Origin of the sequence: Parafrankia colletiae (genome assembly GCF_001854655.1) — a bacterium.
In the GTDB taxonomy this organism is placed as follows: domain Bacteria; phylum Actinomycetota; class Actinomycetes; order Frankiales; family Frankiaceae; genus Parafrankia; species Parafrankia colletiae.
In genome coordinates, this window is sequence record NZ_MBLM01000142.1 from 1 (window position 1) to 55,770 (window position 55,770).

The following is a 55,770-nucleotide window of genomic DNA, read 5'->3' on the forward strand; positions in this document are numbered from 1 at the left end:
GTAGACGCACCGCTGCTCCACGACGAAGACCTGGGCCCGTAGCCGCAGCAGGGCGTACAGGACGCGCGGCGGGAGTTCGTCGAACCGAGCACGGTGAATCCTGGGGCCGGGCATGGGCGGATCCTACGAAGGCGGCCCTGCCTGATCGCCGGTCGTCACCGCGAGACGTCGACCCGACGCGTTGGCCGTCGTCGACGACCCGGTCGGTTCCGGGTCACCCACCGAGACCGCTCCGAACCCGAAAAACCACGCGAAAATTTCTCCCCGGAAACCGCAGTTTTCGGGGAGAAATTTTCGTGGTAGCGGGGACAGGATTTGAACCTGTGACCTCTGGGTTATGAGCCCAGCGAGCTACCGAGCTGCTCCACCCCGCGCCGGTATTTCTGTACTATACAGGCGCGTCGAGGTCAGATGTCAAACGAGCGGGCCGACCAGCTGTCTGGAGCGAACGGGCTATGACGGCGAAGCCGCTCGCGGCGCAGAACGACATCATCGCGAGCCAGGCGGTGGTGCCGGGGTCGGACCACTCGACGACACCGGTGTCGAGGTCGACCAGTGCGGCGCCGCCGATCGCGAACAGGCCGAACGACGCCTGCGTCAACCCCACAGTGAGAAGTTCGGCGCGTGTCGCTCGGACCGAGACGAGCCACGCGCCCACGCCGCCGGCCAGGAACGTCGCCGCGTAGAGCTGGCCGTGGAACGGGTCGACAGTCCAGGGCCAGAACTCGGTGACCTGCTTGGGCGCCGCCAACAGACCGACGGCCTGCCCGGTCATCAGGACGGCGAACAGCCGAAGCCAGTAGCGCCACGCCACCGGAGTCGCGACGCCGGCCGCCCGGCCGCGCCCACGCAGCCGCCACGTGTACCAGAAGGCGCAGGCGGGCAGCGCGACGTAGAGGACGAACCAGCCGATCACCGGCAGCGGCCGGTCCGAGAAGGCGAACCTCGACGGGTAGGCAGTCGACACGACGATCACGCACAACGTGAAGATGCCGATCATCGGGGCGACGACCCGAGCCGGCGACCAGCGCCTGGTGGCGAGCAGGCAGGCCACGGCGACGAGTGACGTCAGGTAGATGGCGCCGAGGAACCGGCTGTTGAACAGCGTGAGGTCGGCCCACGGCCACAACCTCGCCGTGAGCTTGTACTGAAACGCCAGGCCGGTGCCGGTGAAGAACAGCACGACGAACTCGATACCGGTCATGGTGAGCAGCGGCCGGGGAACCGGAAAATCGGCCGCTGTGGCGACCGCGGCGGAGGCGTGGTCGGCCTCAGCGTGAGGTTCCGACACGATGTCCGTCATGGGGTCGGCTCGTGCGACAGCGGCGCGGGCGCTCCGGGGTCCAGAAAGTCGAGTCYGATCGGCTCGGGCGCCGGCCGGCAGACGCCGCACGAGATCGCCTCGTCGACCGCCAACCCTTCCAGACCGCGGCTGGTGGCGAAGGCCTCGAGCAGGAACGGCATCGTTTTCGCGTGGTCCTTGCAGACGCATCGGCCGCAGAATCGGCAGACCGCGTGCCCGGGAAGATTGCACACCCAACAGTTCACGAACCCGCCTCCAGTTGTGTTGTCGCCCGATCGATCGATCCCAGTTCGATCGATCCCAGTTCGGCGGCCGCTTCGAGCAGTTCGGCGTTCGACGGTGGTTCGTCGAGTGGGCCGAAGACGTATTTGCGGCGCAGCACGCCGTCCGGGCCGACCAGGAAGACGCCCTGCTGCATCGCCGTCATCGTGTGGTGGCCGAGCCGTTCGCCGATCGACGAGTTCACCACGTCAAGCCAGAGCGCGTGCATCGTCGTACGGCCCTGGCCGGTGGTGAACGCCCGCGTGAATCCCCGCACCGAGTTGCGCTGCGCTTCGCCGGCGCCGATGTCCTGCAGGCCGCACAGCCGGTAGGCGGATTTCTCCGGGTCGCACAGGAACGGGAACGGCAGGTCCTTGCCGCGCCAGAACTCGCGGGCAGAATCGACGAGGTTGGGCGCCAGCTGCAGGATCTGCACGCCGGCCCGCTCGAAATCGCCGACCGCCGGCGCCAACCGGGCCATGTACTCCCGGCAGAACGGGCAGTTGTAGCCGCGGGAGAACCAGAGCATCACCACCTGGCCCCGGTAGTCCGACAGCGACACCGGCGACGGCCCACTGGCGGTGTCGAGGGTGAACTCGGGTGCCGGGTCGCCGACCTCGATCTCAAGCCAGCGGCCGGCCACCGTGCCCGCCAGCGCTTCGGCGGCACGCGCCGCTTCGCCCGCTTCGGCGGATTCGCGTACGGCGTGGGACAGCCCGAAATAGCGGCACACCACGTCGTCGAACGTCGTCCGGTCCAGTTCCCACAGCCTGGTCTCGCCGACCGACCTGGCCGTCGCGGTGTGGGGCTCGTCGTGCAGCAGTGCGCTCTCGCCGAAGAAGTCCCCGGCACCCAGGGTCCGCGGCGGCCCGTCGGCGCAGCTCTGTGTCAGCGAGACAGTCCCGCTACGAACCAGGTAGAAGGCCGAACCGGGGTCGCCTTCGGCGACGAGGACCTCGCCGTCCGCGCAGCTCCGTGCCCGCAGGTGGGCCAGCAGCGTGTCCTTGTCACGGGTGCCCAGGCCATCGAACAGGGCGAAGCCCTCGAGTTCTGCCCGTTCGTCGGCCCGCGTGTCGTTCTCGGCCCGCCGGGCCAGCAGCGGAGCGAGTCGGTCGGAGAAGTCGGGGCCGGCCAGCCGCAACACGTGCACGTCGGTGAGCGCCCGCACGGTCAGGGGCGACCTTGGCAATCCGGGCGGCGGGAAGTAGTCGCCAGGGCCGAGCGTGCGCGGCGCACTTCCCGCGCCCGGCCCCGTCCCGGCACTCGCACCCGATTCGACGACCTCGGCCTCACCGGACAGCACCAGGCAGAAGACCTCGGCGACCTCGTCCGGCGCGACCACCACGGTGCCGGCCCGGAACACCTTCTCGGTGGTCCGCCGCGCCATCCACTGGATGTACGCCTTCCCCAGGTCGGCGACCGGCGGTACGTCCGCGAGCACCGCGACCCGCTCCCGGTAGCAGCGCTCCGCGGCCAGCCGGCGCAGCCGCCGGCTCGCCACCACCAGCGACGAGCCGCCCCGCCACAGCCGCTGCCCGAGCACGTACAGCAGCGGAAGAGTCAGGAGCAGAACCACCGTGGCGGCAAGGACCCGGCCCAGGCTCGGCACGGCGACAGCGTCGCTCACCATCGTCTTCGCCCGGACCCAGGCGAACCCGGCTGCCAGGACGAGCACGTAGCCGGTGTACACCGCGGCGGCCAGTCCGAAGATCGTCAGAACGCGTTCGGTGCGGTCGAACCGCTCCCGGCGACGGACCTTGCCGGCGAGCTCCCCCCGTACGAATCCCAGCGCCCTGGCTCGTAGGTTCGGTAGTTCCAGCCAGTCCATCAGCATGTAGTAGCCGTCGAGCTGGATGAGCGGCGTGAGCTGGGCCAGGTTCACGGCCAGGGCGGCGGTGCCGAAGATCGCGACCACTGCCGCCCACGGCGCGTCCGGCATGGCCACCAGGACGATGCCGGAGAGCCCGGCGAGCACGAACCCGGAGAACGGCCCGGCCCAGGCCGAGACCATCCGCGGCCCGCGCGGCTCCATCCACATGTCCTGGGTGTCGACGAACATCCCAGGCGAGCCGTAGAAGATCGACAGTCCGCCGCGTCGAACCACCCGGCCGTAGGACTTGGCCGCGAAGGCGTGCGCCAGTTCGTGCAGCACGGCGACGACCAGCAGGCAGCCGTACAACGTCGGAACCGTGACGACGAGGGACTGGTCGGCCAGCCCCGACGCCGACGACGACAGCGACCAGGCCAGCAGCGGCACGCCGAGCACCGCCACCGCGAACATGACGATCTTTGCCGGCCGGGTGAAAAGCACCCACACGCCCCGGTCGTAGGCGCGACCGACCAGGCCGTCGAGCCCGTGCAGCGGAAACTCGCGCCGGACGAAGGACTTCGCGAACCCGGTGGTGAACGAGCTCACCGGTCGGCGGCGCAGCTGTTCGCCCAGCGGCCCGAACACGAACCGGGGCGGGTCGGTCAGCATCTGCCCGACCTTCAGGTTACGCACGAGGCGAAGGACCAGCGGCAGGGCGAACCGGTGGTACTTCATCATGTAGGCGACGACCAGATCCTGGACGCTGCGGCTGCCGTCCATCAGCTCGAACAGGTAGAACTCGGCCATCGTGATCTTGCGGTACGTCGCGGTGTCGGGGTTCTGGACGACGACGTACTCCTCGCCCCGCGCGGATCGCAGCTCGCGCCAGATCAGCCCGTCCTGCCGTTTCGGCCGGTAGTGGGCCGGGTTGGCGGCGTCGGCAAGCCGGTCCCAGACCGTGACTGTGCCTGTGTTCGTGTTCGTGTTCGTGTTCGCGGGTGCCGGCGCGGCCTGCCGCTGCTGGGCCTGCGTGCTGACCGTCAACACAGCAACCCCGCAACCGCGTCACTGATCGGCAGGCCGGCCCGCTGCTCGGCGAACCACCAGCCGCCTCGCGGGTTGAGGTCCAGGAACACGTGGTCGCCGTCCGGTGTCATGACCAGATCGAGCGCCGCGTAGCGCAGGCCGAGGCCGGCGACCAGCCGCACGCAGCGGTGAGCGACGTCGTCGTCGAGACAGTGAGCCGTCATCGGCACGGCGCGCCGCACCCGCCGCACGTCACCGCTGCCCGCCAGCCCCGCCGCCGCGAGGTCGGCGGTAGCGGTCGAGGCGGCGAAGACCTGCTCGCCGACGACCGTCACCCGCAGTTCGAGCCGGCTGTCGAGCAGCGGCTGGAACACGCAGGGCGCGGCGGCCAGCGTCGCCGGCAGCAGAGCGAGGTCGGCGGCGCTCAGGACGCGGGTGAACAGACTGTGGCGCCGCCCGTCCAGCTCGACGTAGTGGCTGTTCAGCGACTTGGCTATCACCCCGGCGCTGCCGTAGGCGTGGCAGAACGCCAAGGCCTGGTCCGGGTCGTTGGTGACCAGCGTGTCCGGCACCGTCAGGCCCTCCTCCATGGCGTGCTCCAATGATGTGATCTTGTTGCCGGCCCGGCTGCCGGCGTCCGGGTCGTTGACGAACGGCGCCGGGCAGCTCCGCCACCAGCCAGCGAGCGCGTCGGCCCATTCGCCCGTCTCGAACGGCGGCAGACGCCGGGCCGGTACACCGGTCGGCCCGGCGAGCCCGAACCACACGCTCCGGACCTGCGCCGAGTCGAGGCCGAACACCTCGCCGCCCGTCCGCTTCCCGTCGCCGCGCCAGGTCACCGTGACGTCGGTGGGGAAGTCGTCCGCCCCGAGCAGCCGGCACGGCACACCCCGGGCGAGCAGGGCACGCTCGAGCAGCACCGTGTCCGGGTTGCGCGAATAGGCCAGCAGCAGCACGACCGGTTCCGGTTCCGCCGCTATCCGGCCGGTCAACGCCGGCATCAGCCTGACGACCAGGTCCCGCACGTCCACCGCCGCCCGAGCCGGCGACGGTGCCGGTACCGGTGCTGCTTCGGCTTCGGCTTCGGCGAAGTGGAGCAGGAACGGCTGACTCGGCCGGCTCACTTGTCCGGGTTGCTGCCCGACTCGGGCGTGCAGGAGCAGGTCGGGTTCGTCAGCGAACTGCTCCTGCCCAGTCGGACGCGCGAGATCCGCTCGTCCAGGTCCTGCGCGACGCCGTCAAGGCCGTCCCAGTCCATCGCCGCGAGCGCCTGCACCTCCTCCGGCGTGAACTCGTAGGCATAACGCGCGGAGATGTGCCCGACCATTTCCAGTGGATCGGCCTTCAGTCGCTGCCGGAAAGCCTGGTCTGTGGCCGCCTTACCGATGACGAACTGCATTGCCTGGAGCGACATGCGACATTCCTTCCGGGTCGACGACACGTTTGTTCTGGTAAAAGGGCGAGGCGTGAAGAAGTTGTCGGGCCCGGCTGAGGTGGTCCAGCAGATCGGGCATCGGCGGCACGTCGTTGGACCATTCGAGGGTGATCGCGCGAACCGGTGCGGCGGCGACGACATCCTCGACCAGCGCCCAGACCTGCTCGGGAACGGGACGGCTGTGGCTGTCGTGCCACGTGCCCGCTTTCGGGCCCCGGGTGCGTAGTTCGCCGCCGGCGACATGCAGTTCGACGACCCGGTCCAGTGGCGCGGCGGCCAGCCACGCATCGACGTCGAAGCCGTGGTTCTGGGCGTTGATCCAGGTGTTGGTGAGGTCGAGCAGCAGGCCGTGGTCGGTACCGTCGAGCACCTGCCGGACGAACTCGGGTTCGTCCATCGCACCCGGGATCCTGATCATGTAGTCGTACCAGGTGTTCTCGACGAGCAGCGGCCGCCGGACCCGGTCGGTGACGGTCCGCATGTTGCGGCGGACAGCCTGCGCCTGTTCGGCCGTGAAGGCGATCGGAATGYCGTGCATCAGTTCGGTGCGCTGCGCTCCGTCCGGCACCGACCCCTGGTCGAGGTGGTCGCTGAACCACACCGGGTCGATCAGGTCCAGGAACGGCTCGAGCCGATCGAGATAGGACGTCCGGTACGGCGCGGCGTCGGCCAGCCCCATCCGGATGCCGTGCGCCACGACGGGGAAGGCGTCGGCGATCTCGACCGCCCGGTCCCGCCAGGCCGTCCGGCCGTCCTCGTCGTCCCACTGCATCCGCAGCAGAAACGCGTCGGTCGGCAGTTCGAGGTAGTCGATCTCGTCGTGGTGGGCGAGATACTGGCCGTGCATCGGCGCTTCGTAGTTCAGCCCGACACCGAGGAAGGGCAGATCGGCGATCATCACGCGGCCGCCGGCAGCAGATCCGAGTCCCGGTAGGCGGTATGCAGGTGGGCGGCGCGCGCCAGGTCGTGGATCGCCTCGTCCAACAGGCCGGCGGCCTGGTAGACCTGCGCCCGCAGTTCGTAGACAGCCGGGTCCTCGGGCACGATCGTCGCGGCGTGGAAGCAGTCGGCCAGTGCCGTCGGCAGGTCGCCCGTTGCCAGCCAGGCGCGGGCCCGCAGCAGGTAGGGGCGGTGGGCGCACAGCGCGCGGGACCGCACGATGAACGGCCAGTGCGACTGCTCGTGCGCGCTGACGTCGATCGCGGTCGTGCAGTCGGCCGCCGCCGCCTCGGGCCGGCCCAGTTCGAGCAACGCCTCGGCACGCTGCAGGTGCAGCTCGGAGGCGTACTTCTCGCACCGGCCGTCGGCGATGACCCAGCCGAAGTCCTCGACCGCCTCGGCCAGCAGCCCGAGCTCCAGCCGGGCCCGGGCCCGGAACGCGCGGGCCTCCCAGTCGTTCGGGTCGCGCAGCAGGGCCGCCTCGGCGTCGGCCAGCGTGCCGTGCGGGTCGCCGTCGAAGTAGCGGGCGATGGCCCGTGCCGTGTAGACGTACGAGACGGGATCGAGCGCCATCGCCGCCGACGCGTCGGCCTCGGCGCCGGCCAGGTCGAGCACCTGGTGCCGGCATACCGACCGGCGGTAGTGCGCGTAGGCCAGCCGGTCGTCGGGCAGTCGGGGATCCGCCTCGATCGCGGCGCTCAGGTCGGCGATGGCCCGGTGGTGGTCACGCACCATCCAGAACGCGATGCCGCGGCGAAGGTAGGTCTCGGCCCGCCGGTCGCCGCCGGCGACAAGCCGGTTGCAGTCGAGCAGGTCGGCCATGTACCCGGCCAGCCTCGACGAGCCCTGCGAAACGCACACGGCGTCCCCTCCCTGGTGACCCGACGTGCCATGTGGCACGAAGGTCACTTTCGGGTTCCGGGGAGGCACCCGAACATCAGGGAAACCCCTGGTGCCGGCCGGTGCTGCGCAGTGGTCCGTGAACGGGCCAGTCAGGAACGGAGCGCGGAACCGACGCCGGCTCGGGTGGGGACGCCGAGCTTGGCAAGCACCTTCGTCAGATGGCTCTCGACGGTCTTCTCGCTGACGAACAGCGCGGCGGCGATCTGGCGGTTCGTCTGGCCGGCGGCGACCAGCTCGGCGATCTGACGTTCTCGGGCGCTGAGCGTGCCGGCTGCCACGCTGAGGACGACCGCCTGGGTCTGGTGACGAGTCAGGGTCGCAGCGGCCTGGGCCTGGGCCCGCGCCGACGGTCGACCGCCCCGCGACACCCGCTCGCCGAGCTGACGCAGCAGCCGGGCCGCCTCGTCCCGGGGACGGTTGGCACCGCACGCGTCGAGTCGGGACTCGGCCCGGCGCAGCTCGCTGACCGCCCGCGCGTTCTGCCCGTCGGCGGCCAGCGCCCGCCCAGCCACGATCAGTGACCGGCCGAGCTCGATCGGCAGGCCGGCCCGCTCGGCCTCGGCGGCTGAGGCCAGCGCCGACGCGGCGGCGGCCGACGACTGTCCCCTGGCGAACTCGACGGCTGCTCTCGCTCGCATCGCCGAGGCCTTCCGTCCCGCGAGCCCACCGCCGGCGTCGGCGGCCGTCCGCTCGGCGAGCACCGCCCAGCCGGCGGCCGCCTCGGGCATCCCGCGAGCCAGTTCGGCCCGCGTGAGCACCTCGTACCAGTACGGCCGAATGGGAGCTTCGATGCGCGGCAGCTCGGCGCCGCCGGCCGCACCCAGTAGTTCATCGACGGCGCGGTCGGGCTCACCGGCCTCGACCAGCGCCTCCGCGAAATAGGAACCGGCCATCACCGATACGGCGTCAGTCTCCGGGTTGGCCGCCCGCACTCCCTGCGCGCCCGACCGCAGGGCCTCGGGGAGGTCTCCCGCCAGCGTCGCCGCGGCACACCGCGCCGCCAGCGCCCAGGACAGGAAGGGCAGGTGCGGGGTGAGCAGGCACGCCTCCACCGCGGCTTCGGCCGCCGCCGCGGCCTCCGGTAACCGTCCCCGCAATGTCAGGACCAGCGACCGTGCGACTGCCGTCAGTGTGCCGATGCTGCCCCGGCCGTTGCGCAGCGCCAGCGCGTCGACCCGGTCGAGGTGGCGTAGCGCGTCGGTGAACCGTTCGAGAAACGCCTCGGTCCAGCCCAGCCACGCGAGCTTGTCGAGGTGCGGGATGACCTGGTCGTCCGAGAGCAGGTCGTAGCGGCGTGCCGCGCCGGCGGCCTCGGCGATCGCGGCCGAGACGTCACCGACCATGTACTCGGCACCCGCCAGCAGTCCAGCCGAGGCGGCGAGCAGCGGGGCGTCGTCGAGCGTGCCGGCGAGGGCGTGCGCTTCCTGCTGCCAGCGACGCATCCCGTCGTACTCACCGGTGTAGAAATGGTCGATGGCAAGCTGAAGCCGCAGCAGACAGCTCTCTCGGGTGCCCGGTTCGGCGCTCGCCACGGCGTCCAGCACCAGGGCACGCGCCTCGCCGTGCCGGCCCAGCACATGGTCCACCGCCGAGCGCAGCGCGACGAGATGAGCCCGCTCGGCACCGAACTCCCGCGGAATCAGATCCATGATCTCGTCGAGGACCACGCGGGCCTGCTGCGGCTGGTAACTCGCATCGAGCGCGGCAGCCAGCCGGGACAGCAGCTCCAGCCTCCGCAACCCGCCGTCCGCGTCCACGTAAACGTCGACACTCTGGCCGGGGCTCGACTCACCGCCCGGTAGCAGTCTGAGCGCGGCGGCGTACCAGTGCGCGGCGGCTGCCGGCGCGCGTAGCCGGCTGGCCGCGGCCGCTTTGGTCAGCAGCGCGATCGCGGCCTCGTCGCCGGGACGGGCGGCACGCTCGACGTGGTGGGCTCGGGCGGTGGCCGCGGCGCCTCGGGCGGCGAGTGCATCAGCCGCTCGTGCATGAGCGGCGATCCGCCAGCCCGGCCCGGCGGACATGTAGATGGCGTGGCGCACGATCGGATGCCGGAACATGAACCGGCGCGGCACCTCGGTCGGTCGCACCACGTCCGCCGCGACCAGCGCGTCGAGTGCTTCGAAGGCGTCGGTTTCGGGGAGCGCGGCGGCCTCGGCGGCCAGGTCCGGCTCGAACACCTCGCCGGCGACAGCAGCGCCCTGCGCGAACCGTCGTACGACCTCGGGTAGCTGTGCGATCTCGGCGCCTACCGCCGCCGTCACCGCCGGCGGCACGTCGTCCGGTCCATCGAGGCCGGTCGAGGCCGTCAACGCCGGCGGTACGGACGACGGCCCGGCGACTGCGGACAGCGGGCGGGTGGGGGCACGGGTGCGGGCAAGCTGTTCGAGGTAGAAAGGGTTACCGCCGCTCTCCCGATACCAGCGACGCCGGACGACCGGGTCACGGGTCACCGGACTGAGCAGCGCGTCGCTGTCCTCGGGCGACAGCGGGGCGAGCTCCAGCCGAACGCCCACGGTCGCGGGTGAGTTCGCCCCGGCCTGGCCGTCGGTGGCCGCGACGACGGCGGACGCCGCCCCGCCCGACAACGCCCGGCCCGACAACGCCCGGCCCGACAACGCCGCGGCCGACAACGCCGCGGCCAGCGCCTCCGGCACCTGGCGGGGCCGCACCGCGACGACCAGCAGCACCCGCGCGTTCGGCGGCCGGCGGAGCAGGTGAGCGACGAGCTCGACCGACGCGGTGTCGGCCCAGTGCAGGTCGTCCAGGGCCAGCACCAGCGGCCGGTTGGCAGCGAGCAGCTCGAGCAGCGCTCGCGCCGCCCGGTAGGTCTGCCAGCGCTGCATCTCGGAGGTGTCGCCGGTCGGCACGGTCCCGAGCGAGCGCAACGCCGGAAACACGGCGGCCAGCTCGTCGAGCCGGTCGGCGCCGAGCTGGCGCAACCGCGCCGGATCCACCGCGCCGAGGTAGTCGTCGAGCGCATCGACGAGGGCGTTGAACGGAATGTCCTGTTCGAGCTCGGCGCCGTGGCCCCGCAGTACGAGATGGCCACGGGCGTCGGCAAGCTCGGCGAGTTCGCCGATCAGGCGACTCTTACCGATGCCGGGCTCGCCACGGATCTCCATCCAGTCGAGACCTGGCCGGCGCCGCGCCGAGGCGAGCCGGTCCAACGCGGCGCCCACCGCGGCCATTTCCCGGTCGCGCCCGACTAACGAACCCCGTTCCCCCACCGGGCGATTGTCGTCGCTGTCGGCAGCGATCCAGTACCCGGGTCGTCAGCGCGACCGGCCCGGGCGCGACCGGCCCGGGATGGTCGGGACCTAGGAGGTTCCCTGATGTACCCGGTCGCGCCGCCGGCGCCACGCTGTTGTACATGCCGACCTACATCCTGTGTCACCGACACGAGCCGGCCGAGTGCCGGTTCGCGTTCGCGGCCTGGCGGGGGTTCGACAGCCCGTTGCGCCACGGCCGGGCGCTCGCCTCCTGCGGCAGGAACGGCCAGGCCGCCGACGCCCGGCACACGATCTTCTGGACGGTGCAGGCCGCGGACGCCGGCGCCGCACTCGGCTACCTGCCGGCGTACCTGACCTCGCGGACCGAGGTGGTGCACGTCGCCGAGGTGCCGATCCCCTGATCGGACGACCGGCGCGCCCTGTCCGTGCCAGGGGTTCCCCTGATGTTTTCACGCTGCCCCGACACGACAGGTTTGTCCCGGTTCCCGCGGCACCGTGGGAACCAGGACCGTGCGAATCAGGGCGTCAATGGAGGCTGATCATGACGACGGCCAGTGAACGGGCTCGACCGGCGACGGGCGGTATCGGGATCGCCGGCGTGTTGCTCGTCGGCGCCGCGGTAGCCGTCTCACTCGGGGTGTACGCGAGGACGCACGATCCGGCCGGCCGGCCGTTGTACACGCTCGGTTTCTCCGGCCCGCTGCCGATGAAAGCCTGGTTCACCACGGCGGCCGCGCTGCTGCTCGTGGTGCAACTGACCACGGCGCTGTGGATGTGGGGCCGACTGCCCGGTGCCGGGTCGGCTCCGGYGTGGGCGGCGATCCTGCACCGGTGGAGCGGTAGCGCGGCGTTCATCTTCACGTTGCCGGTGGCGTTTCACTGCGTCTGGTCACTCGGCTTCGCCACGGCGGACTCGCGGGTGTTCCTGCACAGCCTCGCCGGATGCGCGTTCTACGGCGCCTACGCGGCGAAGATGATCGGCCTGCGGACGAAAGGGCTGCCCGGATGGGCACTGCCGGTGCTCGGCTCCGCCGTGCTCACCGCCCTCGTCGTGCTGTGGCTGACGGCGTCACTGTGGTTCTACACGCGCTCGGGCATCCCGCACTTCTAGCGCCGCCCCCGGGGCAGCACCAGCCGAGTCATCTCGATCAGCCGAGTCATCTCGATCATCGTTCGGCGTTCAGGTAGGTCGTCGGACAATCGAACACGGAGGGCACCATGTCAGAAGCGGCACACCCGGCGGCCCAGGCAGGGGTGCTGTCGCGCCGGGCCGTACCCGGCCTGGTGGCTGTGGTCGCCGGCGTCGCTGGCTACGTCGTCGCGAGCGGCAGCGACGCGGCCGAGCCGAAACCGGCGACGGCGGCCGCGAACGGCGGTGGCGGTGGCGGGGCGGGGGGCCGGCAGCGCCTTGCCGGCCTCGCCGAGGTGCCGGCCGGCGGTGGCCTGGTTCTCGACGACGTCGGCGTCGTGCTCACGCGCAGTGCCGCCGACGAGGTGCTCGCGTTCTCGGCCGTCTGCACCCACCAGGGTTGCACCGTCAGCTCGGTGGCGGGTGGCACGATCAACTGCCCGTGCCACGGAAGCAGGTTCGACGCGGCGACCGGGGCGCCGGTGGCCGGCCCGGCGAAGGCCCCGCTGGCGCCGGTGGCTGTCGTCGTCCAGGACGACACCGTGTTCACCGCCTGACCTCGAACAACCGGCCCTGACCGGCCCTGACCGGCCTGTGACAGGTACGACCTGCCGACCGAAGAAATGGGGAACCGATGAGCCCGGTACCGCTGCGTGTCCAGACGCCCTCCACCCAGGTGATACTGCCCGGCGAACGACTGGCCGTCGTCGGGCGTGGGCGGGACGCGGACGTCGTCGTCGCCGACAGCCGGGTGTCACGGCGACACGTCGAGCTCGAACCCGGCGGGGACGGGTGGACGGCGCGTGACCTCAGCACCAACGGTATGTGGTGGGAGGGGCGGCGGACCGCGACCGTGCGCGTCCAGTTCGACGAGATCCGCGTGCGGCTCGGTGCGGCCGACGGCCCGGAACTGGTGCTCGTCCCGCAACACTCGGCGGCCAGACCCCCAGCCCAGCCCGGACCGGGTCGCGACGTCGGCGACATGGCGACCGTGTTGGCCGGCGGCGGCCCGCCGGCAGCCGCCCAGCTGCGCCCGGTGGGACCCGCGCCCGCCGCCGTCCCGGCCCCGGTCAGGACGGCAGCGCCACTGCGCTGGGCTCGCGCGTTCCCCACCCTGGCGTGGCTGGCGGCAGCTGCCTTCGCCGTCGGCGCACTGATCGCGCTTACCTGATCAACTCTGGCTCCGAGCAGCGCACAGCGGCGTGCGGTCCGTGGTCGTCGCGGCGCGCTCACCCCCTGACCAGTCAATTCGACGAACTGTGCTCCCCGCTCGGGCTTGCGATCCCGTAGCGCAGCTCACGGTCTTCCCGCCGATGCTCGACGTTCCGCGTGGGACCCTGCACATCACATGATCCCGGGTGGGTAGACGGCTGAAGGGTCCAGCCATAGAACAGCGGGGCTCCGTCCCGAACCCCGGCTCTTTCTCTGGAGGGGATGAGCCGCCGACGGCCGCGGGGAACCGGATGCGGCACCGCTGATCTCCTCCGCCAGACGGACACCCGGAGGGCTACCCCGGAACCCCCTCGCCGCGCAAGGGCGCACGGCACCCAGCGGGCACGGCGGGAACATCCGCGCTCTTGCGCGTCCAGGAGAACCCGGGGTAAGGCGCAGCCTGCCCGCCCGACGGAGGAGATCATCTCAGGCAGAGGTCTGTGAAGATCAAAATAAAGTCGGGTGCTGCCGGAGTCCTCCCGACCCGAGTTCGATCATGCTAACGATGCTCGCCGTCGCCGTCGCCGTCTGAACACCGATCACCAGGACTGTCGGCATGGGAGCTCGATGCGATCGTCGCGCCCGGCACCGACGTCGGCCAGGTCGGCATGACCAACGCCCCGCCCGCGATCGATCACGCCACGCTACGTAGGCGGCCGGCCGACGACCGCGCCGCCGCCCGAGGAAGACCCGAGAACGTCCGGCGGTGAAGGGGATTCCGGGGAACGGCGGCGCCATTCGGAGTAGTTCTCGGCGAGGCGGTGCAGGCCGGTTCTGATGCGGGGCTCGCCGAGTTCCGCCAGCAGCGCGGCGACGTGGTCGGCGGCGAGCGCGGCGAGCAGGGTGTGCGCGGTGTGGTCCGGATCGGGTACGCCGTCCAGCAGGATCGCCACGTGTCGGTGCCAGAACCGGTAGGCCCCGATCCGGTAGCGAGCTCCGGGTGTCGCGGTCTCCGACATCCGTACCAGGTCCAGGTGCTCCAGCAGGTAGTCGAGGTATGCGCCGACGAACGCGGTGAGCCGTTCGGAGGGCGCCGCTCCGGGGCCGAGTGGCGGCGGTCCGTGCAGGATTGCCTCCTGCAGCATCTGCTCCCGTGTGTCGAGCAGTGCGACCGCCAGGCCCGCCTTGTCCCCGAAGCGGCGGAAGAGGGTGCCCTTGCCCACCCCGGCGGCCGCCGCGATCTGGTCCATGGAGACCGCCGCCACTCCGTGCTCGGCGAACAGCCGGGCGGCGGCGTCCAGCACGGCGACTCGGTTGCGCGCGGCGTCGGCTCGTTCCTTTGGCGGCGGGGTGCGAAGCAGCTCCAACGGTGTTGCGCAACCGGACTGCGGTCCGTTAAGGTTCTCCTGCACAACCGGACTATAGTCCGATTCTTGGGAGGTAGGACCATGACCGCACTCATTACCCGTGACGAGCTGAAGGCGGCGATCGCCGCCGGGAACGTGACCGTCGTCGACGCGCTGGGTGGCGAGTACTTCGCGCAGCAGCACCTGCCCGGCGCCCTCGCCCTGCGCCCCACCGAGGTCGACGCCAAGGCACCGGCCGTGCTGCCGGACCGCGACACCGCCATCGTCACCTACTGCTCCAACCCCGCCTGCCCGAACAGCGGCCAGGTCGCCGACCGGCTCGCCGCGCTCGGCTACCCCAACGTCCGCAAGTACCGCGAGGGCATCGAGGACTGGGTGGCGGCTGGTCTGCCGACCGAATCGGCCTGACCCGGAACCGCCACGGAACAAGCGCACCGCCACGGAACAAGGGCATACCCGGCGCTGCCGGTCTGGACGGACCGTAGCCGTTTCAGGCCGTACATCGGCCGGAGCCGGGCTTTGAGCCTGCCATGGTCGGCTTCGATCCGACTGTTCTCCCGGGCGGCGTCGACCTGGCAGGCTTCAGGCAGCAGCTCGTCGAGCGGCCGCAGAAGGCCGGCAGCGGTGGCGGGCCACCCGGCGCTCGCGCATGCTTGGCCGACAACGAATGGGGGTGGGCCCATGCCGACATCCATCACCACTCACCAGCCATCCGACTTCCGGCCAGCGACCTGACACCGACTTCGTCCGATCCGACCGGCCTTGTCGCCAGCGGATTTCTCGCGGCAGTCAGGATCGGCCGATCAGCCCGAAACCCGATCAGCCCCTCCGCACGCCAGAGCAGTGTTCTCCGCTCCGGGAAAAAGGAATGGGTGGTGCACCATGAGGATGCCGCACGCGATGTCTGCTGCGATAGCCGCACTGGTCCTGGGTCTACTTTTCGTGGCGGTTCCGGCGCGAGCCGGAGGGCCAACTGTAGCTCCGGTTACACCGGTGTCTCCGGCTGCGCCCGTCATGCCGGTCCTGACAGGCATCAGCACGGCACACGCGGCCAGTGCCCGCGCGGACCTCATCCGGTTCCACTTCCGGCCGGCCGCCCCCTCCGAGGCCACCGCCCGGTACGTGCCGGCCTCGGAACTGATACAGGACGGCTCCGGCCTTCCTGTCGCCGTGCGGGGCCGGTCCTTCGTCAAGGTGGTCTTCCACAATGCGGCGGCCCATGACGAGAAGGGCAGGGCTACGGCTCCGCGCAACCTGTTCCCGGTCCGCGCGACCACCAATGTTGTCCAGGTGCGGTCGGGTGGCGACTTCGAGGGCGTGGTCACATACTTCATCGGCCTGCGCGAGCCCGCGCCCGGACCGCAGGTACAGCCGACGGTGCAGCACACCGGCACCAGCGTGATCGTGGCGATCCCGACCCGATAACCCGGCGGGACAAGGGGTCGACGGGCAGGCCGCCGCGCCCGGCGGCCTGCCCGGACGCGAACGGGAGTGTCGATGAACGTCCGACACTCCCGTTCGGACGTCAACGCCCCCTGTTCACCCACAGGCCACCCGCGCCGGGCTCTACCTCTACGGGTGAGGCCCTCGCCGCCGAACAGGCCGAAGAACTTCTGCACGCCACGCCCGGCGAGCAGCAGGCCGAAGATCATCCGCAGGAGGCACCCTACAAAGATGGCTCCCATCGGGCACTAAACCGGCGACAGGATCGACAGTGGTACGCCGAACGAAGAGTACAGATTCATCAGCTCTTTCTCTGCCAGTTCCGAGTCATGTAGAACCACATGGAACGGGACCTTACGCTCGTCGACAGGCCAGCCGCGCGACTCGGGGAGCGCCCAGGCCTCACCTGCGGACGAGAGGACATCGAGGAGAAGTCCGATCGACTGCCGCTGTCTCCACAGAAGCCTGGAGCTGTGCGCGACATCCATGATATATGCCTCCGCCGGGGTCCAGCTCAGGTCGGTCAGGCATTCATACAGGGCGTCCCAGTTGCGACCGTAGTACCCGGGAAACTCAAACCTCTCAACGAATTGATCATGCATCTCCGCCTCTGTGCTCATTTCTGCGCCGTCGATGCATACCAACCGCACACCGCTTCCACCCTCGTCGGCATTCCCGGGAGGTGTGGGGGCCGTGCCACAGAGGATCCACGGGGGCTGCGGCGAAAGCAGCACTCGTGGCAGCCGGTCACGGGCCACGTTTCACCTGCCTGATCCGAGCGAATGTCATGTAGTGATCACCAGTATAGTAGGTGGACACGTCACTTCCTGTGACGATCCTGGCGGCACCGCGAGGCTTGGTGTTGTATGCGTCCCACTCCCGGTAGGAAACCCCTTGGGGTGGCGCGTCATTGCTGTTTTTGTAGGTGGCCCCTCCCTTGTGCCCTGGCAACGGCGAACCCTTCGATGTAGAGCACGGTGGATCTTGGGTCCGGATATGGGTGGAGCCTACGAAGGAAATCCTGGCTGATCGCCGGTCGTCACAGCTCGACGGATGCTGGAGAGACTCGGCTTCAGACCGTCCGCATCAGTGGCAGTCACTCAGCCGGGTGCAAGCCGGACACGTCGCCATTCGCTGGCGAGCCCGGTGGTGCCGTCGGCCCCGTGGGTGATGACCTGCCAGCGCTCGAGCGGGCTGGTGAACGTGTGGACGGCGGTGGCGCCCTGATTACGGAGGGTATCGGCGTGCTCCCAGGATGATTCGCCGGTCTGGCGTTCGATTTCCACCGTGTAGTCGGCGGCGCCTGGAACGGCGTTCCACATCAGGTCGAGCGACGTCCCAGAGAAGACGGGTGTGTTGTCCATCGGCATGATGAGGGTGGGCGCGGACAGCCGGGCTGTGGACTCCACGTGCACCGACTCGGGTCGGCTCTTCGCCTGCCGGCCCGCCTCGTCGGTGACGGTGACGGTGAGGGTGATGGTGTGCTTCCCGGGTTCGGTGAACCGATGGGAGCTCGTCGCCTCGGTGCCCTTCTTGACGACGTCATCGAACGAGAACGCGTACTCCCGGATCGGACTTGATCCGGCGACGGATTGCCCTCCGTCCGCCCGCACCTCGAGCGGCGCCGCGCCGGAGTGGACGTCCAATGTGACGGTCGCGGACAGGAATGTCTCCGTCCCGGCGGTCGTCCGCCCGGGCCCCGGCGGAGTCTCGGGCGTTGCCTGTGTCGAGGGCACCGTCGTGGGGCTGGGTACGGGAGCTGGGCTGGGGGTCTCGGGCAGCGCCGAGCTGGCTGACGGCGAGGCGGCGGGCGTCGCACCGGACAAATCGGGTGTGACGGGTGTGGGACCTGTGAGGACGGTGAGGGAGATCTTCGGGCTGGGGATGATCGTGATATTCCGGTCGTCCCCGAGGTCGGTGGCGACCGCCCCGGCCAGCAGGGTGGCAGCCCCCACCATCGCCACCCGCGTCGGATTGCCGCTCCGCCCGGCGGCGACGGGGAACGCCGGCGGCTCGCTGCGCGGTGCCCGCGCCGGTCTGACCAGACCTGGCGGGGACGTCGGRCCAGCCCGGTCCGCAATAGCGCCGGCGTCGGTTTCGCCGGAGCCAGGGCAGGAAACGAGAACAGGGTCTGTGTCCTCACTGGCAGGCCCGGTAACCCCGTCTGGTCCCGCAGGGACCGGCGCGGCGGTGGTGTCGGTGGATTCGTCCGCACCAGCCCGGACCGTGATGGCGGACGTCAGCGGGAAACGCGGCGCGGCCTTCGGCTTCGCCCGGCCATCCACCACCACGGTGATCTGCTGGCGCAGATGGCGGGCGGCCTCGCTCTCCGACCTGTCGACGAGGTCGATCGAGATCAAATCCTTTAGCAGACGTGGCCGGGCGCAGTCGGAGACGCGGACGGGCACCAGCCGGCGCCGGAAACCCTGTGGGTCCGCCTGCAGCGCCGCCTGCCACTCTCGCTCCCCGTACACAGAGCGCAGGTAGGTCCCGGACAGCACGGCCACGGTGTGCTGCGCGTCCCGGATACCCCGCTCCATCATGGCCATCCAGTACGAGCCTGCGACGAAGTCCCAGGCCTGGATGAGGACCGTGTAGCCGAGATCCTCGATCTGCCACGCGATCCACTCGGCCCAGTCGCGGTCATTCTGGGTGTAGGAGACGAAGAAGTCCCACCCCTGCTGGGTCTCCCCAGCGTCCACGTCGTCGTCCATGTCGTCTTCGGACCGCCCAACGCGTCTGGGGTCACTGACGTCGGCTCACTGCTGCAAAACTGCAATCCGTGCTCGTTCTGACGCGGATGGTAATTCTCTCCGCGGCGCCGCCCCACGAAGCCGTGCACTGCCGTGGAGGCGACGCCCCGGCGCGGGCACGGTGGCTGTCAGGCAGCGCCCGTCGCAGTGCAGCCAGATCTCGAACTGGGTGTGCGCGAGTGGCGGCAGCGCGCCCGGATCGTGGCTGCGGTCGGCCGTGCGCCCAGCTCGGAGAGCAGTAGGTCGAGCGGGGGCTCCTGGGCACGCGGATCGAGGAAGGCGCTCACGACTTGCGATGTCCGCCCAGGGTGGGCGTTCGACACGTTCGCCAGATAATAGATCTTGCTTGGTGAAGTTGAGAATGAAAATAGAAATATGACGAAGCCGCCGCCTCATTTGCCCGTAGCTGTAATGTTCGCCGAGGCTGTTTGAATGTGGTCGGCTTGTCTCATCTCTCGGTCGTGTGCACTGGGTATGGTTCCAGGGTGATCCCTCACATCGAGCTCACTGAGTCGCAGCATCGGATACTGGCTGAACTCATGGTCGGAGATCTGCCCTCGTCGGGGCACGAGCCGGCGGCGTCCGCGGCTGCGGAAGCCCGTGGGTTGACGGCGCGGATGCTGGCGGCGGAAGTGCCCGCCATGAGGTGGAAGCAGCTGGTCTCGGAGGCCGACGGCGTGCTGACGGTGACGACTCTCGGGGCCGCGATCTTCCATCGTGCCCGGCAGGAAGAGGCCGAGGCACGGCTGGCCGCGGTCGTGTCCTTCGCTGACGTTCTGGAGGCCGCGGCTGGTTCCCCACGGGCGGCGCGGCGCGCACCGCACGCCCTTCGCCGGCTGGCCCAGGGCGTGCTCTCCCGTGACCAGGCGGTCCGTCACCTTCTCGCCTGAGGCATCCCTCAGGCGCCGGATCCCCCGGGGGTACCGCCTGGATGCCGCCGGGCCGAGCCGTGGGTCAGGCGTCGACGTCCGCGAACAGCCCCACCGCACTTCGGTACCGCGGTCTACGTGCAGCCGTCGTCAGCGGCAGCACACCCGCCGCGATGAGGTCATGCTGGGCCACCACCGGACCGGCCAGGATCTCGGCCAACAGGTCCCGCTGCGCCGCCGCCGACCCGACGAGGCGGCGGAGCACCGACAGAAGCTCGATGAGTTCCGTCGTCCAGTCGTGCGGCCAGCGGTCAAGGTGAACATCGTCAAGCGGGCTGGTCCGCTTGCTGTTGGGTGACGCTTTCCGATAGCCGAACCATTTCTGGACGACCTGCATCCCGCCGACATCGAAGGTGAAAACCTCTTCGGGGACCGGGCTGAAGACACCGTCGCCGAGATACAGCGTGTTGGTCGCGCTGTCGTGGCGCAGGTGTTCCGGGAAACGGTCGCGGATATGGGAGTCATAGCGGACCTGCCGCGGGTCGCCATTGCCGAATCTGACGTCGCCGACGGGGCGGCCCTGCGCCGGATCCGCGCACCGGGCACCGTAGGTCGAGGCCCACAGCAGCTCGGTGCCCAGGGYGACTGCCCTGTGCCAGAGCTCGGGGTCGCGGGTGAGGGGAAGGCGGACCCCTGGGGTGAGCAGCTCCTCGGCGAACTGTTCGGTGAAGGCGCGATGYCCCGCCACCGCGACCGTGTAGGCCGCCAGCTCCAGGGCGGTGACCCGCTCCTGGCCGAGCACGCCGGCGAGGTGGGGCAGGAGCCCGCCGGCGACGTTGGCCGAGCCATCGGGCTGCAACAGCGGCAGGACTCTGCCGCCGCGACCGTTGAAATGGTGGGTGTCGGGTATCAGCGCGGTCGCGACGACAGCCGGCCCGGACTCGATCTTGTGAGAGGACTGCTGGTTGAGGAAGATCTGGCCGTTCTGCAGCGAGGACCACAGGTCGGGGCGGGGAAAATCCAGCACCCGGCTGTCGGCGATCAACCACTGACGGTCGAAGCTGCGCATTCCGAGCCGGACCGCCGGGGGATCGAGGGCGCTCTCCCGCCCAATGGCGGTGCGGTGCGGCGGTTGCCCCGGCAGGGGCGGCACCGCCCGGAGCAGCGTGCGGTCCCGGGTCGCTTTGAACAATGTGGTCTTCGTGTCCGAGTCGTCCTCGCGGATCAGTCGTGACCAGCGGCGGCGCAGTATCTCGGTGCTGGGGGCGCTCACCCAGGAGCGGTTCGACGTCACGCCGAGGCTTCCCCACGGGAAAAGATCGGCGAGCGCGGGGAAATCCTCCCAGCCCGACTCCGTGTTCGGGGTGAAAGGGCGATCTCCGTCGCGATGAGCGTCCCGCCAGCCGTCGTCGTCGATCGCGATACGTGCCAGCTGCCGGAACTTGTCATCCCGCGAGCCCGTGATCGAGCGGTAGTGGATGCGGGCCGGGCCGCCGGGGGTGTGCCCCGCGCCGCGCACGAAGATGTAGATGCCCAACGGCTGCGCCACTCCCGGGAAGACGCGGGTGGCGACACCCGCACGCTGCCCCTCGGGAGAGATGTTGATGATCCAGCCTTCGTCGCAGGTGCGACGGAGATACTCACGCAGGCCACGCCCACCGGGGCCGGTCGAGAAAGCCGCGGGTGTGATGAAGCAGACCACCCCGCTCCGATTGCTCTCGTGGGCGTCGAAGACCTTCCAGGTCGCCCACCGCCAGAAGTAGATGTGCATGTTCTTGAGCGCGTGCTCGTACCGGCCGTTRCCTTCCTGACGGAAGGCGTCCAACGGGGCTTTTCCGTCAGCCACGGGGRAATCTTTTTTCTCCACCCATCCGCCGCGTCCCTCGGCCTGGTGGTCATACGGGGGGTTGCCGATCACCACGGTGACGGGAACCTGGCGTTTGACCTGGTTGGCCCGTCGTCTGGAGACAGACAGCTCGCTGTAGGCGAGGAGGGCCGGCTGCTCATCGACGAAAGGTGTCGCGAGGGTGTCGGTCAGGAAGAGTTTCAGGCCCTCCGCCGGCAACCACATCTCCTTGTCCCGGAGCAGGTCCGAGGTGCGGAGTTCGGCGACGGCATACGGGCCCATCTGCATCTCGAACCCGTACAGGCGGTCCGCCAGCCGCGCGACAGCGTCGATCTTCATGCCGTTGCCGTGCTGGGCGGCGGCGTCCTCGGAGACTCTTTCGATGATGGCGTGGAGAAAGGTTCCGGTTCCCATCGCCGGGTCGACGATGCGGACGTCGGGTTCGGCGTAGCCCTGTTCCTTGCCGAGGCGGGTGCGCAGAACCTCCTCGGTCAGGCGCACCATGTTCTCCACGATCTCGCGTGGCGTGTAGTACGAGCCGCTGCGCTGCCGCAGCACAGGATCGTACCTGGTCAGAAAGTTCTCGTAGAGATGCAGGTAGGCATCCCGGTTCCCGCGTCGGATGGCTGGCCAGTCGACATTCTCGATGGTGCGGGTCAGGAGATCAAGTGTCACCAGGAAGCGTTTGCTGATGTTGTCGGTGAGCATCTGCAGTGCGCTGCCGATCAGCGCGTGCTCCGCGTGCAGCTGTCGGCCGATCTCGTGCAGGCCGCCCTGCATCAGGGGGATGTTCTCCGTTCTGGCCAGCAGCAGTGCGAACGTCACTGTCTGGGCGTAGCCGTCGGCGAACTTCTGGTTGTCCGCTTCGGGGAAGAGCAGGTTGCGCCAGTCGTTCCGCAGGCCGGTGAAGGGGCGGGCCCGGGGGTCGTCCTCCGGTGCGTCCGACCTGGCTTCGGCGGTGAGCTGCTCCAGCACAGCGGCGCGCAGGAGGCGGCACAGCGGGGCGATGTGCTGGACGARCCGGGCCACATTCTGGAGTGGAGGCGGGCTCCACAGAAGAAACGTCGTCATCAGCGCGTCGAAGGCAGCCGRCTCGGCCGTCCGCAGCCGCCCTCCGATTTTCCTCAGATCGCCGGTGAAGTGGACGGTTTCACCGACCTGGACGCCATCCCGGAAGAGTCGCCACTCGGTGCCGTTCGTGTAGAGCAGGTTCGGGAGATCGCGCAGCCGCTCCCACTGTTCCCTGTTGCGGCCGGTGAAGCTCTGCGGGTCCACGGAAAGGCCGGGTTTCTTGATCTCGATGTAGCCGGTTACCAGGCCGCTGACCTGGACGGCGTAGTCGGGTCGTACGCCGAGCTCGGGAAGACGCACCTCGTCGTGCCAGGTGACCTCGGACAGCTCGTGGTGGGTACCCACAACGGTCAGGAGCTCTTCCAACGGGCTTCGGATCGCGGCTTCCGGGCTGCCACCCCCGGAGAGCTTTCCTGTGCACCTCTGGCCGAAGTTGGAGACGGCCGCGAGCAGCCATTGATCCGTTCCCGTCGACATGATCTTCCCCCAAGAATCACCGGAATAATGACAGTATCTTTTTCGTGATCCGGTTCCGTGAGGTTTTGTAAATCGTCATGATAAGGGTGGAAAAGCTCGGTTGTGCATGATGTCCGTTTTTGAGTGTGGAGCGGGTCTCGCCCTTGGGTACGTCCGCAGCCCGCTGCGTGTCACGCCTCCCGACCCCTTCGACCTGGACCGGGACGGCAACGGCCGCGGCTGCGAAGGCTGAGGCGACCTCCCAGGAAGAACCTGGGAGGTCGCCGCCCTGTCCTCTGCTACATCCACGGTTACGGCATGGAGGCTAGCGGGCCACCAGGCCGGGGCTTCCCGCCTGCGTCACGAACGATCCGGCGGTCACCAGGGTGCCGCCGGGCGTGCTGACGTGGCTGACCGTCTTCCAGTCGATCTCGGCGGCCGTCGCGCCGAGGTTGACGAGCACGTAACCGCGCAGGCCGTTGTAGAACTTCAGGTGCGGGTTGCGCGCGTGGTAGCCGGCCCAGTTCGACGGCTGGGCGGAACCGTTGCCGCCGCTGGTGATCGAGGTGGCGACGACCTCGGTGCCGAGGATCTCCGAGGCGGGGTCGGCCGGGTCGTCGTGGATGTCGAAGCCGTAGGCAACGTGCACGTCACCGGTGAGCACCATCAGCTCCTTGCCGGAGCGGCCCTGGCGGGGCAGGCCCCGCTTCCAGCCGTCGAGGACCCGCCGCCGGGACGCCGGGTAGCCGTCCCAGGAGTCCATCGACAGGTTCGCGCTGCCATCGGCACTGGCCCGGCGGGAGAAGACGACCTGCTGTGAGGCGATGTTCCACTGCGCGTTCGACCGTGCCCAGCCGTCGATCAGCCAGCGCTCCTGGTCGAGGCCCGGCAGCGTCATGCTCTCGGCTTCGGATTCGGCACTCGGCGGCTTCCAGCCGTCGCCGTTGGCCTGGTTGGTGCGGTACTGGCGGGTGTCGAGGACGTCGAACTGCGCCAGCCGTCCCCAGCCGAAGCGCCGGTAGAGGCTCATGTCGGGCCCCTGCGGGAACTGCGGCCGCCGCAACGGCATGTTCTCCCAGTAGGCGCGGTAGGCGGCGGCGCGGCGGAGCAGGAACTCCTCGGGCGGAACGCTGTTCTCCGGGATGCCGCCGGCGTAGTTGTTCTCCACTTCGTGGTCGTCCCAGGTGACCACGAACGGGTGGGCGGCGTGCGCGGCGATCAAGTCCGGGTCCGACTTGTACAGCCCGTAGCGCACCCGGTAGTCCTCCAGGGTGGCCGTCTCGCGGTTGACGGCGTCCGGCAGCACCCGGTCGGTGTAGGCGCGGGTGCCGCCGGCACTGTTGACCGCGTACTCGTAGAGGTAGTCGCCGGTGTGGAAGACGGCGTCCACGTTCTCCTGTGCGAGGTGCCGGTAGGCGGTGTAGTAGCCCTGGTCGTAACGCTGGCAGGAGACGGTGGCGAACGTCATCGACCGCACGGGCGCGCCGGGGGCGGGCGCGGTCCGGGTCCGGCCGGCCGGGCTCACCCACGAGCCCACCCGGAACCGGTAGTAGTACTCGCGGTCCGGCGCCAGGCCGGGAACATCCACGTGCAGGGAGTGGCCGAACTCGGGATGCGCCCAGTCGTCACCGCGACGCACGATGCGGCGGAACCGCTCGTCGGAGGCGATCTCCCAGGCGACGGGGATGCGGGCCGGCGGCAGTCCGCCGTCGGCGACCAGCGGCTGCGGCGCCAGCCGGGTCCACAGCAGCGCCGAGTTCGGCTGCGGGTCGCCGGACGCGACACCGAGCGTGAACGGATCGCTCGTCACCTTCCCCGGAGCCAGCGCCGGAGCGCTGGCGGAGGCGGTACCAGGCAGGCCGACGGTGAACGCGAGCGTCGCGGCCGCACCGGACAGGGTGAGGAACCTACGCCGTTCCAGGCCGCGGGCAGCGGCCCGCAGTTCGGCGGAATGCTCAGAACTGATCGTCACGAATGTCTTCCTCAGGGGTGGGTCGACGGGGGACCAGATGAGCCCACCAACACGAGGTAGCCGCCCAAGAAACGTCAAATTTCCGCTCAGAACCCACTTGTCGAAATGCTCGGCCTCCCGGTGAGCGGCCGACCGGCGCGGCGTGCGGTGCACCGTGGGACGACCGCGACGTTCTCGCCTGAAGCCTCGGGAAGGCTACGCAGCGTGCCGATCGAGGACATTGATGGCGGTTTTGGCCGGTGGCCGGCCACCGGCCACCRGCCGGAGCCAGAGGCGCCGGACTGGGGGGCGGGGCGGGTGGGGATGGCAGACAGGCCTTCCACGCAATTCCAGCCACGAGTTTGGGTGCCGGATGTCGGRGAGGTGAATACCAGTGAAAGTCAACGCCAATAAACTGGCAACGAAATGTGGTGGGAAGTACTGTCGCGCCGACAGCAACGCGGGCAAGAAATGAAAGGACCGCAATGAGGCGCGTATTCACGTCATTTCGGCTGGCTACCCTGTTCCTGACCGCTTTCGTCGGCATTTTCCTCGCACCCGGCGCGGCACTGGCAATCAGTCCACAGAGTACCCCGTCGTTCACCGTCCCCGCGGACGACTGTCTGTTCGGCTACACCGAGGGGGACCTTTCCTGGCGCACCCTCGGCACGCCCGGGGTGCCGGTCGTGGACGTCGCGGGAGTGGTCTACGACATGTACAACAACCTGTGCCTGCCCATCCGTGACGACGGGCTGCGCACCACCGCCATCTTCACCGCCTACAGCGGCAACACGCCGGTGGACCGGGCCGCGCGGCAGGTGGACAACGGGGCACGCAAGTTCGCCTTCACGCTTCAGCCCGGTCTCGTCGTGGGCACCATCGACCACGTGACCATCCGGGTCTGCCGTTCCGCCGTTCCCGACGCGGTGGCTCCGTCGTCCAACTACTGCGGTGCACCGCAGACCTTCTACCGCCCGATCCCGTAAGCGCGGCACGGCACGGCGCGGGCGGTTGGCTGGTTACCCGGCCGCCGCCCGCGCTGGCGGCTGGTGGAAATCGCACATCCTTCGACCGGTCGCGTCCGGCCGTCCGTCCGGCCGGGCTGAGGCGACTCGTCCACCGCTCAGGACTGGTGGGTCTTGTGAATCCGGTTCACAGTGGTACGCTTCCGCTGCCTGTCCGGTTGGCCGGGGATGTGCGGGTACTCGACGTCGGCGGGCCCCGCAGACGCGAGGGCCACTCGCTGCCCTGCCAGAATGTTCGGGCTGTCCACAAGGGGGATGAGGATGCCGAGTTCGACCACGGAACGTGTGTCATCGCATGACGGTGCGACGTCCACGGCGGGGGTGGGATTGCCCGGCATCGGGGCACTGGTCGAGGTGCGTGGGCAGAAATGGGTGGTCGCGGAGACCGATGCCCAGATCACGCAGGACGGCGCGGGCGCGCGCCCTGGCCCGGGGCCGGCGGTCCCGAGTTCCCTCGTCACCCTGCAGAGCGTCGAGGACGGCCGGTACGGCCACACGATCGAGGTGATCTGGGAGGTCGAGCCCGGCCGGCGCATCCTGCCCAGCGGCTCCCTGCCCGACGTCACCAGCGGCGGCTTCGACTCCCCGGAGCGGCTCGCCGCCTTCCTGGACGCCATCCGCTGGTCGGCGGTGACCTCCGCGGACGCCCGCCGCCTACAGGCCCCGTTCCGTTCGGGCGTGGCCGTCGAGGACTACCAGCTCGAACCCGTCGCCCGGGCGCTGGAGGCCCCGCGGGTCAACCTGCTGCTCGCCGACGACGTCGGCCTCGGCAAGACGATCGAGGCCGGTCTCGTCGCCGAGGAGCTGCTGCTGCGCCACCGGGCCCGGCGGATCATGGTCGTCTGCCCCGCCGGGCTGACCCTGAAATGGCGCGACGAGATGGCGGAGAAGTTCGGCCGCGAGTTCACCGTCATCGACGCCGAGCGGTGCGCCGCCGTCCGACGCTCACACGGCAGCGCGGCGAACCCGTTCGAGGTCTATCCCCTCACGATCGTCAGCCTCCCCTGGCTGCGCGGCCCGAAGGCACAGCGGCTGCTCGACGAGGTGCTTCCCGGCGACGGCCAGCCGACCTATCCGCGTACGTTCGACCTGCTCATCCTGGACGAGGCCCATCACGTCGCCCCGGCCGCGCCGAAGCAGGTCTACGCCGTCGACTCCCAGCAGACGAAGCTGATCCGCCGCCTCGCCCCGCACTTCACCCACCGGCTGTTCCTCTCCGCCACCCCGCACAACGGCTATCTCGCGTCGTTCACCGCGCTGCTGGAAATCCTCGACGACCAGCGTTTCGCCCGCGGTGTCGCACCGGACCGCAAAGCGGTCGAGGACGTGGTCGTCCGCAGGCTGAAGGGTGGCATCGAGAACGCCGACGGCACCCCGCGGTTCCAGCCCCGCCGCTCCATCGACCTGCCGGTGGTCTATCCCGACGACGAACGGGAGATCCACGGCCTGCTCAAGGAGTTCTCCGCGCTGCGCCGGACCCGGCTGAACTCCGAACGGGGCCGCAAGGCGACCGACCTGGTGACGCTGCTGCTGAAGAAGCGGCTGTTCTCCTCCCCGGCCGCGTTCGCGCACACCGTCGCCGTCTACCGGGAGACCCTCGCCGCCCGCCACGGCCGGCCGGGACCGTCTGCCGCCGGCCTTGTCGACGACGTGCCCGAATGGATCGACGACTACTTCGACGACATCGCGACCCTCGACGACGAGCAGCTCGCCGACGCCGAGGACGACGCGCTGGGCCGGGTCCGTCCGATGCAGCCGGACCCGACCGACCCCGAGACCGAGCTGCTGGCGCGGATGCAGCGCTGGGCGGACGCCCACGAGGCCGACCCGGACGCCAAGGCCCGGGCCCTGCTCGCCTACCTGGTCTCGGTCTGCCGCCCGGACGGGAAGCACTGGCTCAACGAGCGGGTCGTCGTCTTCACCGAGTACCGCGACACCCAGACCTGGCTCGCCGGCCTGCTGCGCCAGCAGGGGCTCGGCGGGGAGCGGCTCGGCCTGCTGCACGGCGGCCTGCCCGCCGACGAGCGCGAGCAGCTCCGGCTCGCGTTCCAGGCCGACCCGAGCGAGCACCCGGTGCGGATCCTGCTCGCCACCGACGCCGCCAGCGAGGGCATCGACCTGCAGAACCACTGCCACCGCCTGGTCAACTACGACATCCCGTTCAACCCGAACAAGCTGGAGCAGCGGATCGGCCGGATCGACCGGTACGGGCAGCGCCAGCAGCCGGAGATCCGGCACTTCGTCGGCTCCGGGTGGTCCGGCGCGGTCGACTCGTACGAGGCCGACCTGGAGTTCCTCTCCCGGGTTGTGAAGAAGGTCGCGCAGATGAAGGCCGACCTCGGCTCCGTCAACGCGGTGCTCTCCGACCGGGTACAGCGCCGCATGCTCGGCGAACGCGCCGCCGACCTGACCACCCTCGACGACCTCGACACCCCGGCCGGCGCGGCGGCGGGCGGCAAGGACGACGCCGTCCCCGTCGCCGAGAACGTGCGGGAGCAGGTACGCCGGCTGCGCGCCACCCTGGACGACACCGTCCGCGATCTCGGCATCACCCCGCAGGCCGTCGAACGGGTGGTGAACACCGCCCTGGGCCTCGCCCGCCAGCAGCCCCTGCAGCCCCACGTCGACGAACGCGGCGACCTCTACGACGATCACCCGCGGCACCTCCCCGCCCAGCGTGACGACGAACCGGGCGACGGGATGTTCGACGTCCCCACCCTGACCGGTTCGTGGGCGCGGGCCTCGGCCGGGCTCACCGAGAAGCTGCACCGCGACGGCGCCCCGCCGCGCCAGCTGCCCGTCACCTTCGACGCGGCCGTCGCCCGGGGCCGCGACGACGTCGTCCTCGCACACCTCGGCCACCGGCTCGTCGACATGTCGACCCGGCTGCTGCGCGGCGCCGTCTCCAACGCCGACATCGGCCTGCACCGGGTGACCGCCGTGCGCACCGACGACCCGCGCTGCGAGGAGGTGCTCGTCGGCGCCTTCTCCCGCTTCGTCCTCGTCGGCGCCGACGGCGTGCGCCTGCACGAGGAGGTCCTGCAGGCCGGCGGCTGGATGCCCGCGGCCGGCCGGTTCCGCCGCCTGGAGAACCTCACCGTCCTCGGCGAGATCGTCGGCCCGGCGCTCGCCGCGGGACGTCCCGTCTCCCGCGAGACCCAGGAACGCCTCGCCGAACGCTGGCCGGCAGCGCGTGAGGGCGTGCTCTCCGCCCTGAACTGGCGGACGAGAACCCGCCAGGAGTCGCTCACCCGCATCCTGGCGCAGCGCCAGAACGCCGAGGAGACCCGGATCGCCACCATCCTCGACCAGTTCGCGAGCACGTTGCAGGCGGCGCTCGCGAGCCCCGAGAACGAAGAGGACGCCCTGTTCAGCCGGGCCGAGATCGCCAAGAGCCGGGAGGAGCTGGCGCAGTTCCGCCGGGACAAGCAGTCCTGGGAGGACCGCCTGCGCCGGCTGGCCCAGGAGAGACAACGGGAGCTCAATGTGATCGCTGGCCGCTACCGTGACCCCCGCCAGCACCAGTTCCCGGTCGCGGTCGTCCTGGTCGTGCCGGCCCGGGAGGCGGGACGATGAGCACAACACGGACGACAACCGGCGCCCGTGCCGGCTCCAGCGGTTCCGGCGGCCCGGGCGGCCCGGGCGCCCGGCGGCGGCCCCCCGTCCCGGACGGCACGACCCAGCACCGCGACTGGCTGACCCTGATCGACGTCACCGGGCCGTTCCTCAGCCTGCCCGTGCTGCGGCGGATCTGGCCGACCCTCGACCCGCTGGAGAAGAAGACCCGCGAACGGCTCCGCCGCGAACACGCCACCTGGCTGGAGGTCCCCGCCGCCGGCCAGCGCGCCTGGGTCCGGTACGTGCTCGCCGACCTGCTCGGCTGGGGCGACGCACTCCTCTGGCCCGCGGCCGACGCCGTGCCTGACGCCAGAACGCACGCCGCACCCGACGCGAGGACGGACGGCGGGCCCACCGCCGACGCACCGGCCGCCGGAGTTGACGCCGCCAGCCCGCTCGCCGCGCTCACCGTGGACGTCGACCAGCACGACACCCGCGTGACCCCGTCCTTCGTCCTCGTCGACCCGAGCGCCGACGCCATCGACGCCTCCGACGCCGCAGCCGGGGTGAAGCCGGACGCCGTGCGCCTGCTCGGCCTRGTCGTCCCGCCCGGCCAGTCACCGACCGGCCGCATCGCGGGGCAGGCCTGGGCGGCGACCCCGGTGGACCGGGCGGCCCTCGCCTGCCGGCACCACGGCATCGAACTGGCCCTGGTCACGAACGGCCGCCAGTGGGCCCTGGTCTGGGCCCCGCGCGGCGGCGTCACGACCACCGCCGTGTTCGACGCGGTCTCCTGGCCCGAAGCCGCCGAACGGGACGTCGTCCGCGCCTTCGTCTCCCTGCTGTGCCGGCGCCGCTTCTTCGCCGTGCCCGACGCGGAGACCCTCGTCCCGCTGCTGAAGGCGAGCCTCGGCAGCCAGGAGGAGATCACCGAAGCACTCGGCGTCCAGGTCCGCCAGGCCGTCGAACTGCTCGTCGCCGCCTTCGGCCGCTGGCACGTCGCCGAACACACCCGCGGCGGCGTCGGGCTGCGCGACATCCCCGAACACGACATCTACCGCGGCGCCGTCGCCGTCATGATGCGCATCGTCTTCCTCCTCTACGCCGAGGAACGCGGCCTGCTGCCCGCCGACAACGACCTGTACGCCCGCACCTACTCCGTCGGCCGGCTGTGCGCCGAGCTCGAACAGCAGCTCTCCGACGGCGCCACCGAGGACGACCTCGAACAGTCGACGGCCGCCTGGCACCGCCTGCGCGCCCTGTTCACCGCCGTCTTCACCGGCATCGACCACCCCCGCCTGCGCATGCACGCCCACGGCGGCTCCCTGTTCGACCCGGCGACCCACCCCTGGCTGCCCCTCGCCGTCGACGACCGCACCGTGCTGCACACGCTCCGCGCCGTCCAGTACGTCCAGGTCGGCACCGGCCGTTCGCGTGAGCGCCGCACCCTGAGCTTCCGCTCCCTGGACGTCGAACAGATCGGCTACGTCTACGAGGGCCTCCTCTCCTACGACGCCCAGCGCGCTCCCGCCGGCGAGGTCGTCGTCGGCCTCGTCGGCAAGGAGGGCCTCGAAGCCGAGGTCCTGCTCTCCGAACTGGAGGACCTGGCCTCACGGCACCGGGGTCGCCCGCTATTCGCCGCCGCCCTCGCCGAACGCTTCGCCGCCAGCGGTATCGGCTCGCCGAAGGCGATCGAGAAGCGCCTCATCCCGCTGGAAGCCGGTGAACGGGAGGAGGCCCGCAAGGCCCTGCTCGCCGTCACCCGCGGGGACTACCCGATCGCCGAACGACTGCTGCCCTTCTTCGGCCTGCTGCGCCGCGACCTGCGCGACCAGCCGGTGGTCATTCTCGAAAGTGGCCTGTACGTCACCGAATCCCCGCTGCGGAAGAACACCGGCACCCACTACACGCCCCGCTTCCTCGCCGAGGAGGTCGCGAACAACGCCCTGGAACCGCTGGTCTATCTACCGGGGCCGTTGCAGACCGCCGACACCAACGCCTGGAAGCTGCGCTCCAGCACGGACATCCTCGCGCTGAAGGTCGCCGACATCGCGATGGGCTCGGCAGCGTTCCTCGTCGCCGCCGCCCGCTACCTCGGCGACCGCCTCGTCGAGGCCTGGACCCTGGAAGGCGACCCCCGTGCCGGTGGGCGGGAAGCGCCGGCCGGCACGGGAGTAGGAACGACACGCGGGGGAGCGACAGGCGGGGGCGCGGCTGCCCGCGACACAGCTTCCGGCCCCGGCGCCCTGCCCGGGCACGACGACACCGGGGAATGGCTGGGCCGGGACGCAGAAGAGGACGACGCCGTCGTCGAGGCCCGCCGCCAGATCATCGAACACTGCCTGTACGGCGCGGACATCAACGAGATGGCCGTCGAGATGGCAAAGCTGTCCCTGTGGCTCGTCTCGATGGACACCCGCCGCACCTTCACCTTCCTCGACGACAAACTCGTCGCCGGCGACTCCCTGCTCGGCATCACCTCGCTGGACCAGCTCGAACACATGCACCTCGACCCGGCGAAAGGCCGGGAGATCCACTCCGATATCTTCGGCTGGACGTCCGGCATCCGCGAACTGGTCTGGGAGGTGGCCGTCGAACGCCAGGCCATCGTCGCCACCGACGGCTCGACCCTCCAGGGCCTGGAAGAAAAGGAAATCCTGCTCAGCGACGCGAAGAAGCGGACTGCCCAGCTCACCCTCTTCGCCGACGCCCTGATCGGCGCCACCCTGGCCCACGCCGGCCGGGGTGAACGCGGCCAGAAGGCCGCTTCCGAAACAGCCGCCAAGATCGTCGACGAGATCGTCAACGGCAACAGGGACATGGACGACGCCAGGCGCGAAATTAGACGCTGGCTGGCGACGGACCACACCCCCGGCAGCTTCGACCGCAGGCCCATCCACTGGCCCCTCGTCTTCCCCGAGGTCTTCGAGGGAGGGGGTTTCGATGCCATAATCGGCAACCCGCCTTTTCTTGGCGGTAAGAAGATTAGTGGTGCATTTGGGTCATTCTATCGGGAATATCTTGTTGATAATGTGGCTCAAGGCGCCAAGGGGCATGCCGATCTTGTTGCCTACTTTGTCTTGCGCGTACATAAACTGCTGAATTTGTCTGGGCACGTGGGAATAATTGCCACAAACACTCTTTCGCAGGGTGATACGCGGGAGGTTGGACTCGATTCTCTTCTTGCGGGTGGGCTGGAGATACGTCGGTCGATAAAAAGTGAAAAATGGCCATCGCGGTCGGCTGTGCTTGAGTACTGTGCAGTCTGGCTAAGCTGTGATCCTCCCGGGGATGGGGCCCTGCGTATCGCTGATGGTGCTGGGGTTCGAGGTATTTCGTCATCGCTCGATGGAATCTCACGAGTAGCGGGTCAGCCGATGCGACTGGCTGCAAACCTGAATCGTTCCTTTGTTGGTGTCTATGTAATGGGTGACGGTTTTGTTGTTTCGTCGGATTTGTATGCGAAGCTGCTGGCTTCCGATGCGCGGAGTGGAGATGTTCTGCGCCCCTATCTTAACGGGCAGGACCTAAATTCTAGACCAGATCTTTCGGCTAGCCGCTGGGCTATTGATTTTCGAGACTGGCCTCTTGATCGAAGTAAAGAATACGGCGCCTGCTATGATCATATACTGCGCGAGGTGGCACCCTATCGAAGCAAGCAGAAAGACGCCTATGGAAGACGCTATTGGTGGCAGTTCTTTCGTTCTAGGCCCGAGCTGCATCGTGCGATAGCCGATTTTGATCGAGTCGTTGTCATTACGAGAGTCAGCTCCACTCTTGTGCCGGCATTTATTTCGACTGGCCAGATATTCAGCGATGCGACTGTAGTCTTCGCCACGAGTGATCCGGCTATGTTGGCGCTGCTCTCTAGCTCGGCCCACTTCTGGTGGGTTTCCTCGCGAGCGTCGTCAATGAAGGCCGATCTTCGTTATACTCCTTCGGATGTGTTTGAGAACTATCCGCTTCCCGACCTCACCCCTGAGATGCGAGATTTGGGGACCCGGCTAGATATGTTTCGGCGAGCGGCCATGTTGAATAGGCAAATCGGGTTGACAAAAATATATAATCTAGTGTTTGCTTCTAACTGCAAAGATGTCGACGTGGTTGAACTGCGAGAGATTCACCGGCTCATCGACGAGTCTAGTTTTCGCGCATACGGATGGGACGACATGGTCGCGGAGGGGCTCGATCACGGCTTCCATCCGGCTGGAAAGTACACGCGGTACACGATCGGGCCGTGGGCGCAGCGAGAGGTGCTTGACCGGCTCCTCGAGCTGAACCACRCCCGGTACGCCGAGGAGGTCGCCGCCGGGCTGCATGAGAAGGGCACCAGGAAGAAGAGTGCTCGCGCCAAGCCGGCCGCTGCCGCGTCACCGGGCGAGGCCCTGTTCGACCTGTAGTTCGTGCTCGTCTGACCCCGTCGGTCAGAGTCGCGGACCGGGCGGCTAGGATGGGTAAAAGGTCGGTCAACGGAGACTTCTTCCGCTTCCGTTGACTGTGCTCCACCGCCGAAGACCGGGACAGTCTTCGGTGCACGCTGGTTCGGGGGACCCATGCGTTTCGATGTGACGTACGACCACGCCGCAGCTGTGATCTTCGGCGTTCCAGGCGAACGACGAGCCAATGCCGTCGGCGCCGCGGGAACCACCGCTATACCTGTCTGGCCGTAGCGTCCTGGACACATCCTCCGGCTGTCGTCATCAAGACGCTCGGAGTGTGAGAGCGCGCCGTCATGCGTCGAACTGTGGTGAGCCGGCCGGTTGCCTGAAAACGTAACCACAAGCCATCGTCAAATTTTGGCAAACAAATATTTCGGAAGAATGGTCGAGGTCGACGTCCGACAGGGCGCGGCCAGTCAGGCCAGCGTAGAACAAAAGCTCGCCTTATCGCGCCTCCCCCCAACGCACGGGTACTCCGTGGGTTGGGATGGCGTCTTCGACGCTGCCGGAAAACGGTTCCGGCGGCGGTTGTCACGGGGGTTTCACATGGGCAAGGCAAGATTCCTCGTCGCCGCTGGGGTGCTCGCCGGGATGGTCGGACTGACCGGTTGTCTGGAGGAGACGTCGGTCTCCTCGACCGGGACGACCACAGGGGACAGCACGCTTGGTGCGGCGGCTGGGCAGGACACGGCGCCCGAGGGCACCCGGCAGGCCCAGTACGGGGAGATCCTGGAGATCCGCAAGGACGGCGAGGTCGCGGCGACCCTCAGCGTCGCCGAGCCGAAGCCGGTCGCGTCGTTCTTCAACGGCGTCAGCACGCCGACCAGCGGCCCGTCGTTCGCGACCTTCATGGTGTCGTTCACCTCGCAGCAGGCGGGGCTCGCCGTCAATCCGTTCGACTTCTTCGTCCGCACGCCGGAGGGCGCCCGGGTGCAGCCGACGTTCGGCTGTGAGCCGGCGTTCAACGCGGCGACCCTCGGGGTGGGAGAGAAGTTCCAGGGCTGCCTGACCGTCGACGTCGCCCACGGCAACCTCGTCTACACCTCGAGCCTGTTCGACTCCACCAGCCTGGCGGAGTGGCCCGCCTTCTGAGCCGGCGCGCGAGCAGCAGGCCGCGTCCAGGCCCACGCGGCTGTTCGACGGTCCGGTCGGCACAGCCGGCGACGTAACCATTCATGACAGGAGACGAAGCTCGTCATGCCCACCGGTTCCGAGACTCCGACGGTGTCACCCGGGCCGTCGCTCCCGCCACCACCACCGCACGGCTGGTATTCCGATCCGGACGACCCGAACCGGCAACGGTGGTGGAGCGGGACCGCCTGGGGCCCGACAGCATCAGTAAGCCCACCAGCGGGCGCGTCTGCACCGTCGCCGGCACCGGCCCCGTCGTCCCCGGCCGCGCTGTCGGCAGACTGGACTCCGCCTGTGCCGCCGGTCGGGCCTGCGATGTCGGCCCCCTCGTCGCCGTCGCCGTCGCCGTCGCCGCCGGCTCCCGCCTTCAGGGACGTGGTCCGGGAGGCCGCGAAGGAACCGACGGCCTGGGCGGTTGCGGTCGCTCCGGTGGTCGGGCTGCTCGCCGGCCTGGTCATCGGGGCGGTGCTGCCGGAGCTCGGGGTCTCGTCGGCGGTCTGGCTCGGAATCGTCGTCGGCTGGGCCTGCGGGCTGTTCCTCGCGGTCGTCGACCACCGGGTTCTGCGTAGCCTCGGGGAGGACCCGGCCCACTGGGCGCTGGCGTTCCTCTCCCCGTGGGCCTACCTGCTCGGGCGGGCGATCCGCCGCCGCCCGGCCCCGTGGACGACGTGGTCCGCCTTCGGCCTGTGCGTGGCGCTGACGCTTCTGGCGCTCGCCGTGAGCAAACCGCTGACCAGCACCGTCCTCACCTCGAACGCCGTGTTCAACCGGGATCGGGTGCAGCGGGACATCGCCGCGGRGATCAGGCGTCAGACCGGTGTCTCGGCCACCGTGTCCTGCCCCGCGGACCCGCCCATGTCGGCGGGCTCCACGTTCCGGTGCGTCACTGAAGGCGGCGGCGAGCGAACCTTCGTCCTGATCACGGTGGAAGACGACAGCGGCAGCTACACCTGGATGACCCTCTGACTCTCCGACCTTCGTCTGTGTACTTCTTTTGAGGGGGAACTGTGCAAAGCATGAACCGGTGCGGGCTGCTGACAGGCAGTGCGCGGACCGTTGTTGCGGCTCTACTTCTTTCCGCCGGTCTGATGAGTGGATGTGGATCGGATTCCTCGGGTGACGCCGTGAGGGCTGAGGCCTCGGTCATGCCCACCGTCAACACGACATCCTCGGCAACCCCGTCGGCCGCCGGCCTGCYGGTCACCACCGTCCCGCCGACGGTTGCCGCTGTCGTGRCGCCGGTGACCTCCGCCCCGGTGGCGGCACCACCACCGCCGGCTGCCGCTCCGCCTGCGGCTACCGTCCCTCCGGTGGCTGCCGCGCCGCCGGCGAACGACAGTCCGCAGAACGTCTCCTACGCGAACTGCTCCGAGGTACGTGCCGCCGGCGCGGCCCCGCTCCATGAGGGCGACCCGGGTTACTCGACCAAACTGGACCGCGATCGGGACGGCGTCGCCTGCGAATCCTGATAGTTCGCGCTTCGCTCCGCCGTCACGAGACCTCGGTCGTCCCTGGGATGACCGAGGTTTGGCCACCGCGGCAGGGCGAGTCGGGTGATCGGGGGAGGATGCGCCGAAGACCGGTGAAGATCAGCCGGTCCCGTTCCCGGGGACGGTGCTCGGTGTCGACCACGTCCCCCAATCAGCGAACGCCTCTTTGAGATGCTCCTTGGTCTGCTCGGTCAGGTAGCCTCGGACATCCTCGCCGAGTGGCCGCAGTGCGTGTATGTGGACCTCCTTGTGCTTCTGGGGTGCCGGGCAGATGAACACAGCCAGGATGCGCAGGGTGCGAAGCAGCGCGTCGTTGTCCAGCACGTTCAGCGGTGGCATGGCCTGCTTGACCGCGGTGAACAGCGCCGACCACACCCTGCCCGCCATCAGTTCGATGACTTTTTCGTTGACCTGGGTGCGGGTTTCCTGCATGGATGAATCGGTCATCGCGTGTACGATCCTGTCTCGCCCGATCTTCTCGATGTCGCCCAGTAGGCCGTTTGTCTCTTCGAGTAACTTGATTATTCCGACGATCAGATCGCACCACGCGTGACTCGCCAACTCGCGCCGTACTGCCGCCGGCTGGATCCCAGACTCTGCGGAGGTCTCGTCGATCGCGCCTCGGAGCTCCGGCCAGAGATTCCGCGTTATAAGACTGGCGACTGCCTCGATCTGGTCGGCATCGGGGCCGGAAACACCTGGATTCTCGAGCCTGACATCATGCTTACCGTGATCGCTGTCCTGGCCTGCGGCGATGCCGTCCGCGAGCTCGACGGCGCAGATTCGCACCATCGTGCCACGATTAGCCTGGGTTTCCTTGAGAACAAGTCCCCTGGGAACTTTGACCAGATTGCGCACAAGTTTTTCACGCAGCTGGTCCCGAGCCTCCTGCGGTCCACGGGTCATCGCGAGGTGGCCACTCAAGCCGTGCATTGATCCGCCACAGTTGCTGCATTTACAGGTCAGTTGTCCAGCGTTCTCGCACTGTGGGCTGTGTCGGCGGAATTCGCCCATGATCTAATCACCTCGGTCGATCTTGGGAGGATGTGGAACAGGTGTGGAGCGGATCGTGATCAAAGAGTCGTCCGACGGTGCCGGCCGGTCGGACAGTGTGCTGTAAAGAAAAATAGGGTTGCTCGAGCAGGCTTCGGATCAGTGTGAATATTTTTTCTCGTGGGCTTGTGAAGCGACGAACAGAATCGAAACTCTTCGCCGTACCGCCCGGGACTTCCGGCCATCAGAAAGTTGGTATCGGTCGATCGTCATGACAACGCGGAGAGCTCGCGGGAGGCTTCGACAGCCTCGCGCGGAAATCTGTCATTCGTCGGTGGCGCCACCGACGCGAAAATACGTCGCATCCACCATACGTCGCTGGTTGGCTCCAGGTAGGTGGATTGTTGAGAATCGTGAGGAGAGGTGCTCGCGCTGGTGGCGAAGAGTGCGGAGGGCGGGCTTCGCGGTTCCCTGCTTGTGCGCAAGTGTTCTTGGGTCGGGCCCCGGTTGCCTTGCTGCTGTGTCGGCCTGTGTGCGGCGTGACGACGGTGCCGCAGCCTTCAGTCCGGCTGAATAGGTGTGCGGGGGCGGGTTCAGGTCGTGGCCGCCTGCGAGGGGCTGACGCTGGCAGGGCGATGAGGCTCGGAGTACCGCGGGCTCACACGGCGAGACCGTGATGCCCGGCCAGGTCGGCGCACAAGCAGTGCGGCCCGGGCGTTGGTCATGGCGGGAGCCACCTTGCCCAGGTCCAGGGCAGCGTAGGAGAGGATCCCGGAGAGCTGGCCGGGATCAGCTGCAGGTCATGAAGCTGCCCTGGGCGGCCCACCTGGTCGATGGCGGCCAACACGCGGGTGCGCAGCTCGGCCGCCCGGCCCAACATCTTCTTCGGTGGCGCGGCCAGGTACTCGACGGCGAGACACATGGTGTCGTCGGCGAGCTTTTCGATCAGGACGGGGCCGATCGCCGACGTCCCGAACCGGTCCAGGAATGCCGAGGACTGGGCGACGCTGGCGCCGAGCGGATCATGGCTGATGGCTGCGCCGCGGCAGCCCCGACGACCCCCGAAGCGGCGGCGACGGTCACAGCCCGAGGACTTTTTTCTATCCGACGATGAGACGCTGCTGAAGAATTACCGGCAGGCAATCGGACGCCGAGTGCGGGGCCGGCGGCACGGGGCGTCGGCGGACATGCGGCTGGCCGGGGACAATCCTGGATCCGAGCGAACGCAGGGCCGGCGCAGCGGTGCCCCAGGCGGCGAGGCGGTGTACCTCCCAGTCGATGTGGCTGCCGAGTGCCTCGAGCTGTGCCGGTGCGTAGGAGCTGAGGATCGGCGCGTTCGCGTCCGGCGTGGTGCCGTCGGGCTCGGCGGCGACCAGATCGATCCTGATTCCGGTCAGCTGTTCCAGCCCGAAGTGGGCTGCGAGCAGATCGGCGTTCGTCCTCGCCCAGAGCCAGTAGTCGAGGCTCTGCAGGACCAGGAACTCGTCGTCGCCGATCTTGGTCTCGACGATGTGCAGGAGGCCTGCGTCGTCGACCGACACGAAGTCGACGTACCCGGTGCGCTCGCCGGGCCGCCGGGCTGGCATCTCCCGCTCCAGCCGCCGTGCGACCGGCCAGCCGATCCTGTTCCAGTGGCTGGCCAGGGCCGCCTGGAGGCGGTGCTCGGCGTGGCCGGAGTCCTGGTTGCCGAGCCGATCCGCGACACCTGTCTCCACCGCTGCTCGGACCCGCGCCGCGGTGGCGGCGTCCAACGGGCCGTCGACGGACAGGAGGAGCGGGGAAACATCGCCGGCTTCCGGCTTCGAGTAGTTGACCCCGGCCACGAGGGCGATGCCGGTGCGGGAGCGTCTGACGTTGAGTAGCTGCCGGCCCGCGCAGTGCCAGGCGCGGTAGCTGCCGCGGTGCGCGGGCACCAGGTCAGGATACCGGTCCGCCCAGGACGTGAGGTGCTCGATCCACCCGCCGCGTGGCCCGAGGTCGTGTTCTCCGCCACGCAGTTCGGTTTCGCGCATCCCGGCAGGAGCGCAGGCCCGCTCGCCTGGTGGGACGGGGGTGACGGCGGTGCCGTCGTGCGTCCAGATAGCGACTGGCCGGTCGAGGTGGGTGGCGCGGCAGACCGTGGCCGCTTCGGCGCCGGCGGGAAGTACCACGGCGAGTTCTCGGCCCGGGGCGTGCGCGATGCCGTAGGCGAACGCCGAATCCACCGTGAGGGCGTCCTCCTCGCCCCCGACGAGAACGGCCAGGGTCGTGGCATCGGCGAAGAGCACCAGTGCCGACGACAAGGGGAAGCCCTGGCAGGTGTAGGGCTCGGTGGGGAGACGCGCGGCTTCGGTCAGATGCTTCGCCCGGTCCCGGAACTCCGTTCGGCGTGCTGCCGCCCGCTGCGCCGACGTCATGACAGGCGTCGTCGACGGCCCGCGCGTGGGCGCCGATAAGGTGAGGAGGTTCCGGGCGGCCGCGGTCTCCCCGGGCCCCGGCTGGTGGCAGCCCTGAGCGGTCACAACCGTCCCGCGAGGACCGAGAGCAAGCTCCCCAAGTGCGCTTTGGACCCGGATCTACCGATCTGGTTCGCCTGCTGACGGTCGATAGTCCGCTGCGGCGAGCCACCCCGCGATCGGCTCGTCCCGTGCCGAGATGAACGGGCCGATCTGACCCACGCCGCAGTTCTGGCGCCCTTCGGTGCGGAGGAGAACCGCGGTTTCGTAAGCCAGGGGATAGCGCGCGTCGGCCTGGGCATGCCAGCAGCGGCCATGGCCGCCGCCGGCGGCTTCGCCGAGCCCGAGCAGGGCTGCCACCTCCTCCACGAACTGTGGCCAGGGAAGATCCACGGACTGGAGGTGATCACCGGGCATTCCAAGGTCGGACCGGACGCACCCCAGCTCGGCGGCGAGAAACGCGTCGTTGGAATCGACGCGCACAGCGTCCCTGGACAGGCGTCCGAAGTACCGGGCCGACACCCGGCAGTCTGGTGAGGCGACGGCCAGCGAATACAGATCGCCGTCCATGGGGTGGAACACCGACGGAGAACCGCCACTCCGTCGCTGGCATACCAGCGTGCTGTCAGCTCGCAGRCCAGTCTCCATCGGATCCAGTTCAGTCGCGACTCCGGGGTGTCGTCGCCGTAGGTGACGCACCCGTTCCATGTTGTCCGGTCATCCCACAAAGCCCCGTCATGACCCTCATCCTGCCCGTTGGGTCCGACCGTTACGGTCCTCCGAGACGGTGTGCTTGGCGGCCTCTGGGGGAGTCATGGGCAGGTACGACGCTCTGCGGGATTATCTGGCGGGTCTTCCGGCCCAGGCGGCTGCCGAGGCGCTGGGCTTTGAGGCGATCGAGGGGCTGGTCGGGGCGTTGCCACCGTCGGCGCGGCAGTTCCGGGCCTGGTGGGCGAACAGCTCCAATGTCCAGGCGGCGGCGTGGCACGATGCCGGCTGGCATGTCGACTCGGTGCATCTGGACGCCGCTCGGGTCATCTTCGCCAGAGGAGCCCGGGGCGGAACCTATGCCGCCCGCAGGGCGGCGCAGCGAGCGTCAGCCGCCGCGCCGGCGGAGGGCCCCGGGGATGCGCGGCGGCCGGCGGACCCTGTCGCGGATGTCGGCTCGGCGGCTGCCCCGCGCGGTTCTGGCGATGCGCCGGGCCCCGTGGCTCCGGCCGATGGGTTCTCGGAGGCCTCGGTGCAGGCAGTGCTCGTCACCCACCTGGTTCGGGCCGGCTGGCAGATCCGATGGACCGCGGACACCGCGACGAGGGAGCGCGGTATCGACATCCTCGCCGCCCGGGGCGGCCGCACCCTGGCTGTCGAGGTGAAGGGGTTCCCCACCCGCGGCACCTACGCGGATCCCAGACGGGTGGCCGAGATCAAGCCGACCCAGCCTGCGACGCAGGCCCGCCACTGGTTCGCGCATGCCGTCCTGAAGGCGATGCTCACTCTCGACGAGTTTCCGGACTACGAGGTGGCGATCGGTCTGCCGGACGTGGCGACCTACCGCCGCCTGTATGAACGGACCTGCCTCAGCCTTGGCCGCGCCGCGATCGGGGTCCTGTTCGTCGACGAACACGGCGAGGTGCACGCCGGAGCCGGAGCCGGCGGCGCTGGTGCGGGCGGCGCTGGCGCGGGCGGCGCCGATCATCATGCCGACATCGCCACGGCCCGCGGGTGAGCCCCGTGGGCCTCAGAGTCCCACGGTCGTCCTGTGACAGGTTGCGCCCCGCTCGGCGGCGCTGACGTCGGACTTGGCCCCGACTGCCGTCARCATTTCTGGACCGGCCGCGCGAACTCCGTCGGTCGACGCCGGTCGGCGAGGATCGTAGGATCAGGCGCTCGACCGATCCGACCTGTCCGCGCATCCTGGCCAATGGATCTTGTGGGTAGTTGAGATAACGGGTGTGACACGCCGCATCCTGGAATGCTCGATACCAGCCCATCGAAATCCCAACAGCTCGCGGACGGCTCGGGATCGGTGATAGGGCGTTCTCGCGTGGCTGTTCTGTGTCTCGCGTGGAATCGTTGGCGCTGCGGTGGGGGATCTCTGGTGGATGCTGTAGAAGAGGGCCGCGTTCGTTCGTCGGTACGCACCTGGCGCGACGGGCTCCTGAACCTCGGTTTCACGAATCCGATGCTCCGGCCACGTTCGACGAAGTCGACGATCAAAATCGTGCGGCCGTCCGCGGCCGAGATCCATGAGTGGGTCACGGGTGGTGAGGTCTGTCGAATTCGCGCGCTGCTTCCCGAGCCGGCGCCAGACGCCGCGGACGGGGACGGTGCCGTCAACGGCAGGGGAGCCGTGAACGGCGACGGCGGTACGGATCTCCCGAGTGACGGGCTCGACGTCTCCGTCGATGATCCAGAACCGGAGCTGGCCCCGTACGTGCTGGACACGCGGCGCGATCCACGATCTCTCTCCAGCGCGTTGCGCACCTTGCTGCGGCGTTCGAGCGAGCAGTACCTCGACCGCGGTCTGTGGACGCTCTACCTTGCGCTGGGCACGCTGACCTGGACCGACGAGACCGACCGGGAGACAGCGAGCCCGCTGCTCCTGGTGCCGGTGCAACTGGACAGGCTGGGCCGTGGTCTGGACCCGACGCTTTCCCTCATGGACGGCGACCCGATCGTCAACCCGGCGCTGAAACTGCGCCTGCAGGATTTCGAGGTGGAACTTCCGTCGGTCGAGGAAGTGGAGAACGGCGGTCTTGCCTCGCTTCTTTCCGCCGTTGGACGAGCGGTTTCCGAAAAGCCGGGATGGCGAGTCGAGGGCAGTGCCGAGCTCTCCCTCTTCTCGTTCGCGAAGGAGGCGATGTACCAGGACCTCAAGGAGAACGAGGATGCAATCGTCGCGCATCCGGTGATACGTGCGCTCGCGACTGGCCGGGCGAGTGCGGGTACCGGCGACCTGTATTTCGAAGAAATCTCCGAATCGGCGATGGACATCACCGCCGCGCCGGAGGAGAACCCGCTCGTCCTGGACGCGGACGCGTCGCAGCGGGCCTGTGTGGCCGCGGCCGTCGACGGCCGCTCCTTCGTCCTGGACGGTCCGCCAGGCGCGGGGAAGTCCCAGACGATCGCGAACATGATCGCCGCGCTGCTGCACGCCGGGAAGAGCGTGTTGTTCGTGTCGGAGAAGGCGGCGGCGCTCGATGTCGTCCGGAACCGCCTCACCGAGGTCAGGCTGGACTCCTACCTGCTGGAACTGCATTCCGCGAAGGCCTCCCGCCAGGAGGTCTCCGCCGCGCTGGGCCGGACCCTGGCCAACACGGTCCGTGCTCCCGAGCCTTTGCCGCCGGCCGAGCGTGAACGTGCCCGAACCAGCCGGGAGCGGCTGACGGGGTACGCGGAGGCGATGAACCGGACGCGGGAGCCCCTGGGGCGATCGGTGCATCAGGTGCTCGGTGCACTCGCCCAGCTGGGGGAGATGCCGTTGGCTCCCAGCTCCGTCCGTTCGGTGGAGCGTGTGTCCGCGAGTACGTTCGCTGAGGTTCTGGACGCCGCCGCCGGTCTCGCGCGGTCGTGGCGGCCGGCCGAGCTGGGGGAGTCCTTCGTCTGGCGGCAGGTTCGCGAGGTCCGGCCGATGGCTGCCACCACTGAGGACGCCCTGCGGGCGTTCGAGGGGCTGTCCCGGGTGATGGCCGTGTACCCGGCTCCGGCGCAGGCCCTGGATCTGGCGGCCCCGAGTCAGGCCTACCAGCTGGCCACTGTTCTGAGGTGCTGGTCGGCGAGGCCTGCCGGAGTGCCTGACAGTTGGCTGACGACGCGCTCGCTCGCGGACGTGCGAAGTACGGCGAAGGAACTCGAAGTCGACCTCGCCGAGATCGCCAGGCGTGAGAACGAGGTCTCGCGCGTCGCCGCAACGCCCTGGAACGTGCTGTCCGAGAAGCTTTCCCCAGCCGATCCGACACGACAGGCCTTCGCGGAACTGCCCGCCCTGGCAGTCGCCCCGATCCGGTTGGATTCGCTCACCCCGGGTGAGATCCTGAGGTTGCGGGAAAGTCTGTCCGCGGATGCGCAGATGCTCGAGACACGGCTGGGATCGCTCGCCGACATCGCCTACCTGCTCGGCTATCGCGACCCGAACATCACCTCTTTCGAGCAGGCCGACGAGGTGCTGACGTTTGCCGACCTTGCCGAGCGGGGAGCGCGCCCGGAACGCGGCTGGCTGTCAGCCGGCGGCTATGAGGACGCCTGCATCGTCCGCGAGGCCCTGAGAAGTGCGGTTTCCGACCTCGAGTCGGCCGAGCGCGCCGCGGTGCCCTACTTCACGCCGGCTGTGCTGGACGCCGACGTCGAAGGGCTTTCCCGGCGGTTCGCCGAGGTGCACCACGGCATGAGGAAACTGCTCGGCAGCAGCCGCGCGGATCGCAAGGTCCTGGCAGGGCTCGTGGCTCCCGGCCGCTCGGTGCGTGAAGCGATCGATCATCTGTCGCTCGCGGTGCGGTGGAAGGCCGCCGCGACCCGGCTGGCCGAGGTCGACGCGGTGCACGCCACCTCTCTTGGCAGCTACCACGCGGGCCGCGAGACAGATTTCGCGCACCTCGCCGCCGCGCTGGAACGGGCCCGGGCGGCTCTGCACCGTGCGGACCGACTGGACCTTGGTCGCCTTGCGGAGGTGATCGCCCGAGATGCCCCGCCCAACGACGGCCTGCTCGACGCCGTGCGGCAGACACGTCGGGACCTGCGGCACTGGTACGGCCGCCTTGCTCCGGCGCCAGCAGCCGCAATGCGTCCCCAACTGCGCAGCGACGGGCTGGCCGAGGCCGCGCACTGGGCGCGGGCACAGCTGCCCGCACTTGGGGTCGCGGCCGATTTCACCCAGCAGGTCGGCGACGCGATCGGCCGTGTCGTCACCCTTGAGGAGGCACGCTCGCTCGTCGGGCTGCGGCGGGCGGTCGACGACGCGACCGCCGGACTCGCCGACCGCAGCCCCACCTTCCCGTCCATCCTCGGCGACGGTCTCTACCGCGGCCGCGACACCGATCTGAAGGCAGTCTGGGAAGCACTCGCGTGGGCCGGGCAGCTACGCGACGAGGCCACGGCCGACCAGGACGTGCTGTCGGGCGAACAGCTTGCCGCCCTGCGCCAGGGGGAGCCGTACGAGCCGGAGGCTCTGGCGGCCGCCGCCATCCGCTGGGATGAGGCGAAGACGGCCCTCATCGCAGGTTTCGGCGAACCGCGTGCCGACCGGCTTGCGTCGGAACTGGACGATCCCGCCGCCGCGCGCCAGCTGCTGCAGACATTGCAGGCGGACCCGGACGGTCAGCAGGAGTGGCTCAGCCACCAGGACGCCCGCCGGACCCTGGAGAGATGTGGTCTCGCCGAGACCGTGGCCTTCTGCGTGGATCCCGCCAACCAGATCAACGCCGAGCAGGTGGGGCCGGTCATCGAAGGCGCGTTTCTCCGGAGCTGGGTCGATCACCATCTGCTGACCGACCCCGGGTTCGCGTACATCCGGTCTGTGGACTGTGACGCGCTCGTCGAGGAGTACCGGCACCTTGACCGGAAGCTGATCCGGGCCGCCGTCAGTGACATCGTCACCGCCTGCAACGCTCGCCGCCCGCGGCTCGACATCGTGGGCGGCGCCGCGGTCATCCGGCGCGAGGCTGAGAAGAAAAGAAAACACCTGCCGGTCCGGAGGCTGCTCGAACAGGCCGGACCAGTGGTACACACGCTCAAGCCCTGTTTCATGATGTCCCCGCTGGCCGTCAGCCAGTTCCTGCCGGCCGACATGCGCTTCGACGTGACCATCTTCGACGAGGCGAGCCAGGTGAGCCCCGGCGACGCGGTCAACTGCATCTACCGCGGCCGGGCCTTCGTCGCCGCCGGTGATCCGCGCCAGCTTCCGCCCAGCAACTTCTTCGCGGCCACGTCTGACATGGAGGAATGGGACGGCGAGGGGGACGACGACGTCGGTGACTTCGAGTCGATCCTCGACCTGGCCCGGGGTTCCGCGCAGATCAGAAGCCTGCAGCTGCGCTGGCACTACCGGTCAAGACACGAATCCCTCATCGCGTTCTCCAACGCCTCGTTCTACGAAAGTAACCTCGTCACCTTCCCCAGTGCCTGGGTGGGCGGCTCTGACGTCGGTGTCGAGCTGTTCCACGTCCCGGACGGGGTCTATCACCGTGGCCGCGGCCGAGACAATCCCGTCGAGGCACGGAAGGTCGCCGAACGAGTCGTCCACCACTTCACCCACCGGCCCGGTATGACACTCGGTGTCATCGCCTTCTCGCAGGCACAGGCGGATGCGGTCGCCACGGAGGTGGAGCGGGTACGGGCCGGGCATCCCGAACTCGAGAGGTTCTTCACGGAAGATCGACTCGACGGATTCTTCGTCAAGAACCTGGAGTCCGTGCAGGGCGACGAGCGGGACGTGATGATCTTCTCGGTCGGGTACGGCCCGGACGATGCGGGAAAGTTCCACACCGGTTCTCTCGRCCCGCTGCTGCGGCAGGGCGGTTGGCGCCGCCTCAACGTCGCCGTCACCCGAGCCAGATATCGCAACGAGATCGTCAGCAGCATCCGCGCGGCCGACCTCGTCTCCGACCGGGAGTCCGTCGGGCACCTGCGCCGCTATCTCGACTTCGCCGAGCGCGGCCTGGCCGCGCTCGGCCTGGGCCGCGGCCCGGCAGGCGACACCGAGACACCTCTCGAGGGGTCGGTCATGGCGGCGATCCGTTCGTGGGGATACGACGTCACTCCACAGGTCGGCGCCGCCGGCTACCGCGTCGACATCGGCGTTCAGCACCCGGAGCGGCCCGGTGTGTATCTGCTCGGTGTCGAGTGCGATGGCCGTCAGTACCATTCGGCAAAAACCGCCAGGGACCGGGACCGACTGCGTGCCCAGATTCTCACCGGCCTTGGGTGGCGGCTGCACCGCGTGTGGGGAACGGCCTGGTACCGCGACCGCGTCGGCGCCGAGAAGCAGCTGCGGGAAACGCTGGAGAATACGCTTGCCGCCCCGGGGACCGATGTGTTCACACAGGCCGTCACCTGGCAGCCGGAGCCGGCCCCGCCCCTGGAGATGGCGGCGGAGGAGCCGGCGCAGACCGCTGCCGGCGCCGGTGTCTCCGTGCAACCCGGCGACGTCGCCGCGACGCCGGCCTGGGCCGAGCCCTACCAACTCGCCGTCGTCCAAGGACGAAGCCGCGACTACGAGCTCGGCGAGCCCTTGAACGTCGGAATCATCGCCAAGGACATCCGTGACATCGTTGCCGCTGAGGGCCCGATCCATCTGGATCTCCTCTACCAGCGCCTCCGCGAGCTCTGGCGGACCGAGCGAATAGGCGTGAGAATCCGCGCCAACATCGACAGGGCGATCACGCGGGCCGGGGTGGGGCGTGACGGTGAGTTCCTGCTGGCGCACGACGCCGAACTGACCATGGTCCGGACATGGACCGACCAGTGCCAGCGCAAGGTTTCCCACGTCTACCACGGTGAGCTGGCGCTCGCTGTCACCAACACCGTGCGCGACAGCGGGGGGATCAGCGAAGGCGACCTGCTGTCGTACATCCAGACCGAAATCTTCGGCTGGCGCCGGCGAGGCACCGAGATCGCCAACCGGCTACGGGAGGTCATTGACGTCCTCGTTTCCGGAGACCAGCTCGTCCGCAACGCCAACGGATTTCTCGGTGGCGTGCCCACGAGCAGTTCCGCCGGATCGGCGCCGTCCCGATAAGAGATCGAAACGATTGCTGTTCGAGTGGTTCCGTCGTCGTGTTCGGGCACGCCGGACGACAGAGTTACAGGGGGAGAGCTATGGGAAGTGTCATGGATTTTGCAGAGGTTGAGCAGGTGACCTCTCTCGTGCTGGGTGGCTTGAGCGGCGAGGCTGATGGCACCGGACTGCAATGGGCCGCAGAGGCCTGGCAGGCTCTCGCCGGCTCCGGACTGACTGTGCGCCGGTCGGATATGGACCGCGTGCGTTGCCTACTGCGGGCGGCGGCGCTGGGAGCTGTGTACCGCGACTTCTGCGCGATTGCATTTGATGACGGCAGTATGGACGACTGGCGGGATGATGAGATCATCGACTACCTGGGTGGTTCACTGCCGGTCAAGCCCGCCATCGTGCGGCGGCTTGCCGCAAGTCTGGGCATAGACGTCGAGTACGAAGACTTCTCCTTCGATGTTCCGGAGGACATTCTTGAGCAGCTCGTCGAGGATCAGTATTTTGCGGTCGGCGGGGCGTTGCGCTCGATCTGGGGTGACCGTGTGTTGTTCGCGAGTCTCTTCCGGGCTGCGGAGGGATGGGAGACCGTTCTCCCTGCTTCTGAAGCCRAGATTGACGAGCTGATAGGTGAAGAGGTCTCGGGGGAGAAGGAAATTGTTTGGGGATGGCTGGTAAAATGCTTCCCGCAGCCCTGACGGTCGGGTTCGCGGTCGCGGGGTGGTAAAGGGCCGGCGAGAGGCCGCGTCCGGCTTGATCGAGGCGTGTGCGGGGCGGGTTCAGGCCGTGGCGGCCTCGGTGGCGATGCGCAAGCTGCTCGGCCTCCGGTCTGACGGGCCAGCTCCTGCTCCGACACGTCCACGGTGTCGGGGGTGCCTTCGGTGACACCGCAGTGCAGACCTTCCAGCGTCGCGCAGGCACCGTGGTCGGCGCCCTGTTCACCGTGTGGCTGGCGGTCTTCTGGGGCTTCATCTACGCCGCCGTCGGCGCGGGGCTGTTCCTGGTGTCGCTCCTCGTTGAGCGTTACCGCCGCCAGCGGGCACATGCAGGGAAATCGCAGACCACTGTCCCCTGATCGACCGGATCAGCGTGGAGCCGTGGTCAGGATGCTGGCCGAGGCCAGACCCTGACCTTTCATGCTCCGTGACCGGCCAGGGGAGCGTCGGCGTTCTCGGCGAGGAGATGTCGGCGTACCAGGTGGCGGCCGAGGTCGGTGAGGTCGACGGTGAGGCCCGGCGAGGGAAGCACGGCCCACGGTGCCGTGCCGATCGCGGCGGCGGCCGCGGCCTGGCGGGGGTCGATGTCCTCGGGAGCTCCGGTGACCGTGACCGCCCCATGGTCGGCGAGGCTGGCGAGGGTCATGCGGATCGACGCGGCGGCGAGTGCTGCGAACATTTCGGGATCGCCGGGCGGCACCTGGTCGGCGTGGTCGTCGAGAACCTCGTCGGTGAGGAGGTCCAGGTCCGCGGGTTCACCGGCGGCGGTGGCCGTGTAGAGGCTGCCGAGGAACCAGGGCACCCACGGACGCAGCCAGTCGCGCAGGTGTTCGCCCTCCCTGGGCTTGGTGGGCGGCTCCACCGGCTGGATGAGGACGTCGGCGAGGTCGGTCCACAGCTCGACGGTCAGCTCGGGCTTACCGGCGCCGGCCAGTGCGTCCTGGAGGTGTGCCGCCGTGGCGCCGGGGACGACGCGGGTGCGGCGGAGCTGGATGACGTCGAACTCGATCGCCAGCTGCCACAGCCGGGCCAGGGCCGGTGTGCCCCCTCGCCGCTCGAACTCCTCCGGCAGGTCGAGCGCGGCGAGCAGCGCCGGCCGGTCGGCCCTGCGAAGGTCGCCGCGGCTGTCGACGTTCCTGCCCTCGTCGCTGGCAGCCCAGGTGGCCAGCAGGGCGAGCCGGCGTAGCACACCGGCACCGCCGGTGGCGATCTGCCGGGCGAGGGTCGCCTCGTCGGGCAGCGAGACAGCTGGGAAGCGTGCCTGCTGCTGGCAGCCGCAGTCGCAGGCCGCGTCAGGCCACACCAGGTGCTTCGCGGGCGGTCTACCGGACGCGAGGATCGCAACCTGACCCTCGTGGATGAGCAGCCGCCCGGTGGCGTAGCCGGGATGGTCATCCATCAGCTCGCCGAGTACCAGGCGACGGCCCGCCGCGTCGCGTGCGCTGAACCTCGCCGCCCAGTCGTCGAGCACGGCGGGGTCGTCGTCGTCCAGGCTGAGGCCGTCGGCCAGGATCGCGGTGAAGACCCGTTTCGCCAGCTGCCACCGACTCGTGTCGGCCATGGCGGCCGGGTACTTCCCGGCGAGCCGGTCCAGCTCCTTGAGTAGGGTCGCTACGCGGATGCTGGCCGGGTGCAGCCGGTCGGTGGCGTCGAGGAAACGCAGGAAGTCCCGAATGGTGTCCAGGCCGTGCGCGGCGAGGCCCCAGGCATCGACCTGCCGGGGCACCACGTAGGCCATGAACAGGTCGTGGACGTCGCCGCTGCGCCAGCGGGTCGGGTCGGGCCGGCCCAGGTGATCCGCGCGAGCCTGCAGCAGGATCGCGATGCGATCACGCCACTGCCGGCCGGGCCCACCCCCACCCGCGCCGTCGAGTCCAGCACCCGGGACGCTGCCTTCCGCGGACGCCCAGGTGGCGAACTCTTCGATTACAGCCTGTTGCAGACGAAGCACCCGGAGAGCCTACCCGGGGGCATCCATGCCGAGGTCCRGTCACCCCCTCGCGGCCACGGTGGTCACGGCGGGCATCTGATGTGCGCGCGGGGCGGGTTCAGGTGACGGCGGCTCCGGTGCGACACCCAGTCCGTCGGTGTGCCTGTCAGCAGCGTAGAAGGGTTATGGTCCGGCTGGCGGGGCTGGTGGTCGTGCTGATGGCGGGCCTGGGGTTCTTCTTCCCTCGACCATCGAAGATGATCAATGTTCCGGTGGGAAGCGTGAGGCCGTCGAGGTAATGGTCGAGCTGGTCCAGCGCCGAGCGGAGCGGATCCGACCTGCCCTTGCGCCAGACCTTCAGCTCAAGTGCCTCGCGCTGGGTCTGACGGGCTCCGGTCGCATCTGTGTAGGGCCACCGCAGCAGGAGGTCGATGCGGCCTGAGCCGATGCCGTACTCGCGGTCGACAAAACCGCCGCCGTTCACAATGCGCTGCAAGAAGCCCATGAGCACGATGTGGGGTGCGATCTCGTGGTAGTCGGGCTGCTTGGCGGCGAGAGCCCGACCGTGTTCCGCCCAGAACTCGGCGAAGGCGGTGAGCAGCCCGGGAAAATCGAACCGGCCGTCAGACAGGACGAATGCCTGAGGATTGGCGGTGACGGTGGCAGCCACGCCGGAGGCGAGGACGCGGGGGATGACCTCGTGGTAGATGGGGTTGGCGATGCGGGGCGGGTTCTCGGGGGCGATCAGGCCGAGGTCGCGGGTATAGATCAGACCGTCGTCATAGGGATCGAAAGCCGCGATCCCACCCGCGAGGATCGGCTCGAGGATCGCGCGCACCCGAGGTTCGGCGAGGCGGGCGGCGAGGGAGTCAAGGTGGGTCGCGCGCGCGAGGATCAGCCGTTCCTTTGCCGCGGCGATGTGCTCGACGGTGATGACTTCGCCGACGGGAACCGCGATCTTCTCGACGACTTCGCGGGCCAGGGCGTTGACGAGCCAGGGCTGGCCCCGCGTGAGTTCGCTGGCGTACTCGACAGCCTCCGGAGCGAACTGCTGGCCGGTGTCGGCAGTGTGCTGATCGTAGAGCTTCCGGACCTCGTCGAGGGTGAAGTCACCGAGCCGGAGAGACTCGAGCTTGATATTGAATGGGCTGGAACTCCCCAGAGCGGCGGGGGCACCGCCGGCCGCAGCTTTGTAGTCGCGAACGTCGCGTAGACCGACCAGGGCGACCGAGCAGGGAAAGGGACGGGTCGAGCGGCCGGTGTAGCCGTTGCGCAACTGGCTGAGGACGGTGATCAGTGCCGCCCCCTTCAGCGCGTCGATCTCGTCGAAGACGAGCACCAGCGGGCGAGGGCAGGCATCCGCCCAGGCCGTGAGCGCCCTGGAGAGAAGGCTGTTGTCGGAGGCCTCCGGCCACGGCGGCGGGTTCAGCTCGGGCGGAAGCGCGTATCTCGCCTCGTCCGTGATCTGGTCGAGGATCCCGCGGGTCGCCGCGCCGACGTCGTCCGCCCGTGCCTGGCCGGTCTCGCACGAGAACCACAGCGCGGCGTACCGCCCCGAGGCAGTCAGCTCCTCCGCGAGCGCCCGAAGCGTCGTTGTCTTCCCCGTCTGCCGGGGCGCGTGCACGACGAAGTACGCCTCCTGCTCGACGAGGCCAGGGGCCTCCGGCAGCCTGGGCAGCGCCGGGATCATGTAGTGCCTGTCCGGCCGGCAGGGGCCAGCCGTGTTGAAGCGGCGCCCCATCGTCTCACTCCCTCTCCGGACCGGCACCGACACGCCGTGCTCTGTGTACCCGAGCCTACCGACCCGCGAGCTCCAGACGATCACGCACGTCGCAGGACCGGCGGCCACCCCGACTGAGGCGTCCGGGGCGGGTTCAGGTGGTGGCGGCCTCGGTGGCGATGCGCAGCTGTTCGGCTTCGACGATCTGGCGGGCGAGTTCCTGCTCGGAGACGTCCACGGCGTCGGGGGTGCCCTCGGCGACGGCGCTGCGCCGGGCGAAGGCGTCGAACATCCGCCGTTTCTCGGCGAGGATCTCGCGCAGGCGCCGGTCCACCCCGACGGTGCTGACCAGGCGGTGCACCTGCACGCCGCGGACCTGGCCCATCCGGTGGCACCGGGCGATCGCCTGCTGCTCCAGGGTGGGTTTCACCTGCGGCTCACACAGGATCACCACGGACGCCGCCTGCATGTTCAGACCGGTGCCGCCGGCCGCGATCTGGCTGACCAGCACCGCCGGACCGGCGACGGAACTGAACTCGTCGACGATGCGCTGCCGCGCGGTCGCCGGCGTGCCGCCGTCGAGGGGGCCGACGACCGTCACCACGCCACCCAGCTCGGCCCGGAGCGCCTGCTCCACCACCGTCAGGACGTCCAGGAAATAGGAGAAGACGACGACCTTGCGCCGGTTGGACGCCGCCTCGGCGACGATGTCGAGCAGCCGTCGCAGCTTGCCGACCTGGCCGCCGACGCCGCCGCCGGGTGCGGCGGAGCTGCCCGGTGCGGCCGGGGCCGGGTAGGCGGCGCGGCGCATGGCCATGAAGTTGCCGGCGAGCACGGCGTGGCGGTAGGCACGCTCCTCGGCCGGGCCGAAGTCCTCGGCCTCCTCGACCTCGATCAGCTCGGGCAGTTCGGAGAGCACGTCGTCGATGTTGCGGCGCAGGTAGGCCGGGGCGACCGCGCGCCGGAACGCCTCGGAGGCCATCCGCAGCGGTCCGGTGCCCGGGTCGGTCGTCAGCTCCGGTTGCAGGTAGCCGACGAGGGCGCGGAACTCCTCCACCCGGTTCTCCATCGGCGTCCCGGTGAGGAACAGCACCCGCCCGGCCCGGTCGGCGAGTCCGCGGACCGCCTGCGAGCGCAGGGCCTGCGGGTTCTTGATGTAGTGCGCCTCGTCGACGACCAGCATCCCGATCTCGACGTCGGACGGGACCGCCAGGGACCTCGCGACGTCGAAGGTGGTCACCGCGACACCGCCGTCGCGCGTCCAGCGACGCAGCTCACCGGCGCGTTCCGGCCCGTGCAGGCGACGGGCGGCGAGCAGGCTGCGGGCCTCGACCTCCCGCATCCAGTTGACCAGGACGGCGGCCGGCGCGACCACGAGGAAGTGGGTGGCGCCGAGCGTCCGCAGGTGCGCCAGTGCGGCGATGGCCTGGATCGTCTTGCCCAGGCCCATCTCGTCGCCGATGATCACCCGTCGCTGGACGAGCGCGAACCGTGCGCCGAACGCCTGGTAGCCGCGCAGCGCGACCCTGCGGTACGACTCGTCGAGCTGCTGGGCCCGCACCCGCTCGGCGATCTCGGCCGGCAGGCCGCCCTCGGCCGCGGCGACGTCCAGCCCGAGATCGACGATCTGGCTGAGCAGGCCGTAGTACTCGGGGGCGCGTCGCTCGAAGTCCTCCCACACGGCGCCCGGTTCGACCGGTGCGTCCACCAGGTCACCCGCGGAACGCAGCGGGCCGACGATCTGGTCCGGTCCGGTGGACGTCACCAGGCCGGTCGCGGTCGCGTGCCCGAGCAGCTCGTCGATGCGACTGACCGCCGCGACCGCCCGTTCCCGCGCGGACAGGCTGGCGAACAGGTGCCGTACTCGCCCCCGTGCCGGGGCGGCCTCGCCGATCCGGGCGGGCAGCTCCTCGGCGAGAACGGACGTCGTGTCACCGGCGCGGGCTTGGGCGAGGGCGCGTTCGACACGGTCGAGCCGATGCAGCGCGACGAGCAGATCGGTGCTGTAGGCGTTGGCCGGGTCGAGCTCGATGTGGAACCGGATGCTGTCCTCGGCGGCAGCGGAGAGCTGCCGGGCGGCGGCGACGATCTGCGTGATCGACCGCTCCCCGAGACCGGCGATGCGCGGGGCCGGGGCAGGCCCCGTGTCGAGCGTGTTCAGGACGTCCAGCACGGTGCGGAACCCGGCGGTCTCCAGCGGGCCCAGGCGCACCCGCTCGCCGGTGACCTCCCGCAGCCGGGCCAGCGGCATGGTCGCCAGGTCGCGCCGGACCATCTGGCCGCGCAGCGCCACGAACCGCTGCTCGACCTCCCCGCGGATCCGCGCCCTGCCCGCCTCGACGGCCTGCGCGGCGGCACCCAGCGTCTCGGCCTGCTGCAGCAGCCCGCGGACCGCCCGCCGGTCCGCGGGGTCGATCCCCATCAGAACCACCTCCGCCGCGACCGGCGCGCCGGGGGTTGGAGCGCAGGCGTGGGCTCAGGGGATACCGGCGGGGACGTCGTCCGCGGCCGCGGCGTGGACGACGCGACCGGCACAGAGGGCACGGGAGCAGGGTGGCCGCCGGCCATCCCCTCCACTCCCTCCACCTGCCCGTTCGACGAGACGGTGGGAAGGCGCACGCCGACGCGGGTCGCAAGGCCTGCCGGGACGACGAGGGCCACCGCCTCCACGACCGGTTCGGGCTGGTCGAGATGCAGGTCCGCCTCGATGTCGGCGAGCCGGCGGCCCAACCGGTACTCCAGAACCTCCGCGCGCTGCCGCGCGGTCGCCGGGCTGATGCGGCGGTCACGGGAGGCGGGCGTCACCACGTCGCCGGCCGCCCGCGTGCCGCTCCTCCTCGCCGGGCCCGGATCGTCGGCCCGCCAGGCCCGCCACTTCTCGATCTCGGCCCCCAGCCGGTCGGCGACCAACCGCCTCGCCCGCTCCGCGGGTGGCTGCACCCGCGCCCGCACCTCGTCCAGGTGAGAGGGCAGGAGATGGTCGAACGCCCACGTCCGCACCACGTCGGCCGGCGGTTCACGCAGCCAGGGGGCGGCGTCCCGGCCGGGGGCGGCGAGCGCCGCGGCGCGCACGGCATCCACCGGGCCCACCACACCCGCACCCACGGCACCCCGGCCCGCACCCGGGCCCACCGCACCCGTACCCGGGGCCGTCGTCCCCACGGCTGCGGCGTCGCGCAGTTCCAGATACCGCAGGTACGGCGCGGGTTCCCGGACCGACGCCGTGCCGTCCGGACGCAGCTCCACCACCGTCATCCGGCGCGACACCACACCGGCCGGCTGATGACCGTCCCGGATCTCGGCGCTGACGATCGCGAGCAGCCGCGGAACGTCGCCCGGATCCGTCGGGTCGACGAACACGGCTCCGCCCCGCAGCACGTCGCGTGCCCGGCGCAGGACCCCGTCGGTGACCGCCTCGACGAGGGGATGCGACGGTTCGAGCAGCTCCGCGGCCCTGGCGGGCCCGGTACCGAAGGTGACCCGCCGGTAGCCGGGATGCACGACACGCCGGGTGGGAGACACGACAGGGTCCTGACCGGTGTGCGTCGTACGGGTGTCCCGCAGCGCGGGCGGGACGTGGACGACCTGGTGCAGGCCGGGCTCTCGCGGCTCGACGCGGCCACCCAGGGTGGGGAGGGCGGCCAGGAAGAACTCCTCCACGTCCGCTGG

At 69.5% G+C, this 55,770-nt stretch carries 37 protein-coding genes, 1 tRNA gene and 4 pseudogenes; 18 read left to right on the forward strand and 24 right to left on the reverse strand.

The features are described from left to right. The 10 genes and pseudogenes from CC117_RS40650 to CC117_RS24715 form a co-directional block, all read right to left on the reverse strand. Nucleotides 1-114 (reverse strand): annotated as a pseudogene (locus CC117_RS40650) (GNAT family N-acetyltransferase); the annotation flags it as partial. A 183-nt stretch (nucleotides 115-297) separates the two neighbouring features. After that, nucleotides 298-374 (reverse strand) — tRNA-Met (locus CC117_RS24680). 14 nt (nucleotides 375-388) lie between these two features. Further along, on the reverse strand, nucleotides 389-1,303 hold the full coding sequence (locus CC117_RS24685; protein WP_071088152.1) for a hypothetical protein: 915 nt from the start codon (nucleotides 1,301-1,303) through the stop codon (nucleotides 389-391). Then, nucleotides 1,300-1,464, reverse strand: a complete 165-nt coding sequence (locus tag CC117_RS35205) for a hypothetical protein (RefSeq protein WP_198541973.1) — start codon at nucleotides 1,462-1,464, stop codon at nucleotides 1,300-1,302. The genes CC117_RS24685 and CC117_RS35205 overlap by 4 nt, the downstream gene beginning before the upstream one ends. A gap of 80 nt (nucleotides 1,465-1,544) precedes the next feature. Next, on the reverse strand, nucleotides 1,545-4,418 hold the full coding sequence (locus CC117_RS24690) for a cyclic nucleotide-binding domain-containing protein (protein WP_131803128.1): 2,874 nt from the start codon (nucleotides 4,416-4,418) through the stop codon (nucleotides 1,545-1,547). After that, nucleotides 4,415-5,524: an ATP-dependent carboxylate-amine ligase gene (locus CC117_RS24695; protein ID WP_071088156.1), complete on the reverse strand. Its 1,110-nt coding sequence runs from the start codon at nucleotides 5,522-5,524 to the stop codon at nucleotides 4,415-4,417. Before CC117_RS24695 ends, CC117_RS24690 begins: the two co-directional genes overlap by 4 nt. Continuing rightward, a complete protein-coding gene (locus CC117_RS24700; protein ID WP_241830389.1) occupies nucleotides 5,521-5,814 on the reverse strand; it encodes an Os1348 family NHLP clan protein in 294 nt (97 codons plus the stop codon). The genes CC117_RS24695 and CC117_RS24700 overlap by 4 nt, the downstream gene beginning before the upstream one ends. Then, nucleotides 5,780-6,733: a DUF692 domain-containing protein gene (locus CC117_RS24705; RefSeq protein ID WP_071088160.1), complete on the reverse strand. Its 954-nt coding sequence runs from the start codon at nucleotides 6,731-6,733 to the stop codon at nucleotides 5,780-5,782. The genes CC117_RS24700 and CC117_RS24705 overlap by 35 nt, the downstream gene beginning before the upstream one ends. Next, nucleotides 6,733-7,635 carry a tetratricopeptide repeat protein gene (locus CC117_RS24710; protein ID WP_241830390.1) on the reverse strand — a complete coding sequence of 301 codons (903 nt, stop codon included), beginning with the start codon at nucleotides 7,633-7,635 and terminating at the stop codon, nucleotides 6,733-6,735. Before CC117_RS24710 ends, CC117_RS24705 begins: the two co-directional genes overlap by 1 nt. Before the next feature lie 131 nt (nucleotides 7,636-7,766). Then, a complete protein-coding gene (locus tag CC117_RS24715) occupies nucleotides 7,767-10,904 on the reverse strand; it encodes an ATP-binding protein (protein WP_084132723.1) in 3,138 nt (1,045 codons plus the stop codon). A gap of 143 nt (nucleotides 10,905-11,047) precedes the next feature. Here CC117_RS24715 and CC117_RS24720 point away from each other — a divergent pair, with 143 nt between their 5' ends. From CC117_RS24720 to CC117_RS24735, 4 genes are all read left to right on the forward strand, one after another. Then, entirely contained in the window at nucleotides 11,048-11,308 is a 261-nt protein-coding gene (locus tag CC117_RS24720; protein WP_071088166.1) for a hypothetical protein, read from the forward strand. A 140-nt stretch (nucleotides 11,309-11,448) separates the two neighbouring features. Further along, entirely contained in the window at nucleotides 11,449-12,018 is a 570-nt protein-coding gene (locus tag CC117_RS24725; RefSeq protein WP_071088168.1) for a DUF6529 family protein, read from the forward strand. Between the two features lie 107 nt (nucleotides 12,019-12,125). Beyond that, complete coding sequence (locus CC117_RS24730; RefSeq protein WP_071088170.1) at nucleotides 12,126-12,593, forward strand: Rieske (2Fe-2S) protein; 468 nt, start codon at nucleotides 12,126-12,128, stop codon at nucleotides 12,591-12,593. A gap of 77 nt (nucleotides 12,594-12,670) precedes the next feature. Continuing rightward, nucleotides 12,671-13,207 carry an FHA domain-containing protein gene (locus CC117_RS24735; RefSeq protein ID WP_071088172.1) on the forward strand — a complete coding sequence of 179 codons (537 nt, stop codon included), beginning with the start codon at nucleotides 12,671-12,673 and terminating at the stop codon, nucleotides 13,205-13,207. 685 nt (nucleotides 13,208-13,892) lie between these two features. Here the strand turns inward: CC117_RS24735 and CC117_RS24740 are convergent. Then, entirely contained in the window at nucleotides 13,893-14,555 is a 663-nt protein-coding gene (locus tag CC117_RS24740) for a TetR/AcrR family transcriptional regulator (RefSeq protein WP_241830391.1), read from the reverse strand. Between the two features lie 81 nt (nucleotides 14,556-14,636). Here CC117_RS24740 and CC117_RS24745 point away from each other — a divergent pair, with 81 nt between their 5' ends. After that, nucleotides 14,637-14,963, forward strand: coding sequence for a rhodanese-like domain-containing protein (locus CC117_RS24745; RefSeq protein WP_071088174.1), 327 nt, complete (start codon nucleotides 14,637-14,639; stop codon nucleotides 14,961-14,963). Between the two features lie 35 nt (nucleotides 14,964-14,998). On the opposite strand, the pseudogene CC117_RS40655 reads toward CC117_RS24745, so the two are convergent. Next, a pseudogene (locus CC117_RS40655) lies at nucleotides 14,999-15,178 on the reverse strand (DDE-type integrase/transposase/recombinase); the annotation flags it as partial. A 259-nt stretch (nucleotides 15,179-15,437) separates the two neighbouring features. Between CC117_RS40655 and CC117_RS24750 the strand changes: the two are divergent. Beyond that, nucleotides 15,438-15,980, forward strand: a complete 543-nt coding sequence (locus tag CC117_RS24750; RefSeq protein ID WP_071088176.1) for an AMIN-like domain-containing (lipo)protein — start codon at nucleotides 15,438-15,440, stop codon at nucleotides 15,978-15,980. Nucleotides 15,981-16,246: 266 nt separating this feature from the next. Here the strand turns inward: CC117_RS24750 and CC117_RS24755 are convergent, their stop codons facing one another. From CC117_RS24755 to CC117_RS24760, 3 genes are all read right to left on the reverse strand, one after another. After that, nucleotides 16,247-16,618, reverse strand: a complete 372-nt coding sequence (locus CC117_RS24755) for a barstar family protein (RefSeq protein ID WP_131803129.1) — start codon at nucleotides 16,616-16,618, stop codon at nucleotides 16,247-16,249. A 127-nt stretch (nucleotides 16,619-16,745) separates the two neighbouring features. Continuing rightward, nucleotides 16,746-17,018, reverse strand: coding sequence for a ribonuclease domain-containing protein (locus CC117_RS40660; protein WP_084132725.1), 273 nt, complete (start codon nucleotides 17,016-17,018; stop codon nucleotides 16,746-16,748). Between the two features lie 80 nt (nucleotides 17,019-17,098). Continuing rightward, nucleotides 17,099-18,712 (reverse strand): TIR domain-containing protein, encoded by a 1,614-nt coding sequence (locus CC117_RS24760; protein ID WP_071088181.1) that lies wholly within the window; start codon nucleotides 18,710-18,712, stop codon nucleotides 17,099-17,101. 680 nt (nucleotides 18,713-19,392) lie between these two features. Here CC117_RS24760 and CC117_RS38220 point away from each other — a divergent pair. Beyond that, nucleotides 19,393-19,641 carry a hypothetical protein gene (locus CC117_RS38220; protein ID WP_131803130.1) on the forward strand — a complete coding sequence of 83 codons (249 nt, stop codon included), beginning with the start codon at nucleotides 19,393-19,395 and terminating at the stop codon, nucleotides 19,639-19,641. A 64-nt stretch (nucleotides 19,642-19,705) separates the two neighbouring features. Here CC117_RS38220 and CC117_RS24770 read toward each other — a convergent pair whose 3' ends face one another. Together CC117_RS24770 and CC117_RS24775 are read right to left on the reverse strand one after the other, a co-directional pair. Further along, the gene (locus tag CC117_RS24770; protein ID WP_071088186.1) at nucleotides 19,706-23,014 is read right to left on the reverse strand and encodes a type ISP restriction/modification enzyme; all 3,309 of its coding nucleotides are present in this window, start codon (nucleotides 23,012-23,014) and stop codon (nucleotides 19,706-19,708) included. 304 nt (nucleotides 23,015-23,318) lie between these two features. Continuing rightward, complete coding sequence (locus CC117_RS24775) at nucleotides 23,319-24,965, reverse strand: alkaline phosphatase D family protein (protein ID WP_071088188.1); 1,647 nt, start codon at nucleotides 24,963-24,965, stop codon at nucleotides 23,319-23,321. A gap of 464 nt (nucleotides 24,966-25,429) precedes the next feature. Between CC117_RS24775 and CC117_RS24780 the strand changes: the two genes are divergently transcribed. The 7 genes and pseudogenes from CC117_RS24780 to CC117_RS24810 all read left to right on the forward strand — a co-directional run bounded on the left by CC117_RS24780 (nucleotide 25,430) and on the right by CC117_RS24810 (nucleotide 36,566). Next, nucleotides 25,430-25,930 (forward strand): hypothetical protein, encoded by a 501-nt coding sequence (locus CC117_RS24780; RefSeq protein WP_071088190.1) that lies wholly within the window; start codon nucleotides 25,430-25,432, stop codon nucleotides 25,928-25,930. Nucleotides 25,931-26,230: 300 nt separating this feature from the next. Then, the gene (gene drmD / locus CC117_RS24790) at nucleotides 26,231-29,545 is read left to right on the forward strand and encodes a DISARM system SNF2-like helicase DrmD (RefSeq protein ID WP_198541974.1); all 3,315 of its coding nucleotides are present in this window, start codon (nucleotides 26,231-26,233) and stop codon (nucleotides 29,543-29,545) included. Continuing rightward, nucleotides 29,542-33,927 (forward strand): Eco57I restriction-modification methylase domain-containing protein, encoded by a 4,386-nt coding sequence (locus CC117_RS24795; RefSeq protein WP_071088196.1) that lies wholly within the window; start codon nucleotides 29,542-29,544, stop codon nucleotides 33,925-33,927. The genes drmD and CC117_RS24795 overlap by 4 nt, the downstream gene beginning before the upstream one ends. Before the next feature lie 585 nt (nucleotides 33,928-34,512). Next, nucleotides 34,513-35,058, forward strand: coding sequence for a hypothetical protein (locus CC117_RS24800; protein ID WP_071088198.1), 546 nt, complete (start codon nucleotides 34,513-34,515; stop codon nucleotides 35,056-35,058). A 105-nt stretch (nucleotides 35,059-35,163) separates the two neighbouring features. Beyond that, nucleotides 35,164-35,310 (forward strand): annotated as a pseudogene (locus CC117_RS40665) (DUF2510 domain-containing protein); the annotation flags it as partial. A 102-nt stretch (nucleotides 35,311-35,412) separates the two neighbouring features. Then, nucleotides 35,413-36,063 (forward strand): DUF4333 domain-containing protein, encoded by a 651-nt coding sequence (locus tag CC117_RS24805; RefSeq protein ID WP_071088228.1) that lies wholly within the window; start codon nucleotides 35,413-35,415, stop codon nucleotides 36,061-36,063. A 158-nt stretch (nucleotides 36,064-36,221) separates the two neighbouring features. Beyond that, nucleotides 36,222-36,566, forward strand: a complete 345-nt coding sequence (locus CC117_RS24810) for an excalibur calcium-binding domain-containing protein (RefSeq protein ID WP_241830394.1) — start codon at nucleotides 36,222-36,224, stop codon at nucleotides 36,564-36,566. A 120-nt stretch (nucleotides 36,567-36,686) separates the two neighbouring features. Here the strand turns inward: CC117_RS24810 and CC117_RS37095 are convergent, their stop codons facing one another. From CC117_RS37095 to CC117_RS24830, 3 genes are all read right to left on the reverse strand, one after another. After that, complete coding sequence (locus CC117_RS37095) at nucleotides 36,687-37,601, reverse strand: hypothetical protein (protein WP_131803131.1); 915 nt, start codon at nucleotides 37,599-37,601, stop codon at nucleotides 36,687-36,689. 1,079 nt (nucleotides 37,602-38,680) lie between these two features. Continuing rightward, the gene (locus CC117_RS24825; protein WP_071088206.1) at nucleotides 38,681-39,976 is read right to left on the reverse strand and encodes a hypothetical protein; all 1,296 of its coding nucleotides are present in this window, start codon (nucleotides 39,974-39,976) and stop codon (nucleotides 38,681-38,683) included. A gap of 159 nt (nucleotides 39,977-40,135) precedes the next feature. Continuing rightward, on the reverse strand, nucleotides 40,136-40,585 hold the full coding sequence (locus tag CC117_RS24830; protein ID WP_071088208.1) for a hypothetical protein: 450 nt from the start codon (nucleotides 40,583-40,585) through the stop codon (nucleotides 40,136-40,138). Between the two features lie 244 nt (nucleotides 40,586-40,829). On the opposite strand from CC117_RS24830, the gene CC117_RS24835 reads away from it, so the two are divergent. The 4 genes from CC117_RS24835 (at nucleotide 40,830) to CC117_RS37100 (ending at nucleotide 48,810) form a co-directional block, all read left to right on the forward strand. Continuing rightward, nucleotides 40,830-41,741: a DUF7662 domain-containing protein gene (locus CC117_RS24835; RefSeq protein ID WP_071088210.1), complete on the forward strand. Its 912-nt coding sequence runs from the start codon at nucleotides 40,830-40,832 to the stop codon at nucleotides 41,739-41,741. A 372-nt stretch (nucleotides 41,742-42,113) separates the two neighbouring features. Next, the gene (locus CC117_RS24840) at nucleotides 42,114-47,747 is read left to right on the forward strand and encodes a DUF3320 domain-containing protein (RefSeq protein ID WP_198541975.1); all 5,634 of its coding nucleotides are present in this window, start codon (nucleotides 42,114-42,116) and stop codon (nucleotides 47,745-47,747) included. Between the two features lie 92 nt (nucleotides 47,748-47,839). After that, a complete protein-coding gene (locus CC117_RS24845; RefSeq protein ID WP_071088214.1) occupies nucleotides 47,840-48,433 on the forward strand; it encodes a hypothetical protein in 594 nt (197 codons plus the stop codon). Nucleotides 48,434-48,627: 194 nt separating this feature from the next. Continuing rightward, on the forward strand, nucleotides 48,628-48,810 hold the full coding sequence (locus CC117_RS37100) for a hypothetical protein (RefSeq protein ID WP_131803132.1): 183 nt from the start codon (nucleotides 48,628-48,630) through the stop codon (nucleotides 48,808-48,810). A 59-nt stretch (nucleotides 48,811-48,869) separates the two neighbouring features. Here the strand turns inward: CC117_RS37100 and CC117_RS24855 are convergent, their stop codons facing one another. The 4 genes and pseudogenes from CC117_RS24855 to CC117_RS37575 all read right to left on the reverse strand — a co-directional run. Then, complete coding sequence (locus CC117_RS24855) at nucleotides 48,870-50,402, reverse strand: hypothetical protein (RefSeq protein WP_071088219.1); 1,533 nt, start codon at nucleotides 50,400-50,402, stop codon at nucleotides 48,870-48,872. A 145-nt stretch (nucleotides 50,403-50,547) separates the two neighbouring features. Further along, the gene (locus CC117_RS24860) at nucleotides 50,548-52,122 is read right to left on the reverse strand and encodes an AAA family ATPase (protein WP_071088221.1); all 1,575 of its coding nucleotides are present in this window, start codon (nucleotides 52,120-52,122) and stop codon (nucleotides 50,548-50,550) included. A 133-nt stretch (nucleotides 52,123-52,255) separates the two neighbouring features. After that, on the reverse strand, nucleotides 52,256-54,523 hold the full coding sequence (locus tag CC117_RS24865) for a DEAD/DEAH box helicase (protein ID WP_071088224.1): 2,268 nt from the start codon (nucleotides 54,521-54,523) through the stop codon (nucleotides 52,256-52,258). After that, nucleotides 54,523-55,770: pseudogene (locus CC117_RS37575) on the reverse strand (hypothetical protein); the annotation flags it as partial. The gene CC117_RS24865 and the pseudogene CC117_RS37575, both read right to left, overlap by 1 nt.

Coding starts and splice junctions, on each gene's coding strand:
- CC117_RS24830 (WP_071088208.1), bottom strand. CDS start 40,585: ATGGACGGCGATCTGTATTCGCTGGCCGTCGCCTCACCAGACTGCCGG.
- CC117_RS24800 (WP_071088198.1), top strand. CDS start 34,513: ATGGGCAAGGCAAGATTCCTCGTCGCCGCTGGGGTGCTCGCCGGGATG.
- CC117_RS24700 (WP_241830389.1), bottom strand. CDS start 5,814: ATGTCGCTCCAGGCAATGCAGTTCGTCATCGGTAAGGCGGCCACAGAC.
- CC117_RS24730 (WP_071088170.1), top strand. CDS start 12,126: ATGTCAGAAGCGGCACACCCGGCGGCCCAGGCAGGGGTGCTGTCGCGC.
- CC117_RS24865 (WP_071088224.1), bottom strand. CDS start 54,523: ATGGGGATCGACCCCGCGGACCGGCGGGCGGTCCGCGGGCTGCTGCAG.
- CC117_RS24860 (WP_071088221.1), bottom strand. CDS start 52,122: ATGGGGCGCCGCTTCAACACGGCTGGCCCCTGCCGGCCGGACAGGCAC.
- CC117_RS37095 (WP_131803131.1), bottom strand. CDS start 37,601: ATGGGCGAATTCCGCCGACACAGCCCACAGTGCGAGAACGCTGGACAA.
- CC117_RS24685 (WP_071088152.1), bottom strand. CDS start 1,303: ATGACGGACATCGTGTCGGAACCTCACGCTGAGGCCGACCACGCCTCC.
- CC117_RS24745 (WP_071088174.1), top strand. CDS start 14,637: ATGACCGCACTCATTACCCGTGACGAGCTGAAGGCGGCGATCGCCGCC.
- CC117_RS24720 (WP_071088166.1), top strand. CDS start 11,048: ATGCCGACCTACATCCTGTGTCACCGACACGAGCCGGCCGAGTGCCGG.
- CC117_RS24780 (WP_071088190.1), top strand. CDS start 25,430: ATGAGGCGCGTATTCACGTCATTTCGGCTGGCTACCCTGTTCCTGACC.
- drmD (WP_198541974.1), top strand. CDS start 26,231: ATGCCGAGTTCGACCACGGAACGTGTGTCATCGCATGACGGTGCGACG.
- CC117_RS24825 (WP_071088206.1), bottom strand. CDS start 39,976: ATGACGTCGGCGCAGCGGGCGGCAGCACGCCGAACGGAGTTCCGGGAC.
- CC117_RS24755 (WP_131803129.1), bottom strand. CDS start 16,618: ATGAGCACAGAGGCGGAGATGCATGATCAATTCGTTGAGAGGTTTGAG.
- CC117_RS24835 (WP_071088210.1), top strand. CDS start 40,830: ATGGGCAGGTACGACGCTCTGCGGGATTATCTGGCGGGTCTTCCGGCC.
- CC117_RS24750 (WP_071088176.1), top strand. CDS start 15,438: ATGAGGATGCCGCACGCGATGTCTGCTGCGATAGCCGCACTGGTCCTG.
- CC117_RS24735 (WP_071088172.1), top strand. CDS start 12,671: ATGAGCCCGGTACCGCTGCGTGTCCAGACGCCCTCCACCCAGGTGATA.
- CC117_RS38220 (WP_131803130.1), top strand. CDS start 19,393: ATGAGGTGGAAGCAGCTGGTCTCGGAGGCCGACGGCGTGCTGACGGTG.